This is a genomic window from Promicromonospora soli, from assembly GCF_014653785.1.
Classification (GTDB): Bacteria; Actinomycetota; Actinomycetes; order Actinomycetales; family Cellulomonadaceae; genus Promicromonospora; species Promicromonospora soli.
In genome coordinates this window covers 1-56,370 of record NZ_BNAS01000011.1, presented here as the reverse complement: position 1 = coordinate 56,370, position 56,370 = coordinate 1, and the positions used below count along the sequence as shown (strand labels likewise).

The window sequence follows — 56,370 nt, the reverse complement described above, 5'->3', positions numbered from 1 at the left end:
CGGCAGGATGGCGGGAATCGCGACCCCGGCATCGGCGGCACGCTTCCGCAGGGCGGCCACGAGCCCGTCGTCCGCCTTCGGGTACCGGAAGAACGGCGTGAAGTCCGCGTGCGGCGTGAGCTGCATCGCGTCGTAACCGAGCCTGGCCACGACATCGGGGAAGTCAAGCAGGCCGTTGTCGTGGTGGAAGGGCGTGGGGTCAAGGGCGATCGTCACCATGGTGGTGTCCTCTCAGCTCTAGGCGTGGAACGCGGGGCGCTCGGGCGCGCCGTCGTGCGGGGCAGGGAGTCATCCGAGCAGCGGTCGCTGCTTGGCCTTGTCGACGAGGTAGTCGCGGTAGGCGCTCCTCGTCACTTCGAGCTCCGCCTCCGGGGCGACGGGGACGTCCCACCAGCCCTCGCCGTCCGGTGCGTACACGAGCGGGTCGGACTCGAGGTGGATCACCGTCGACCGATCGGACGCCTTCGCGGTCGCGATGGCGGACTTCAGCTCCTCGATCGACTTGGGGCCGGGGGCGACCTCGATGACGTCGACGCCGTAGGAGCGCGCGTTAGCGGCGAGGTCGACCGGGAGGGTCTCGGTGCCCTCGAAGTTGCGGGCGTTCTCGTCGTAGGTGCGGTACTTGGTGCCGAACCGGTCCGACCCGACGGTCTCGGACAGGTGCCCGATCGAGGCGTAGCCGTGGTTCTGGATGATGATGACGATGACCTTGAGGCCTTCGGCCACGGCGGTCACGAGCTCGGTGTGCAGCATCAGGTACGAGCCGTCACCGACCATGACGATGACGTCGCGGTCGGGTGCGCCGCGCCGGACGCCGAGCCCGCCGGCGATCTCGTAGCCCATGCAGGAGAACGCGTACTCGACGTGGTAGCCCAGCGGGTCGCGCACGCGCCAGAGCTTGTGCAGGTCTCCGGGCAGCGAGCCGGCGGCCTGCACGATCACGTCGGTCGGGTCGCTCGCGCCCTGCACGGCGCCGATGATCTCGGCCTGGCCGGGCCGGTCGGCGCCGGACGGGGCGAACGCGGTGTCGACGGCTGTGTCCCACTCGCGGTTCTCGCGCTCGATGCGTGCGGTGTAGGCCGGCGCCACGCGGTGTCCCTCGAGCTCGTGGGCCAGGGCCGCCAGGGTCTCGCGGGCGTCGGCGACCACGGGCAGCTGCGAGCCGTGCTTGTACGCGTCGAATGCGGCGACGTTGATGTTCACGAACCGCACGCCGGGGTCCTGGAACACGGTGCGGCTGGCGGTGGTGAAGTCGCTGTACCGGGTGCCGACGCCGATGACGAGGTCGGCGTCGGCGGCGAGGCGGTTCGCGGCGGTCGTGCCGGTCGCGCCGATGCCGCCGAGGTACTGCGGGTGGTCCCACGGCAGCGACCCGCCGCCGGCCTGTGACGTGCCGACCGGGATGCCGGTCGCCTCGACGAGGCGGCGCAGCACGTCCTCGGCGCCCGAGTAGATGACGCCGCCGCCGGCGACGATGACGGGCCGCCTCGCCGCGCGGACGGCGGCGACCGCACGCTCGAGCGGACCCCGTTCGGGCAGCGGACGGCGGACGTGCCACTCCCGCTCCTGAAGGAACTCCAGGGGCACGTCGAACGCCTCGGCCTGCACGTCCTCGGGGAGAGCGATCGTGACGGCGCCGGTCTCGGCGGGGTCAGTGAGCACACGCATCGCCGCGAGCGCGATCGAGTAGAGCTGCTCCGAGCGCTGCACGCGGTCGAAGAACCGTGACAGCGGGCGGAAGGCGTCGGTCACCTGGACGCCGATGTCGTGCGGGAGCTCGAGCTGTTGCAGCACGGGGTCGGCCACGCGCGTGGCGAACGTGTCGCTCGGCAGCAGCAGGGCCGGCATCCGGTTGCTGGTGGCAAGAGCGGCACCGGTCAGCATGTTCGCGGCGCCCGGGCCGACGGACGCCGCTGACGCGAACGTCGCGCGACGGCGGTGCATGCGGGCGTATCCGACCGACTGGTGCACCATGGCCTGCTCGTTGCGGGCCTGGTAGTACGGCATCAGGTCGGGCTCGAGCTCGTTCGCCTGACGCAGGGCCTGGCCGATGCCGGCGACGTTGCCGTGCCCGAAGATGCCGAACACGCCGGGTATGGTGCGCTCCCGGATGTCGCCGTCGACGGTCCACTGGCGGGCGAGGAACTCGACGAGGGCCTGGGCCACCGTCATCCGCTTGGTCTGCACGGTCGTCACAGTCCTTCCTGGTGGGTGGCCTGGCGGGCCGTGTAGGGCAGCCGGGGGTCGATGGTCTGGGTCTGCCAGCTGGAGCGGACCCACGCGTGGGCGGGGTCGTCGCTGATGAGCCACTCGCGCTCGGCGTCGGGCCCGGCCATGACGTTGATGTAGTAGAGGTCGTAACCGGGTGCCGCGACGGCCGGGCCGTGGTAGCCGTACGGCACGAGCGCGACGTCGCCCGTGTGCACGATCGAGGTCACGTCGATCTCGCCGGCGGGCGAGGAGTAGGTGGCGAACATGCCGAACGGCTCGGCGTCCGCGGGCGCGTCGAGGCCGCGCGCGGGGGCCGACTCGAAGTAGTAGATCTCCTCGAGCCGCGACTCGTGGCCCGCGATGTGCTCGTCGTGCTTGTGTGCTGGGTACGACGACCAGTTCTCGGCCGGCGTGATCACCTCGCACACGATCAGCTTCTCAGCGTCGAGCACGCCGGGCGTGCCGAAGTTGTGCACCTGCCGGCTCGACCGGCCGGCGCCCCGGAGCTCGACCGGCACCTCGTCCTTGGCGATCACCCGCAGCTGGTGCCGCTCGGTCGCCGGGGCCTCCGCGACGGCGACGCGGCCCGGACCGGAGATCACCGCCTCCGTCCCGACGGGGAGGTAGACGACGTCGGTCGGACCGTCGAAGACGGACGACCGGCCTTCGAGCTCCACGGTGCCGGACTCGACGGCGCCCGAACCGTCGGACGAGGTCCACGCGACCTCGCAGCCACCGGTGAGCGGCACGACGATCCGCTCGACGTCGGCGGCGGGCAGGTCACGTGAGCCACCGTCGCCGAGGTCGGCCACGCGAAGGCCGGTGTGCACCCAGCCGTCGAGCGTCGCCTCGACGACGCTCTTCCAGCCGTCCTGGGAGAGCGTCCCGCGCGGGCGGAACCATGCGTTGCGTGCGTGCATCGCGTGCCTCACTCCTTTGTGATCCGTGCGTCGTCAGTCGTTCTTCGGGAACCCGAGGTTGATGCCGCCGTGCTTGGCCGGGTCGAGCCAGCGCGACGTGACCGCCTTCTCGCGCGTGAAGAAGTCGAAGCCCTGGATGCCGTAGGCCTTCGAGTCGCCGAACAGCGAGTTCTTCCATCCGCCGAACGAGTAGTACGCCACCGGCACCGGGATCGGGACGTTGATCCCGATCATGCCGACCTCGATCTCGTTCTGGAAGCGACGAGCGGCACCGCCGTCGTTCGTGAAGATCGCGGTGCCGTTGCCGAACTCGCCGGAGTTGATGAGGTCCACGCCCTGCTGGAAGCTCTCGACGCGCACGATCGAGAGCACCGGGCCGAAGATCTCCTCGGTGTAGGCACGGCTCGTCGTGGGCACGCAGTCGAGCAGGGTCGGCCCGAGCCAGAAGCCGTCGGCCGCGCCGTCCACCTCGATGCCGCGGCCGTCGACGACGACCGTCGCGCCGTCCTCGGCCGCGATGTCGATGTACGAGACCACCTTGTCGCGGTGCTGGGCCGTGACGAGCGGGCCCATGTCGGGCTCGCGGCGGCCGTCGCCGACGCGGAGCCTTGCGATGCGCTCGGTGATCTTTTCGATGAGCTCGTCGGCGACGGGCTCGACGGCGAGCACGACGCTGATCGCCATGCAGCGCTCGCCGGCCGAGCCGTAGCCCGAGTTGATGGCCTGGTCGGCCACGAGGTCGAGGTCGGCGTCCGGGAGGACGAGCATGTGGTTCTTCGCGCCGCCGAGCGCCTGCACACGCTTGCCGTGCTTGGCGGCGGTCTCGTAGATGTACTTCGCGATCGGCGTGGAGCCGACGAACGAGATCGCCTTGACCTCGGGATGGGTGAGCAGGCCGTCGACGGCGAGCTTGTCGCCCTGCAGGACCGTGAACACGCCGTCGGGCAGACCCGCCTCCTTCCAGAGCTCGGCCATCCAGACCGCGGCCGACGGGTCCTTCTCGCTCGGCTTGAGGACGACGGAGTTGCCGGCGGCGATCGCGATGGGGAAGAACCACATCGGCACCATGGCGGGGAAGTTGAACGGGCTGATGATGCCGACCACACCAAGGGGCTGCTTGGTCGAGTACACGTCGATGCCCGTCGAGACGTTCTCGGAGTAGGCACCCTTGAGGAGGTGCGGGAACCCGGTGGCGAGCTCGACGACCTCGAGCCCGCGCTGCACCTCGCCCGCGGCGTCGGAGACAACCTTGCCGTGCTCGCTCGTGATGATCTCGGCCAGCTCGTGCTTGCGCTCGTTGAGCAGCTCGCGGAAGCGGAACACGACGGCCTGGCGCTTGGTCATGGACGTCGCCGCCCAGCCGGGGAACGCGCGCGCGGCCGAAGCGATCGCGGCTTCGACCTCCGCCTCGTCGGCGAGGGCGACCTCCTTGGTCTGCTTGCCGATCGCAGGGTCGTAGACGGGCGCGGTGCGCCCGCTGCGGGAGGTGTGGTAGGTGCCGTCGATCCAGTGGCCCACGACGGGCAGGCCACCCTCCTCGACGAAGGGATCGGCGACCGGCAGGTTCTCGGTGCTGTGGCTCATGGTGGTTCTCTGCTTCCTTTGCGGTCAGGCGGTGGTCACGGCTCGGACGGAGCGGAACTCCTCGAACCGCTCTGGGGAGGGGAAACGGTCAGTGTGGGACGTCGTCAGGCTCCCTGAAGTGCCTGCTCGACCTCGGAGCTGGTCGGCATCGCGGTCGAGCACTCCCGCCGCGAGGCGACGATCGCCCCGGCCACGTTCGCGAACCGCACGGTCTGCTCCAGGTCCCAGCCCTCGAGGAGGCCGTGGCAGAGCGCTCCACCGAACCCGTCGCCCGCACCCAGGCCGTTGACGACCTCCACGGGGAACGGCGGGACCTGGACCGTCTTGTCGCGGGTCTTGGCGAGCACGCCCTTCGGCCCCTGCTTCACGACCGCGAGCTCGACCCCGTGCTCCAGCAGTGCGTCGGCGGCACGGTGCGGATCCGTCTCGCCGACCGCGACCTCGCACTCCTCGCTGTTGCCGACCGCGACGGTCACGTTCGGGAGCGCCCGCTGGACCTCGCGAGTTGCGTCCGCCGGCGAGAGCCAGAACATCGGCCGGTAGTCGAGGTCGAGCACGGTGTGACGTCGCCGGCCGCGTGCGGTCAACGCGACGTGGTGGGCCGAGCGGCTCGGCTCCTCGGTGAGGCCGGTGACCGTCAGCCAGAAGACGCCTGCGTCGTGGATCGCGTCAAGGTCGAGCGAGTCCGCGGTGATCGCGAGGTCTGGGGCCTTCGGCCTCCGGTAGAAGTAGAGGGGGAACCTGTCAGGCGGGAAGATCTCGCAGAACGTCACGGGCGTGAGCAGGTCCAGCTCGACGCCGACGAACGCGTCGGAGACGCCGAGGCGGACGAGCTCGCGCCGCACGAAGCGTCCGAAGGGGTCGGAGCCGGTGCGGGTGATGACAGCGGTGCGGTGGCCGTGCCGGGCGGCGGCGATCGCCACGTTGGTGGCGCTGCCGCCGAGGTACTTGCCGAAAGTCTCGACGTCCTCGAGGCCCACGCCGTCCTGGAGCGGGTAGATGTCGACGCCGACGCGGCCGACCGTGATGACGTCGAAGGTCGCGGGTGTGGTGTTCATGTGCTGGCGTACCGGGTGACTCAGACGGAGGGCAGGATCTGGTCCCGCACGAGGGCGTCGAGGTCGGCGGTCGCCGCCAGGAACTGGCGCAGCGTATGGCGGGTGGCGCCGAACTCGTCGAACTCCGCAGGCGTGAGCCCGTCGACGTCGTAGGCCTTGCGGAACTCGGGGAGCCGCTCATAGAGGGTGTCGACGATCTCCTGGTCGACGGGTACGTCGATGCGGCGTGCGGCGTCGAACGGGTTGGCGTTGATGCGGACCTGCCAGTCGAACGGGGGTGACACGACAAGGTCGCCGCCGACGAGCTCGCTCCACTGGAGCTGGTTGCGGAACGCGGCGGAGAGCACGCGGGTGCGCAGACCCCGCTCGGTGAAGGTGCGGTAGGCCTTCTTCAGGGCCGCGACGCCGCCCCACTCGAGCACGCCGGGGTCGAGGAGCACCCGGTCGCGCACGGCGACCGCCTTGAGCCAGTCGTCGAGACGGCCGCCCATGATGGTGCAGACGGGACCCATCGACGCCGTGTCCTTGCCCTCGGCGTCGCGGCGGTCCAAGCCGCGCTCGATCGCCTCGGCGACGGCCACTGCCTGGGCGACGGTGAAGGACACGGTGGCGTTGATGCTGACGCCCCGGTACGTCGCCTCCTCGATGGCCACGATGCCCGAGCTGGTCGCCGGGATCTTGACGATCATGTTGGGGGCCAAGGCGTGGAACCGCTCGGCCTGCGCAACGAGCGCCTCGGGGTTGTTGTGGAGCCGCGGGTCCGTCTGGATCGACAGGCGCCCGTTGCGGCCGGCATGCTCGACGAACGCGGGCTCGAGGAGCGCCGCAGCCTCGACCGACATCTGCTCGACCGCTGCCCAGCCCACCTGGGACTCGGAGAACGTCGGGTTCTCCGCGGCGATCTGCCGCAGGCGCGGGCCCCACTCGTCGAGGTGGCGGCCGATCGTCGTCAGTGCGATGACGGGGTTGCACGTCGCGCCGACCGCCCCGTACTCGATCGACCGGCGCAGCTCGTCGAGGTCCGCGGAGTCGTTCCACAGGGCCGTCAGGGTGGTGCGAGCGGCCCGCAGGGTAGGCGGGAGCGCGTCGTCGACGATCGAGCTCGCGTCCGCGCGTGCGGCGGAATGGGTGTCGGTCACAAGATGCTCCTTCATATCTGTCGTGCCGAATGAGCGGCATGGAGTACCGCGGCGGCCGAGGCAACGGCAGCGGCGACGTCGCCGTCGGGCGGGTAGAGGAGGGCCCGGCCGACGACGAGGCCCCGCACCGTGGGCTGCACCAGTGCACGGCCCCAGTCCTTCAGGTCCCGCTCCGGGTCAGCGCTGGGCACGCCGCCCAGGACGACGCAGGGCAGCGTCGTGGCGCCGAACACCACCTCGGGATCGTCGCAGGCGGGCATCTTGAGCCAGGTGAAGGCGCTCGTGGTGCCCAGACCGCTGGCCACGGTGACCGCCCGGGCGAGGGACTTGGCGTCCTTGAGGAGCGTGCGCCTGCCGTCGTCCTCGAAGCGGTACGGCAGCGGCTCGACCATCGAGATGAGCCCGAGGGCCGCGAGCTCGCTCACGGCGATCGAGCAGCCCTCGATGGTGTCCGCCGTCAGCACATCCTGGTCGTCGATGCGCAGCAGCATCTTGCCGCCCTCGAGCCGACACGCGGCGATGCTGGCGGCGTCGTACGCGGTGAAACGGTCGTCCATGGTCCACGTCGCTCCGTCGAGGCCGCCGCGGTTCATCGATCCGATCACGACCTTGCCCTCGAGCGCCCCGAGAAGCAGCAGCTCCTCGATCACGTCCGGGGTCCCGAGCACGCCGTCGACATCCGGGTTCTCCAGTGCGGTGACGAGACGCGCAAGAAGCGTCCGGCGGTCAGCCATCGCCATCGGGTTCCCGCCCGAGGCGAGCGCACCTCGCGCCGGGTGGTCGGCCGCGACGAGGAACAACGTCCGCTTCGTCGAGAGCAGCGGCTCCGGGCGGCGCCGGGTCGCGTACCCCCGCGCGATCGCGGTGGGGTCGGTGGCCCGCACCTCGAGCAGGCGGTCCCACTGCTCGTCGGTCAGGTCCGGCGTCGTGGCCTCGCGGGTCAGGTAGTTGGTCATGCCGGTGCTCCTTGGGGTGTCAGTGCTCGACGACGCCGGAGCGCCGGCCGGCCTCGACCAGGTTCTGGGCGGCGAACTCGATGCCCTCGATCTGGCCGAACGACGCGTCCTCGTGCTCGATGTTGACGTGCAGGTCCGGGTTGGCCTTGTGCAGCGCCGTCAGGAACCGGCTCCAGAACTCCACGTCGTGGCCGCGACCGACGGCGACGAACGACCAGCCCGGCACCGCCGGCCAGCGGGTCACGGTGTAGTGGCCGCCGAGGCCGACCGGGTTCTCCTCTTCGGGGATCCACTCGAACCGGTCGTCGAGGACGCCGTTGACCTGGGCGGTCTCGTGGATGAGCGTGTCCTTGGCCGCGGCGAAGAACACCAGGTCTCCGAGCTCCTCGATCGCCGCCACAGGGTCGATCCACTGCCAGAAGAGGTGGCTGGGGTCCATCTCCGCACCCACGTGAGTGCGGCCGCCCTCGGGGGTCGTCAGCTCGGCGAGGCGCTTGAGCGTTGCCGGGTTGAAGACCAGGTTGTGGGGGTGCATCTCGATGGCGACGTTGACGTCGTTCTCCGCGGCGAGGAGCTGGATCTCCGTCCAGTACGGGACGGCGACCTCGTTCCACTGGTAGTCGAGGCTCTCCTTGTAGGCGGAGTCCCACGGGATGACGTTCCACGACGGACGGGTCGTCCCGGGCTCCGACCCGGGGAGCCCGGACATGGTGATGACCGTCTTCACGCCGAGCAGCGCCGCGAGCCGGATCGACCGCCGTACGTCCTCGGCGTGCTTGGACCGCACCTCCTCGTCGGGGTGGAGGGGGTTGCCGTTGCAGTTGAGGGCGGTGAGCTCGATCCCGTGCCGGTCGAAGGTCGCGAGGTAGTCGCGGCGTGCGTCCTCGCTCTCGAGCAGCTCGTCGACAGGGCAGTGCGGTGTGCCGATGAACCCGCCGGAGTTCACCTCGACCGAGGTCAGGCCGAGGCCACCAAGGATGGACAGCGCGTCGTCGAGGGTCTTGTCGTGCAGGCAGGCGGTGTAGGCGCCGAGCTTCATATCGATACTCCTTGGTGCTGGTTCTTGGTGTCAGGCGAGAGTGACCGTCTTGCCGCCGTCGGCGGCGGACTCGCTCACGGCGGCGAGGATCTCCATGTTGTGGAGGCCGTGCGCGAGCGACGGGACGGTCGGGAGCTTTCCGAGGCCGGCGACCTGGTCCAGGAACGCTCGGGCCTGCCAGGCGAACAGCTCGTTCTGGCCGTGGCCCACGGACGGGAAGTCCATCGGGATGCCCTTGAGGATGCCGGGGTGCTGGGGGCCGATGAGCACCTGGCGGTAGCCGTTGGTCCGGCTGCCGGCGCTCTGGTCGGCGAAGGTGAACTCGCCGGGCCGGTTGAGGTCGAACCCAGCGGCACCCGTGCCGCCGAAGATCTCGAACCCCAGGCCGTTCGGGAGCCCGTGCGCGACCCGGCTGATGGAGAACGTGCCGACGGCACCGCCGGCGAAGGTGGCGGTGAAGGTGGCGATGTCCTCGTTCTCCACCGGCTCGGTCTCGTCGCTGACCGCCCCGCCGGCGTGACCGACGGTCGCGCCGAGCGGCTTCGGGCGCTCACGGGTGAACGTCTGGAAGACCGCCCCGCTCACGCTCGCGATCGGCCCGCAGAGGTACTCCCCCAGGTCGATCATGTGGCTGCCGATGTCGGCGAGCGCGCCCGTCCCGGGGGCGCCCTTGTAGCGCCAGCTGATCGGGTTCTTCGGATCCTGCGCGTAGTCGCACCAGTAGTGGCCGTTGAAGTGCCGCAGGTCGCCGATCGCGCCGGCCTGGACCTGCTCGCGGATCGCATTGATCCCGGGGGTGCGGCGGAAGGAGAAGCCGACGCCGGACTGGCTGTCGGCGGTCTCGGCGGCCGCCACCATCGCCTTTGCGTCCTCCACCGACGGCGCCAGCGGCTTCTCGCACAGGACGTGCTTCCCGGCTGCGAGCAGTGCCTCCACGACCGGTCTGTGCAGCACGTTCGCGATCGCCACCGAGACCACGTCGACGTCGGGCGCCTCCACGATCGCCTGCCACGAGGTCTCCGCGCGTTCGTAGCCGAAGCGCCGGGCGCCGTCGACCGCGAACGGCTCATGGGTGTCCGCGATCGCGACCAGCCGGATGTCCGGCAGGTCGAGATCGTAGAGCTGGCTGGCGGCACGGTAGCCGGCGGCGTGGGCACGTCCGACCATTCCGGCACCGATGACGGCGATACCAAGGGAGTTCTTAGTCATTTCACGTTGCTTTCTGTCGTCGATCGAACGTCTGGGACCGTCAGGCGGTCGGCTTCTGGTGGTCGGCGAGCTGCTCGAGCTCCGCCGGGTCGGGCACCTGGCCGGCGTGCTCGCGCTGGTAGGCCTCGATCTCTGCTTCGAGCTCGGCCATCGCCTCGCCGCCCGCCATGAGGTCGGTGATCTCCTCGCGCGTACGTTCGCCCTTGCGGAAGTCGGCGGCGAGGGTTCCGCGAATAAGGACCGCGAAGTGGTCGCCGACCGCCATGGCGTGGGTGACGTTGTGGGTCACGAGGATGACGGCGATGCCCTTCTGGCGCGCTTGCATGATGATGCGCAGGACATGTGCGGCTTCCTTGACACCCAGCGCCGCGGTCGGCTCGTCGAGGATCAGCACGTTGGCGCCGAAGTAGACGGCACGGCCGATCGCCAGAGCCTGGCGTTCACCTCCGGACAGTCCACCCACGAGCCGGTCGCCGTCAGTCACCCTGGTGATGCCCAGCGCGCGTATCTCGCGCACCGCCACCTCGCCGGCGAACTTCCGGTCGAACCGCCTTAGGGGGCCCCAGCCCTTGGTCGGCTCGGCGCCCACGAAGAACGAGCGCCCGATGCTCATCAGCGGGAAGGTTCCACCGAACTGGTGGACGCAGGCGATCCCGTGTTCGCCGGCGTCCCTGGGGCTCTTGAAGGTCGCCGGCTTCCCGTCGACCTCGAAAGTGCCGGACGTCGGCTCGTGGAAGCCCGAGAGCACCTTGATCAGGGTGGACTTGCCGGCGCCGTTGTCGCCGAGCAGGCACAGCACCTCGCCCGGCCGGACTTCGAGGGAGATGTCGTGCAGGACGGCGGTGGCGCCGTACGACTTGGAGACGTCGGTCAGCTTCAGGAGCGGCTCGGACATGCTCACGCCTTCCTCTTCGGTGCGTAGGACAGGGCCATCTTTCGGAAGGTGTTGTTCATCAGGACCGCGGCAAGCAGCAGGATGCCGAGGATGAGGCTGGCCCAGTCGGAGTTCCAGCCGGTGTAGTAGATGCCCTGCTGGACGATGGCGAAGGTCAGCGTGCCCAGCACGACGCCGACAACCGATCCGTAGCCGCCGGTCAGGAGTACTCCGCCGATGACGACCGCGATGATCGAGTTGAAGACGAACGCCTGACCGTTGGCGACCTGGGCGCTGTTGTAAAGGAGTGTCTGGATCACCCCGACCAGGGCGGCGCCGAGAGCGCTACCCATGAAGAGGGCGATCTTCACCTTCGGGACAGGGATGCCGGTGGCACGGGCGCTCACGGTGTCGCCGCCGACAGCGAGGATCCAGTTGCCGTAGCGGCTGGCGTGCAGCATCCAGCCCACGACGAGCACGACGCCGATCCACCAGAAGATGGCGACCTCGAACTTGTTCGCCAGCAGGGTGCCGAACAGTTCCTTGGCCGGTGACCCGGGGTCGATGGCGACGCTGGTGGTGCCGGTGATCACGCGGGAGAGGCCGAGGGTCAGCCCGGCCAGGCCGAAGTTGGTGGCGAGGGTGACCACGAACGACGGCACTCCGGTGCGCGTGACCAAGAGACCGTTGAGGAAGCCCGTGAGCAGGCCGAGGCCGAGCGCAAGGAGGATGCCCAGCCCGACCGGCGCCCCCCAGTGCCCCGAGACGATTGCCAGCGTCATCGAGCTCGAGGCGAGGACCGAGCCGACGGAAAGGTCCAGCTCGCCCGAGATCATCAGCAGTCCTACCGGGATCGCGATGATGCCCAGCTCCGCTGCGACGTTGAGCCAGCTGGCCGTTCCGCCAGCGGAAAGGAACTGGGACCCGCCGAAGATCGCGAAGAACACGAAGACGCTGAGTGTCCCGATCAGGGCGCCGGTCTCGGGCCGGCGAACCAGGTTGCCGAGCGCAGCGCCCCTCGACTCGGAAGGGACCGTCGCGCCATCCGATGCGGGCGCGGTGGAGGTGTGTACAGGTGCCATGACTCTCTTGCTCTCGAAAGGGTCGTTGCCGACGTCGTCGGCGAGGGCTGTGGTGCCGAATCCTGGTGAGACCCGGCATCCGGAGGGTCAGCGCACGCCGGCTTCCGCGCCTGCGATCGCGGACTCGACGTTGGAGCCGTCGATGATGGCCGGCCCGGTCAGGAGCGGACGCTGGGGCAGCTCGATGCCGTAGAGCACGTAGCTGTTGGCCATGGAGACGGCCAGGTAACCCTGCATGTAGGGCTGCTGGTCGATGGCGAAGAGCTGCGTGCCGTCCTTGATCCGGCTGAGCTGGGTCTCGTCCAGGTCGAAGGTCCCGAGCGACACGCGGTCCCCGAGTTCGGCCTGCTCGATCGCGCTCGCCGCGGCGTCGGCGTCACCGGTGCCGATGGTCACGACCGCATCGACCGTGTCGTCCTTGAGGAGGGCCGCCTTGATGCCCTGGGACACCGCCGTGGGGTTGCCGAAGCTCGAGGACGGCATTGGGAGCTGCTCGGCCTCGCCGCCGCTCCCCTCGACACCCTCGGCCAGTCCGGCGCAGCGGGCCTCGCTGTTCGCGGCGCCAGGGAGGGTGTTGACGCACAGGACGTGCTGGACCCCCTGCTCGCCGAGGTACTCCCCGCCGGCGACGCCGGCCTCGTGGTCGTCGCTGCCGATGTAGTTGAGCGCACCCACGCTGTCGGCCGCCTCCAGGCCGCCGGAGTTGTAGATGAAGAGCGGGATGCCCTTGTCCACGACGCGCTTGAACGCGGCGTCCTCCGCCTCGGGCACCCAGTCCGGCCCGACGACGACGTCCGCGCCGTTGCTCACCGCGGTGTCGATAAGCTTGGCCGCATCGGGCCCGAGGTTGTCGTAGTTCTGCGGACCGAGCCACGTCACGCTGCCGCCGGTCGACTCCGCGACCTTGGCCGCGTCTTCCGCGCCACGCTTGACGCGGGACCAGAACGGGTCGTCCGACTTTCCGCCGACGACATAGATGTCGACCCCGCCGGCGCCGCCCCCACTTGCCGTGGTGGCTTCGTCGTCGGTGCCGGTGCTCGAGCTGCTGCCCGAGTTGCAGGCGCTCACAAGCAGCAGCGTTGCTGCCGCCATGGTTGCCAGGCCCGTGCGGACCCAGGTGCGCTTCGTGCTCACGAAGATTCTCCCTTTCTCGACCGGACTGCGCCGGTGGCCGTGACCTTTCGGAGACCCCGCAGCCGGTGCCGGTACTTCTCTGGACCGTTGTGGCGCCGGTGGTTCTTCTCTGGACCGCTTGGCGCGCCGATCACAAGTGAAGCCTTTGAGATTGCGCGGTGTCAACACTTTCAGCGAACTTTTTAGAACGCTCTAGGCGCCGAGACCTAGACCGCTCTAGCGCGTGGCGCTAGAACGCTCTAGACTTCGCACGTCAGAGCGATCCGCCCAGGTCGGTGCTCCACCGGTACCGGTTAGGGTTTGCCTGACGTCGACGCAGGGAAGTGAGGGAGCATGGCGGAGGATCTGTGGTCGCAGCGGCGGACCACGCTCGCGGACGTCGCCAAAGCTGCCGGTGTCTCTCGGGCGCTGGTATCGATCGTCATGCGCGACGCGCCCGGTGCCAGCGCGGCCAGCCGCGAGCGCATCCTCGCGGTGGCCAAGGAACTCGACTACCGGCCGGACGTCCGGGCACGGTCGCTGGCGAGCCTGAAGGCACACGTCATCGGCGTGCTCTTCGGAAGGGCGGGGCGCTTCCACTTCGAGCTCATCGACGGCCTGTACAGCGCGGCGGAGGAGCGGGGATGGAACCTCGCGCTCAGCGCGCTGACCAACAGCCGTGATGAGAAGCAGGCCCTGGAGTCCCTGCAGGACTTCCGCCTGGACGCACTGGTCATGCTCGGCCCGCCGGTACCTGATCCGCTGCTGGCAGGACACGTCCCGACGGTGGTGGTGGGTTGGCACGTCGACCACCCCGACGTCGACATCGTGCGCACGTCCGACGAGCACGGCCTGACGCTGGCCGTGGACCACCTCGTGTCGCTGGGCCACCGCCGGATCGCCCACCTCGAGGGTGGCTCTGGTCTCGTGTCGCAGTCGCGACGCCGCGCCTACAGCAGCGCGATGCGGGCCCGCGGGCTGGCGGACCAGATCCGGGTCGTCCCGTGCGGCGGCGAGGACCAGCTGGACGGACAGCGCGCCGCGCGGGCACTGCTCCAGGAGGACGCGGAGTCGCCGACCGCGATCGTCGCCTTCAACGACGACATCGCCGCCGCCGCGATGAGCGTGCTCGCCCAGGAGGGGATCGATGTGCCCGGCGACGTGTCGGTCATCGGCTTCGACGACAGCGAGCTGGCCATGCTCCCCGGGGTCGACCTGACCAGCGTCCAGCAGGTGCCGCGCGAGCTGGCCCGGCTCGCGGTCGAACGCGCCGTGGCGCGCAGCGACGGCGCCGAGGTGGCCGACCGCGAGATCGTGCTGGAGCCCGAGCTGACCGTGCGCCGCAGCACCGGCCCCGTCCGCGAACGCTGACGTGGTCGCCGACCTGTCAGCGGTCGACTGGACCCTGCTCGCGCTCTCGGGGCTCATGGTCGGTTTCGCGAAGACGGCGGTCGGCGGTGTGGGATCGCTCGCCGTCGTCCTGTTCGCCGTCGTGCTGCCGGCGCGCGAATCGACCGGCGCGCTGCTCCCGCTGCTGATCGCCGGGGACCTGGTCGCCGTGGCGCTCTACCGCCGTCACGGGTCAGCCCGCGAGCTGGTCCGCCTGCTTCCGGGCGTGGTGCCGGGGCTGCTTCTCGGCGCCTGGTTCGTCGCTCGCGTTGACAACACGACCATGACGCTGGCCATCGGAGCGGTCCTTGTCGTCATGGGGGCGGTGCAGATCGGGCTGCGGCTCACCCGCCGTCACCAAGACCTGCGTGAGCCGCCGACAGTCCATCCGGTCTGGACCGCGGCCATCGGAGCGGTCGCCGGGTTCGCCACGATGACGGCCAACGCGGCAGGCCCGGTGATGGCGCTGTACCTGGTCATGGCCGGGCTGCCGATGCTCCAGATGCTCGGCACCGGCGCGTGGTTCTTCCTGGTGGTCAACCTGCTCAAGGTGCCGCTCAGCACCTCTCTCGACCTCATCAGCTGGTCCTCGTTGCTCCTCGATGCCTGCCTGGTTCCGGCGATGCTGCTCGGAGCCTTCGTCGGAGCCCGGCTCGTGCGTCGCTGGCGCCAACGACAGTTCGAGCTGGCGACCTTGGCGATGAGCATCGTCGCCGCCGGTCTACTCATCGCATCAGCCTGATGCGCAGGATGCTCGCGCTTCAGCCGAGTCGCGACCTGACGACCCGCGCTCACCGCGGCGCGGGCTCGTCGCCTGGGCACTGACCGTGCGGCCTGCCAGGCGCTGATGACTCCGGTGGCGCGTTCGGCAAGGTGGCGCGCCGGACTGCGTGAGTCGGACCACGTGCTCAGGTCGGTGCGGATGATCTCCGCGATGCTGTGCTCCGCCAGCGCCGCGATCGTCATCGACGGGTTGCACGCACCGGTGGAGCCGGGGATGCGGGCGCCGTCGAGCACGTAGAGCCCCGGGTTCCCGTGGACCCGCCCGTAGAGGTCGACGGCGTCTCCCATGGGGACACCGCCAAGCGCGTGCCAGGTACCCGGCGCCTTCGCGTCGGTGTCGACCATCATGCCCCCGCCCGCCTCGGCGAGGCGGTTCATGTAGCCGGCGATCACCGCCTGCAGCTCGGCGTCCCCGCTCGCGGGCCAGGTCAGGTGGGCGTCGTCGTCGGCCTTGTCGTAGGTCCAGTTGCCGGCGGCGTCCACGACCCCGAAGCCGACGACGGTCATCATCTTGATCCCCGGTGGCTGCTCGGGGGATCCGGCGTGGATCACCGTGAACGGGATCGGGCTGTCGGTGTCGCGGCCGCCGACACAGGCCGGTCCGCCCTGCACCGTCCCGATATCGGCGTCCATCCCGATCCAGGCGTAGATGCGGTCGCCGTTGTTGCCCCACTGGGTGCCGACGGCGTCGGGCAGGTCGGGCACGAGGCCCTTGGTCTTCGCCTTGACGAGGAGGCGCGTGGTCCCGGTCGACCCGGCGTTCAGGAAGACGGCGTCCGCGACGATCGTCTTGTGCTCCAGGACGGTGCCGTCGGTGTCGATCCGGTCGATGTACAGCTCCCAGAGCCCCTCGCCATTGCGGGCGAGGTCGCGGACGACGTGGAGTGTCTCGATGCGGAGGTTGCCCGTCTCCTCCGCCGCGCGCAGGTAGGTCACGTCGATCGACTTCTTGCCGCCGTTGTTGACGCCGAACGCGATGTCGCTGGTGGTGTAGGTCGGCTCGTATCGGCCGTCGAGCTCGCCGCGCACGTACTCCCAGTCGACGGGCAGCGGCACATGGAACGGCTCGAGGCCCGCATCGGGCGCGGCGTCGAGAAAGGCCCGCGACGAGGCGTAAGGGTCGGAGGCGAGGACGTCGTCGGGCACGGTGGAGACGCCCAGCATCCGCGCCACGGTGGGGTAGGCCCACGCGTCGAGCTCGTCGTAGAGGTGAGCCGCGAGCGGCATCGAGGCCGCGAAGTCCTCCCTCGACGGCTGCAGCGTCATCCCGTGGTACATGAGCGAGCCCCCGCCGAGGGCGGCGCCACAGGTGGCGGTCATGCCGTCGCCGACGACCTCCTCGAGCACCCCCGTGTAAGGCGCCCAGGTCTTGTCGATGTTGCGGATGACGCTGTGGTCGGTCAGCCAGGCGGACCGGTTGTCCATGGTGGAGAACCTGGCGAAGGTGGTCGCGTCGGGGCCGGTCTCCCAGCGCATGCCGCGCTCGAGAAGGAGGGTCGGGAACCCTGCCTCGGTGAGACGCAGCGCGGTCACCCCGCCTCCGTAGCCCGAGCCGACGACAACAGCACGCTCGCGATGGATGGTGTGGGGAACTGGTTCGGTGATCTCGGACATGATGTCTCCTCGGGGCCTGATGGCGAGCCGGGCGGGATGCTCGCCTCGTCCTGCCACCAAAATCGCAAGATCTACCGGTCTACGAATCGTCCAGGTGGACGGGCTGTCGTACTGCAAACGCAGTACGACCACCTCGGCGAGCTCGCCGAGCGGGGGTCGTGGCGAGCTCGCGCTCCTGCTGTGCGGTGAGCTGCGCGTAGTGCCCGGCCATGCTCGCGACGCACACGAGCGAGAGACCGGACGCGGCTACGTACTCGAACGCGTCGATCACGTGCGCGGTGCCGATCCTGCTGGCGACGGCCTCGCCCATGCCTCCGGCGCCGGTGACGACCACCACCTCATCCTGCGTGTCAGGCCGGTGCGCCAGCGCTGACCGCCTCCCGTGGGGTCGTCGTCTCGCCGTCGGACAGGTCGCCGACAGCGTCGTGCCAGGTGGCGCCCGCGGCGATGCGCTGCCGCCACGGGCGGACCGCCCGGGGCGGCATGCCGATGGCGAGCACGCCCGCGAGCCGGTCGCCGGTGCGGTACGCAGCCAGGAAGCGCCGCTCGGCCGGGTCGCCCTCGACGATCCGGACCTCGTCGTGCCCACGCAGATCTTCATGCCGTACTGGTCCGACCAGAAGTACGGCACCGGCGCGAACGGCCGGGGCGCATCCGGGTTCAGCAGGTTGCGGGCCACCGCCAGGCCCTGTTCCCCCGCATGTGTGCGGTGCTCGATCCACATCGAGGCCCCGAACAAGGGGTTGTCCCACCGGGCCACGTCCCCGACCCCGTACACGCCCGGGGCCGCTGCGCAGTACTCGTCGCAGACCAGACCGTCCGCGACGGGCAGCCCGCTCAGCTCCAGCCACCCGGTATTGGGCACCGAGCCGATTGCGAGCAGCACGTCGTCGGCCTCCACGGTCGTGCCGTCGGCCAGCTCCAGCCCGCCATCGTGCACCTGCGTGACTCCGACGCCGGTGCGCACGTCCACGCCCCGCTCGCGATGTGCCTGGGTCAGCACCTGGCCGACCTCCGCACCCACCGCGTGCGCCAGGGGCACCGGGGCCGGCTCCACGACCGTGACCTCGCAGCCCAGGCCACGGGCCACCGGACCCGACTCGTCCCTGTCAAGAGTCCATCTGTCCGCTTTGCCGAGGGGCTTTGGATCGAAACGCCCCGATTTGCGAGCCTTGACTCTTCACCCCTTGACGGCGCCCCCTCTTCGCCATGGCCGATAACGCCAGGGCCAAATGTTCACCTTCGCAGGGCGGCCTGTGGATAACTTTCCCCGGGTGCGCGCGTTTATCCCCAACATCCACAGGCTTGTCCACAAAGGCGCAGGTAAAGCAGGTTGTCCGGGATGCCGGAGGTGAACTCAGGGTGGACCACCGATGGATATCGTCGTCCCCATGAGCTCCCTCCATTCACCTGGTCGCGGCCAGGACCGCTGGCAGGACACCGCGAGCGCCGCCGGCCTCCTGGCCGACGACGGCACCGTCGCCGTCACGATCTTCGCCGAGATGTCCGCCCTGGCCGTCCGCACCGGCGCCATCAACCTCGGCCAGGGGTTCCCCGACGTCGACGGGCCCGAGTACATCAAGCAGGCCGCGATCCGCGCGATCGAGGAGGGCCGCAACCAGTACGCGCCCGGCGACGGCGTACCGGAGCTGCGCCGCGCGGTCGCGGAGCACCAGAAGCGGCACTACGGGCTGGACGTCGACCCGGACACCGAGGTGCTGGTGACGACCGGCGCCACCGAGGCGCTGGCCGCCTCGATCCTGGCGCTGACCCGCCCGGGCGACGAGGTGCTCACACTCGAGCCGTTCTACGACTCGCATGCCGCCGCGATCGGCATGTCGGGCGCGACCCACGTCACCGCTCCCCTGCTGCCCGGGCCGGGCGGTTTCCGGCTCGACGTCGACGCGCTCCGGGCCACCGCCTCGCCGCGCCTGCGGATGATCGTGCTGAACTCGCCGCACAACCCGACCGGGACCGTCCTGACGCGGGACGAGCTGGAAGCCGTCGCCGCCGTCGCCCAGGAGCGCAACGCGATAGTAGTGACCGACGAGGTCTACGAGCACCTCACGTTCGGCGCGGAGCACATCCCGATCGCCACGCTGCCGGGGATGGCCGAGCGGACGCTGACCATCTCGTCGTCGGGCAAGACGTTCTCGTTCACGGGCTGGAAGGTGGGCTGGCTGCACGGCCCGTCCGAGCTGGTCACGGCCGTGCGGACGGTCAAGCAGTTCCTCACGTACACGTCGGGGGCCCCGTTCCAGCCCGCCATCGCGCAGGCTCTGGCCGACGACGACACCCCGCGCGCCCTGGCCGCCTCCCTCGCCGACCGACGGGACCTGCTGTGCGCCGGCCTCGAGGCCGCGGGCTTCACCGTCACGCGCCCGGCCGGCACGTACTTCGTGATGGCCGACGCCTCGGGCCTGCTGGGCCCGCTCGGCCTGCGAGACGGCGTCGACCTCTGCCGGCGGCTGCCCGAGCTGGCCGGTGTGGTGGCGATCCCGGCGACGGCGTTCTGCCGTCCAGGTTCCCCGACGGCGGAGGCCCTGGCGGGGCACGTGCGGTTCACCTACGTGAAGCGCGAGGAAGTGCTGCGCGAGGCGGCCGCTCGGTTGGCTGCCCTGGGTGGCGGTCGCTAGCCCGAGATCAGCGAGATCGCCACGGCCAGCATGATCAGCGCGATCACGCCGTCGAGCACGCGCCAGGCGCCCGGCCGCTGCAGCACGGGCGCGAGCAGTCGTGCGCCGTACCCGAGCGCGGCGAACCACGCGATGCTGGACACCATCGCCCCCGCGGTGAACCACCACCGCGTGTCGCCATAGGTCGCGGCGACCGAGCCCTGCAGCATCACCGTGTCGAGGTAGACGTGCGGGTTCAGCCAGGTGAGCGCCACCGCCGTGAGAACCACCGGCTTGAGACGGCGGCCGGGGCTGTCGCCCAGGGCGCCGTCCTCGGCAGCGGCGAGCGTCGTATCGCCCTTTATGGCCCGCCAGGCGGCCATGGCCCCGTACCCGACCACGACGGCGGCGCCCAGCCAGCGCACCACCACCACGGTGTCGGGCCACTGTTCGACGAGCGGCCCGAACCCGGCGGCGCCCGCGGCGTAGAGGACGGCGTCGGACACTGCGCAGATCGCCACCACCACGCCCACGTGCTCGCGGCGCAGCCCCTGGCGCAGCACGAACGCGTTCTGGGCACCGATGGCGACGATGAGCGAGAGGCCGAATCCGAGTCCGGCGAGCAGAGCGAGCATGCCCTGACGGTAGGCAGCGCAAAGCCTGAAGACCAGTTCACGTTTCTCAATCAACATAAGCAGAACTGAAGATGCTTCATACTGGGGGCATGCGATGGGACTCCCGCCAGCTCGAAGCACTGGCCGCCGTGGTTGCCGAGGGGTCGTTCGACGCCGCGGCCCGCACCCTGCACGTCACGCCGTCGGCCGTGAGCCAGCGCATCCGCGCGCTGGAGAACGCGGCGGGCAGTGTGCTCGTGCGACGGGCCCGGCCGGTCGTGGCCACAATGCCGGGCCAGGCCCTCCTGCGCCTCGCCCGGCAGACCGACCTGCTCGGCGCGGAGGTCGCCGCGGAGCTCGGCGCGGACGATGCGCGCGAGGGCGCCGACGACGCGCGCAGCGGCGGGGACGCCTCGAACGGCATCGTCACCGTGCCGCTGGCGGTCAGCGCGGACTCGCTGGCAACCTGGGTGCTGCCCGCCCTCGCCCAGATCGACGGCGTCACCTTCGACCTGCACCGCGCCGACGACAGCCGCACGGCCGACCTGCTCCGCGAGGGCATCGTCATGGCCGCGGTCACCTCGCAGACAGAGGCAGTACAGGGCTGCCGCAGCACGCCGCTCGGGATCATGCGCTACCGCCCGGCCTGCACGCGCGCGTTCGCGAAGCGCTGGTTCCCCCATGGCCCGACGCCGGAGGCGCTCGCCGCCGCGCCCGTCGTCGTCTTCGACCGGAACGACGACCTGCAGGACATGTACCTGCGCGAGCACGCACCGAGGGCCAGACCGCCGCGGCACCACGTGCCCAGCACCGTCGAGTACGAGGAGACGATCCGGCTCGGTCTGGGCTGGGGGATGCTCCTGGAGCGCCCCTCGATCGGAGGGCTCGAGGACGGCACCGGGGGCGGCATCACGCTGCTGGCGCCCGACGCCGTCCTCGACATACCGCTCTATCTCCAGCAGTGGAAGCTGCGTTCGACGGTGCTGGACCGGGTCACGGCCGCGCTGCGAAAAGAAGCAACGCGCAAGCTGCTCCCAGAGTGAAATCTGGACGTAACCCCATCATTAACCCTGTTGCAGTCCTGCCGCACTTCGGAATCATGAACCGGACATCGGCTGTCCGGCTTTCTACGGTGCGGACATGCTCTCAGCCCTCGCCGGCCTGGCCTTCGGTCTGTCGCTCATCGTCGCAGTCGGGGCCCAGAACATATTCGTCCTCCGCCAGGGGCTGCGCCAGGAGCACGTGGGTCTCGTGGCCGGCATCTGCGCGGTCAGCGACTTCGTGCTCATCTCGGCCGGGGTCGGCGGGCTGGGCGCCATGATCCAGAGCACGCCGTTCGTGGTCGACCTCGCCCGCTGGGCGGGCGCCGTCGTCGTGCTGGTCTACGGCGGCATGGCGGCCCGCCGCGCGTGGAAGGGCGAGCAGGTGGTCATGGGCCGGCACAGCATGACTACCCGGACCGTGGGCGCCGCCGTCGCCACCACCCTGGCCCTGACCTGGCTGAACCCCCACGTCTACCTCGACACGGTGGTGCTCGTCGGCGGGCTCGCCGCCACGCACGGCGACAACCGCTGGTGGTTCGGGCTCGGCGCGAGCCTCGCCAGCACCGTGTGGTTCGTCGCCCTCGGCTACGGGGCGCGCTACCTCGCGCCGATGCTGGAGAAGCCCGGCGCGTGGCGAGTCCTCGACAGCGTCGTCGCGTTCACCATGGTGGTCGTGGCGGCAGGGCTGATCTTCGGCGGAGTCTGACGGGTCAGGCGCAGACGCCGTCGAGAAGCACCTCCGGGCTCGGCTTGGGCTTCGGCTTCGCGGGCTTGTCCCCGCCGCCCTCGGCCGCGCCGCCTGTCTCGCCCGTGCCGGTGTCACCGGTCTCGCCCGTGTCCGTTCCGGTGTCGGCGTCGGCCCCGCCCTCGGCGCCTCCCCCCGTGTCGCCGGAGCCCTCCTGAACCTCGCCGCTCACGCTCGGCGAGCCCGACGGCTCCGGCTCAGCGAGCACTACCTCCTCGGGCGGTTCGTCCGCGGCTATGCGCGCGAAGATCTCGCCGGCTTCCGGGGACCAGCCCAGCCCGCCCGTGGTTCCCTCGGTGGTGTCGAACACCGGGATCTTCGTCATGATGATGTTGCGCTTCTCGATCTCGCGCAGTGACCACGCGAGGCCCGCGACCTTGCCCGGGTTGGCGATGGCCGGGTCGGCGCTCAGGGAGCCGAGCGCCGCGTTGATCAGGCGGAACGTCTTTGTCGGATCGGCGAGGGTCTCGGCAGACAGGATCTGGCGCAGCGTCGCGTTGATGAAGGCCTGCTGCCGCTCGATCCGCGTCAGGTCGCTGCCCATCTCGAGCCCCATACCGGTGCCCTTGCGCACCCGCAGGAACTGGATGGCCGTCTTGCCGTCGATCCGGTTCTCCCCTGCGGGCAGGTCGATGCGTGCCGACGCCGGGTCGCCGTGCAGCGCCTCGGGCAGGCACATCTTCACGCCGCCGATCGCGTTGACGACGTCGATCACGCCGTTCATCTTGACTACCGCGTGGTTCGTCACCGTCACGCCGGTCACCGCGTTGACCGTGTTGATGGTGCACGCCGCAGCATGCTTGAGACTCGTACCCCCGCTACCGACGTCGAAGGACGCGTTGAACTTGTCGCGGTACGGCTGCGTCTGGCTACCGTCCGGGAGCTGGCAGGACGGCAGGTCCACGAACGTGTCCCGCGGGATGGACACGATCTCCATCCACTGCCGGTCCGCCGAGATGTGCACCAGCATCGTGGTGTCCGACCGCATGCCGGTGACCGTGCCGCCGATGTCGGCGTTCGTGCCGTCTCGGATATCGGTCCCCATCAGCAGCAGGTTGACCGGCTCGTCCTTGAACGGGTCCGACGGATCCTTCGGCTCGACCTGCTCGGTCACCAGGTCGCCCAGGTCCTGGACCTCGATCTGCGAGATCGCGTTGTGGTACGCCGTCGCAGCTGCGGCCGAGCCGAACGCCATCATCCCGATGACGCCCATCGTGACCCCGCGGAACACCAACATCTTGCGCCAGCTGCGGACGTGACGGGGCTGGCGCTCGCCCGATCTCGCGTGTCGGGGAACCCCTTGAAATACCTCGCCGACAGGTCGGATCGCCGTCCAGAAATCACTCGCCACGTCTCGGAGGGTAGGGCCTCAGTGCAACAATCGTGTAAATAACACGCGCCGCTCCCAGGCAGTGTTCAGCCCGCATTTCGGGTCGGGCCCGTGGTTCAGTCCGCGCAGACGCCCGGCAGCAGCGAGGGCGACGGCGACGAGCTGGGGCCGTCCGACGGCGTCGTGCCGCCCCCTTCACCGGCCCCCGGGTCCGTGGCCTCGCCCGAGGCACCACCCGACGGCTTCGACCCCTCACCGCCGGCGCCGGGCGACGGCGTCTCGCGCCCGGGCGGCGGCTCGTCGGCCGCGATGCGCTCCCAGACCTTCGCGGCGTCCTCGGTCCAGACCACGCGGTTCGGGTCGCTGGGCGCGGCCACCACGGGCAGCTCGGTGAACACGATCTGGGCCGGGTCGATGTTCCGGATGCTGTACGCGAGGCCCGCGAGCGCCGTCGGGTCGGCCAGCCCGGGGTCCGCGGAGATGGCGCGCAGCACCGCCCGGATGGTGCGGTACAGCCGCGGCGAGTCGGTCACGACGTTCTGGTCCAGCACCTGGCGCACCAGTGCGTCCACGAACGCCTGCTGCCGCTCGATCCGTTTGAGGTCGCTGCCCTGCTCGAGGCCCAGGCCGGTGCCGTGCCGGGCCCGTAGGTAGCCGATCGCTTCGCGCCCGTCGAGCTTCTGCTCGCCGGCGGGCAGCTCGAAGCGGCCGTAGGCGGGGTCCTGGACCAGCGGCTCGGGCAGGCACATCCGCACTCCACCGAGGGCGTCGACGACGTCGACCACACCGTCCATCTTCACCACCATGTGGTTGGTGACCAGGACGTTCGTGAGGGTCTGCACCGTGGAGATGGTGCAGGCCGCTGCGTGCGTGAGGTCTTCCTCCGCGCCACCGCCGATGGTGAACGCGCCGTTGAACATGCCGTAGGTGGCGGCGGACTCGGTCCCGTCGGGCAGCTTGCAGGACGGGATCTCGACCAGCGAGTCGCGCGGGATGGAGACCACCTCGATGCGCTTCCGGTCCCCGGAGAGGTGCACCAGCATCGTGGTGTCCGAGCGCATACCGCCCTCGCCCTCGCCAGCGATGTCGGTGTTCTCGCCGCCGCGCAGGTCGGTGCCCAGGACGAGGATGTTGAGGCTCCGGCCGGTGAACGGATCGTCCGGGTCCTGATTCGGCCCATCGACCAGGCCGGACACGTCGCTGACGCCGATCTGCTGCTTCAGGTCGAGGTAGGCGGTGGCGCCACCGGCAGCCAAGAACGCGACCGCACCCAGCACGAACAGCGCCACGGCTCGCGCGACGCGATGACTGCGCTGGGTATGGAGGTGCCGGGGCACATGTGGAGCATAAGCATGTACCCCGGCACTGGCCTGTCCAGTGGTGATGCTGGTCAGCGCACCGCTGCGACCCCCAGGTCGGGGTTGTCCGTGAAGAAGCCGTCCAGGCCTGCATCGAGGAACACCTGGACCTCGCCCACCATGTCGCCGATCCCGTTCGGGTCGCCCGACGAGCGGAAGTCCGCGGCGAGGAACTGGTTCTCCCGCCGGAACGTCCAGGCGTGCACCTCGAGTCCGACGGCGTGCGCGTCGCCGATCACGGGGCTCGGGGCGGCGAGCGTGCCGTCCTGGTTCCGCGGGATCAGGACGCTCTTCTCGGCGCCGATGCCGTCGGCGTAGGCGGCGATGTCGGCGAGGCCCTCCGGGGTGGCCATGTCCGCGTAGGTGCGCGGGTCGCCTGCGGCCACGAAGTCGTAGGGGGCTCCGCTGCTGCTGATCAGCTGGCCGAGCGGCACGTCGGTCATCTGGTCGAGGTCCTGCAGGTTGCCGACCTCGAAGGACTGCACGATCACCGGCGCGCCGGCCCGGTCGAAGCCGTTCCTGCGCAGCTCGGCCACGAGCGGCTCCTCCAGGGACAGACCCGCCGAGTCGAAGTAGCTGGGGTGCTTGGTCTCGGGGTAGACGCCGACGGGCGCGCCGTCGCAGGTGCGGCTGTTCCGGGCCAGGTCGAGGACCTCGTCGAGCGTCGGGATCAGGTAGAGCCCGTCGAACGGGGTGTTCTGCGGCCGGACCTGCGGCAGCCGCTCCTTGGCGCGGAGGGTGCGCAGCTCGGCGAGCGTGAAGTCCTCGGTGAACCAGCCGGTGATCTGAGCGCCGTCGATCGTCTTGGTGGTGCGGCGGTCGGCGAACTCCGGGTGGGTGGCGACGTTCGTGGTGCCGCTGATCTCGTTCTCGTGCCGGGCGACCAGCACGCCGTCCTTCGTGGACACCACGTCGGGCTCGATGTAGTCCGCGCACTGGTTGATTGCCGTCTCGTACGAGGCGAGCGTGTGCTCCGGGCGGTAGCCGGAGGCCCCGCGGTGCCCGACGACGGTGACACCGTCGTCCGTCACGGGCTCCTTCGTGAGGTCCACCAGGGCCATCTCGGTGTCGTCCGGCGTGCCGGTGATGCGTGCGTCGTTGCCCGGGTAGTTGTTGTCGTTGCCGATCAGCAGCGTGTTCCGGTCGACGAACAGGACCGTCTCGAAGGACTGCACCGGGAGCGCGAACGTGTCGCCCAGGCCGTAACCCTCGCCCGCGTCGATGCCTCGCGGGTTCTCGATCCGCAGGGCGTCCACCACGAGCTCCTTGCGGACGAAGCCGTCGCGGTCCGTGCGGTCCAGGTCGACCTCGTACACGCGCTTGGTGACCGACTGGTCGCCCTCGAAGTCGTCGCGCTCGATGAGCAGCATCGAGTCGGGTCCGGTCGCGAACGCGTCGCCGATGACGTTGGCCTGCTGGTCGGTCTGGTACGCCCAGCGCTTGCCCGTGTACTCGCCGCGACGGGTGTCGAACTGGTAGATCCAGCGGCGGCGGGCGTCGGCGTCGTCGGCGAGCGCGCCCTCGACGACCGGGTAGAGGTAGCGCCCTGCGGCCGCCATCGCCTCGAAGCCGCGGCTGCTGCGCACGTTGGGCGTCTCGCCGGGCTGGAGGTAGGGGTTGGCGGGCGACTTGCCGTCCGGGAACTCGTACGGCGCCTCCAGCAGCGTGCCGTCGGCGTCGAAGTGCAGCAGGAACGGGCCGAACTCCTCGCCCACCCAGAACGTGCCGTCGGCGGCGCGGACCAGGGACTCGATGTCGAAGTCGGCGCCGGTGAGCAGCCGCTCGTCGGTGTCCTCGTGGACGATGTCGAAGTCGAGGATGTCGTTGCGGTCGTTGTACTCGATGAAGTCGAGGACGTCGATCTCGCCGGCGCCCTTGCGGCCGGTGTCCCACTGGGGGCGCACCAGGTAGCTGCGCAGCAGGAAGTCGGCGGAGTTGCCCTTGGCCCCGAAGCCGTTGTCGGGCTGGGCCCAGAAGGTGCCGTCGTGGTTGTCGACCATCGCGGAGAAGCCGGGGATCACCTGCCCGTCCCAGGGCCCCTGCCGCCCGTTGGCGGGGCTCGCTGCGGCGCCCGACGGCGGGCCTTCGGCCAGGTAGTCGGCCGACAGGGTGGCGCGGCCGGCCAGGGTGGCGGCGAGGTAGGAACCGGCGTGGTGCTCGGGCCCCGGGACGGGGCCGGACCGGGGCCCGGCGACGGCGACGGCCGCGGGCAGCAGCAGCGCTGCTGCTGCCGCGGCGGCCACCACGCGCGCGGCGCGGGAACGCATGAGTGTGCTCATGCGGGCGAGCCAAGTCGGCGCAACCGACATCCGCGTGAATCCCGTCCGACTCACGGGTGAACACTCACAGCGGCGTGTGCCAGCCGCCCTTCCGGTACGCCGGGGTGGCCGTCGCCAGCACGACGAACGCGAGCAGGCCAGTACCGAGCATCACCGAGGACATGGCCACCGTGTCGCTGCCGAGCAGCCCGACGATCGGCGACACCACGCCCGCCAGCAGCGACTGCACGGCGCCGATCATGGCGGCCGACGTGCCCGCGATCTCCCCGTGCCGGGACAGGGCCAGGGCCGACGCGTTGGCCGGGATGAGGCCCTGGAACGCGAGCACGAGCCACAGCGCCACCAGCAGGCCGATCAGGCCGCCGAGCTGCGTGACCGCGACCACGAGCAGCACCACGGACATGACCACCTGAGCCACGATCGCGATGCGCAGCAGACGGATGGGCGCGACCCTGCGCACCAGCGCGGCATTGACCTGCGCGGAGAGCACCAGGCCGAGCCCGTTGATCGCGAACAGCAGGGAGAACTGCCCGTGCGTGAGGCCGTAGCCCTGCTGGAAGACGAACGGGGAGCCCACGACGTAGCTCAGGAGCGCGCCCATCGCGAGCCCCGGGATGAGGGCGAGCGCCATGAAGTGCTTGTCGCGCAGCAGCGTGCGATAGCCGCGCAGCACGCTGGTCGCCCCGCCGGTCGTGCGGCGTGCGGACGGGTTCGTCTCCGGCATCGCGAACATCACGACGACGGCGAGCAAGGCGCCGATCAGCGCCAGCACCACGAAGATCCAGCGCCAGGCGAACCCTTCCAGCACTACCGAGCCGAGCGACGGCGCGAGCATCGGCGCCACCCCGATCACGAGCATCAGACGGGAAAGGATGCGGGCGGCCTCGGCGCCCACGAAGCGGTCGCGCACTGTCGCCATCGCGGCGACGCTCGCCGCCGAGTTGAAGAAGCCCTGCGCCAGCCGCAGGCCGATGAGCATGTACATGTCGTCGACGACGGCGCATGCCAGGGACACCAGGACGTGCATGGCCAGGCCGATCAGCAGCGGGAGGCGCCGTCCGAAGCGGTCGGTCAGCGGGCCGATGACGAGCTGGCCGAGCGCGCCGCCGACGAGCATGCAGGAGACGGTGAGCTGAGCGAGGGCGTCGGTCCCGCCGAGGTCCGCGGCGACCTGCGGCAGAGCCGGCAGGTACATGTCCACGGTGAGCGCGGGCAGGCAGGCCAGGGCCCCGAGCATGATGACCCACTTGAGGGTCGACCGTGACGACGGCGCACGGCGCTCGGAGGCGGGCGCGACTGCGGACGCGACTGAGGAGACGCCCGACGGCGCAACGGTTGCCATGCCCCGATGCTATCGAATCGATACGATCCTGCACAGAGTGATCTCGGTCTCTCGCCCATGCCTGCTCGCTGTTCACCGCTCCGCGGGCGGTGTCAGTGGCTCGGGGCATGCTGGTCCTATGTGCGGACGCTTCGCCTCCTTCACGGATACCCAGGACCTCGCCGACCAGCTCGCCATCGCCGAGATCGCCGAGGACGCGCGGTTGTTGCCGCCGTCCTGGAACGTGGCGCCGACCGACCCGGTGCGGATAGTCGTCGAGCGCGCCTCCAAGGGCTCCGGTGAGGTGACCCGGTCGATGCGTGTGGCCCGCTGGGGGCTGGTGCCGTCCTGGGCCAAGGACCCGGGCGTGGGCGCCCGCATGATCAACGCGCGTCGCGAGTCGCTGCTCGAAAAGCCCGCGTTCGCCAAGCCCTTCGCGGCACGGCGCTGCCTGGTGCTCGCTGACGGCTACTACGAGTGGCGCAAGCTGGCCCCGCCTGCCACCGGTTCGAAGACAGCGGCGTCGAAGATCCCGAAGCAGCCCTACTGGATCCACCCGGCCGGCCCCGGCGTGGCCGCCCTCGCCGGCCTCTACGAGTTCTGGCGCAACCCGGCGGCGAGCGAGACCGACCCTGACCGCTGGCTGGTGTCGACCACCGTGGTGACCCGTCCGGCGTCAGACAGGATGGCCGCCATCCATGACCGCATGCCGCTCGTGCTGCCGCGCGAGACCTGGGACGCGTGGCTGGACCCGGCGATCAACGATGCCTCCGACCTGTTGCAGGTCGACAGCCCACCGCTGGCAACCCGCCCCGTGGGCGACGCCGTGGGTTCGGTGCAGAACGACGGGCCGTCACTGATCGAGGCGGACCCGGAGCCAAGGGACCCGGACCTCGTGCTGCTCTGAGTCACGAGCGCGCCGCGCCGGCCTCAGCCGACGCGGCGCGCTCCGGTCGCCGACCCGGTCAGCCGACCGTCGTCGGCCCGTAGACCGTGACCTGTACGCTGCCGCCGACGGTGCTGTCCACGCGGGCGCACTCCGCCGACTCGTCCACGACGGTCGTGGTCGGCCAGCTGTGCGGGAGCGCGCCGAGCGCCTCGTCGGCCACGGCCCGCGCCTGCTCGACCGTCACGCACTGCTCGGCGACATCGCGACGCAGCGAATCCATGAGCGGTTCCAGCTCCGCGACGGAGTAGAGCGCGGCAGGGTCCTCGGAAGCGGCGACCACCAGCGTCTGATCCTCCTCGGCGGACAGCCCTGTGCACGGCCGTTCCGCGCTCGCCGTCCCCACCGTCTCGATGGTCCAGCCCTCCAGCCCCAGCCGGTCGAGCTCGGACTGCGCCCACGCCACGCCCTCGTCGAGGGTGCGGCAGGTGCTGTTGCCGCCGTCGACCTGGTCGCCCAGGCTCTGCCGCAGCTCGATCGCCGCCGCGTCCACCGCCGGCCCGGAACCGCTGTCGATGGGTTCGATCCAGTCGGGCGCCTGGTCGGTGGGCGTCACGTAGACCTGGCCGTCGTGCTCGAAGACGACGGGGTCGCCGACGGGTGGCAGGCCGGCCTCGGCGAGCAGCGTCGTGCAGTCGGCGACTGCGTCGCCGGTGAGCCACGGGCCCGCCGCGTCGACGTCCAGCCCTTCGAGCGCCCTGTCGTTCCACGTCGTCATGCAGGTGAGGCCTTCGGTGCCCTCGCCCAGGTACGCCTGGATCGCCGCGTATGCGACGCCGCCGCCCGCGAGCACGCCGGCCAGGGCGACGGCGATCGCGCCGCGGCGCCCGAGCCGCCTCCGGCGCGAGCCGGGCGGCGTGGCCCCTGCGGCCTCGCGCTCCGTGGCAGCGGTGTCCAGCTGGGTTCCTGTCATGGTGATCTCCTCGCGCAGGGCGGCGAATGCCGCCGGATCCACGGCGTCGAGGGCAACCCGACGCATCGGGTCTGCGGCCTTCAGCTGCTTCATCTCGTCCGTCATCACGCCTCCTCGATCCCGGGGCGGGCCTTTGCCCACCTGCTCATCACCTGTCCGCCCGCGGCGGAACGTTTCAGGGGGGCCTGCAGGGCGGCCAGCTGGTCGGCGAGCCGGCGGCGCGCCCGGTGCAGGCGGACGCGCACGGCGGTGCGCGAGACGCCGAGGACCACCGCGATCTCTTCGCGGCCGAGCTCTTCCCAGGCGACCAGGCGCAGGAGCTCCTGGTCGTCGTCGGAGAGGCGGGCGAGGGCACGCTCGACATCGCTCCCCGAGTCGTCGGGCGGAGGCACCACGTCGGTGAGGTGGTCACGCAGCCGGTCAGCGAGGGCGAGCCGACGTCGGTCGCCACGTCGTGCGTTGGCGAGCAACCTGCGGGCGACCCCGAACATCCAGGGCCGGGCGTCGTCCCCGGCGGGGACGTCGTCGATGCGGCGCCAGGCGACGAGGAAGCTCTCGGCGACGACGTCAGCGGCGTCGGCCGGCTCAGTCACCCGGCGTACGGCGTAGGCGAGCAGTGGCCGGTGCGTGGACTCGAAGAGCGCGGTGAACCGGGCCTCGCGGTCGACGAGCGGGTCGGGTGGTGGGGGTTCGGGGGTGGTCATCCGGGAACCTCTCGGTCGTGTGGCACTGACGAGAGGGTCATGTCCGGTTGTCCGCGCAGCGTTCCACGAACTGCCGGCTACCCCGCCGGCGGTACCTCGTCCAGGGTCTTGATCCGGTCCGGGATCTCTGGGTGCCGGTCCTCCCGGTCCAGCAGCACGGCGCCCAGGCCGGCGTCGAGCGGGCCCTGGTAGTCCTTCTCGACGTCGTTGCCCACCATCAGCACGTCGCCCGCCGCAACGCCGAGGATCTCGCATGTGACGGCGTACGCCCGCGGGTCGGGCTTGCCCGCGGGCAGGTCGTCGGAGGCGACCACTACGTCGAGGTGGTCCGTCAGACCCGTACGGTCCAGCTTGAGCCGCTGGTGGGCGGCATCGCCGTTGGTCAGCAGCGCGACGACGAGGCCGGCGTCGTGCACGCGGCGCAGGGCGGGCACGGCGTCGTCGAACGCTGTCCACGCGCGCTCGTAGCGGGACAGGTAGCCGGAGAAGAGCTCGTCGGCCTCGTCGTCGGAGGCGTCGGCCCCCAGGAACTCGCGCACACGGACGCGCCGCTGCTCCGCGAAGGTGATCTCGCGCCGCTGGTAGCGGCTGTAGGCCGCCTCGGCGATCGTGAGCCAGGCGGTGACCAGCTCATCCGGGTCGTCGAGGTCCAGCCCCAGCCCCGGCAGCCAGTCCAGGAGCGCCGCGCGAGAGGCGCCCTCCTGGTCCACGAGTGTGTCGTCGAGATCGAAGAGAACGACTTTCAGCACGTTCGCATCGTGTCACACGCGGGTCACCGATCCGCCTACGCCCCGCCCGTCAGCCCGATCACCTGGCCGTTGATCGCGGTGTTGGCCCCCGAACCGAGCCAGACGACGGCGGTCGCGACCTCCGACGCGTCCAGCAGCCGGCCGAACGGAGACCGCTCCTCGTACATGTGCCCCACCTGGTCGACGATGTGGGTGTTGGTGGCCGTCCTGGTCAGCCCCAGCATCGCCACGTTGGAGAGCAGGTCGCCGTCCCGCCCGAGCGAGAACGCGACGGACCGGCTGAAGCCGTGCAGCGCCGCCTTGGCCGCTGTGTAGTACTCGGCCCCGGCCACGCCGTCGGTCACGAGCGACGACGAGAGGTGCACGAGCCGCCCCCAGCCGGCCTCCCGCATCAGCGGCGTCACGGCGCGGGTCAGCCGGATCGCGCCCTCGACGTTGCTGCGGATCAGCCCCGTCCACTCCTCGTCGGGCACGGTGTCGAACGGCACCATGTCTCCCCAGGCCACCGCGTTGTTGATCAGCACGTCCACCCGGCCGGTGGCCTCGACGGCGGCCGCGACGAGCGCCTCGGCCGCACCCGGGTCCGCCTGGTCGTACTGCACGACGACGGCCCGCTCGCCGATCTCGTCGGCCACCTTCTGCGCCTCGTCGCGGGCGTTGCGGTAGGTGACCACGACGTTCGCGCCCTCCGCCGCGAAGGCGGTGGCGATCCGCCGCCCGACGCCGCCCGACGCGCCGGTCACGATGACTGTCCGTTCCTGAAGTCCGATATCCATGGCTCCACGGTGCGTGGTCCGGCGTCGGTCAACCAGACCGCCTTGAGACTGGCCCTGAGGGGGCCACCCTCCGCATGGCCGGCCCATCTAGGCTGGGCGCATGACCAGCGAGCTCGGCGCACTCCTGCGCGCCTACCGCGAGGCCCTCGCCCCGGAGGACGTGGGCCTCCCTCGCGGCGCACGACGCCGGACGCCCGGCCTGCGCCGCTCCGAGCTCGCCACCCTCGCGGAGGTCAGCGTCGAGTACCTGACCCGGCTGGAGCAGGGGCGCGACAAGCACCCGTCGCCGGAGATCCTGGGCGCGCTGGCCGACGCGCTCCGGCTGCCCTCGGACGAGCGCTTCCTGCTGCTGCGCGCCAGCAAGGGCACGGGCGGGGCCTGCACCACCGAGCCGCCGGCCGACTCGGTGCGGCCACCCGTCCGGGCGTTCCTCGACCGGCTGGAGCCGTCGCCCGCAGTGCTGCTCAACCGCGTGGGGGACGTCCTCGCCGCCACGAGCATGTACCGCCGTCTGCTCGAGCCGTTCGGCCTGTTCGACGACGGCCACCCCAACCTGCTGCGGTTCGTCCTCACCGAGCCCCGCGCCCGGCAGGCGTACCCGGACTGGGGGCACGTCGCCGACCGGCAGGTAGCTGCGCTCCGGATGGAGTCGCTGCCCGGCGACCCGCACGTCGCCGAGCTCGCCGAGGCGATGTCCGTGCTGGCCGGAGCGGAGTTCAGCCACCGGTTCGCCGCGCCGCTGCCGACCCGCTACCGCACGGCCACCGAGCGGATGCGGCACCCGGAGGCCGGCGATCTCCGGCTGGACGTCGAGACTCTCGCGCTGCCCGACGCCGACGGCCAGCGTCTCGTGGTGCACCTGCCCGCGGACGAGGCGACGTCGGACGCGCTCGACCGGCTGGCGGGCCGCCGGCCGGGTGCACTGCGCGCCGTCTGACGCGGCCGCCTCGGAGCCTAAAAGTCACATAGGTGACTTTCTAGGGTGAACTGGGTGGTTCCGGGCAACGTAACTGCAGGTCCGAGCGTCCCTAGCGGTGACAGATTCCTGTCCCTACCAGCTGGGGGATTCATGACCGTTCGCCGCTTGTCCCGTCCATCACCTCGCCTGCTCACCATGGGCATAGCCGCGGTGCTGGTGCTCGGGCTCCTCGGAGAAGGGGGTGCGACCGACATCGCATCCGCATCGACGGCCGCGACCACTACCACGCCGACGGCGGCCGAGCCTCTCGGAAAGCAGCGGGGGCTCCGCTTCGCCCCGGCGGCACGCACCGTCCAGGCCTACGCCTACGACGGCCACGTGTACCTCGACTCGGCAGTCTGGCTGGCCGCGTACGGCGAGGGCTACGAGTTCTGGGCCAAGCGCGCCAAGGCCTCCGACCCTGCCACGCTCACCAAGACCGTGATCCGCGGCAACAAGCGCACCACCACCACGGCCCCTGCCGAGATCGTCGACGGGCTCAACGGCTTCAAGGACGGCCTCTCCGTCCGCATACGGACCCAGAAGGGCAAGGTGCTGGCCAATGAGTCCCGCAGCCTGTGCCTGGGCGGGGACCGCCAGCGTGTCGAGCCCACTGGCAACACGGAACCGATCTACCCCGCGTTCTGCGGCGGTAACTGGTTCACCAAGTCCAGCGTGTTCGGGGTCGAGCAGGGCTGGGCGACCCGCCTCGACGCATTCTTCGAGGTACAGACCACGAAGAAGACCCTCGTGATGACCGTACGCATCAGCGACCCCGTCGCGGACTTCCTCGGCCTGCCCGCCACGCGCCGCGCGGTGACGCAGCGGGTCGAGGTCGTCGACGAGTGCGAGATGTGGGGCTGCGACGAGGTCGCCGAAGAGCTCCAGGGCGAGGCCGGCGAGGGCTTCAGCACCCTGATGGAGGGCGACGCCTCGTCCGCCCGGGCGGAGAGCCTGCGCGCGCAGAGCGCCGGCACCCACACGGGCCACGACGACAGCACGCAGTCCGAGCACCGCACGAACCTCTTCACTCTCCAGGACCAGGCGCACGGGGGCGACCACCCAGCGCTCGGCCAGGCGGGGTCCACGCCGTCGAACAAGGAGCCGGCCAAGGACACTCTTCCGGACCTCGTGTCCGTGCCTGCATGGCAGATCGGGACCGAGGTGGACGAAGACGGTACCGACCGGCTCACCTTCAACGCCCACGAGTGGAACGCCGGACCGGCTCCCCTGGTCGTCGAGGGCTACCGCCGGGGCGGCGGGGACGTCATGGACGCGTACCAGTTCTTCTACCGGGACGGCAAGGAGGTCGGCAGCACCAAGACCGGGACCATGGAGTACCACGACGCTCCCGAGCACGACCACTGGCACTTCCTGGACTTCGCGAGCTACGAGCTCGTGACGGCCAAGGGCGCTCCGGTGACGACGAGCGGCAAGCAGTCCTGGTGCCTGGTGCCGACCGACCCCGTCGACCTCTCGGTGCCGGGTGCCGTCTGGCGCCCGGAGGCAACCGGCCTCGACAGCGCCTGCGGCGACAGGTCCGCCCTGTGGCTGCGTGAGGTCCTGCCCGCCGGCTGGGGCGACACCTACAGCCAGCACCAGACGCAGGCGTTCGACCTGACGGGCGTCCGCAACGGGACCTACCAGATCAAGATCACCGTGAACCCGAACGGCAACCTGCACGAGCGGACGACGTCCAACAACGTGAGCTACCGGACCGTCCTCCTCCGCGGAAAGCCCGGCAACCGCACGGTGATCGTTCCGCCCTACGAAGGAACCGACACGGAGATCGAGCTCGAGCCCGAGGAGTAGCTCGGCCGGCACCACCGCGTTGCTGACGGTCGGCCAGACCGTAGGCTGCGCCCCATGAGTGCCAGCCGCACGCCGTCGGACATCCCGTCCGGGAGCCGCATCACCTGCACGCTCTCGGACGGGATCGCCGACGTCCGTCTCGACCGGCCCGACAAGCTCAACGCGCTGTCGCTCGACATGCTCGGCGAGCTCAAGACCACCGCGCGCAGGCTCGGGCGTGAGCCCGGGCTGCGCGCGGTGGTCGTCTCGGGCAACGGCCGTTCGTTCTGCGCGGGGCTCGACCTCGGCTCGGCGGCCCGCAGCCCGGCAGCGGTGGCACGGGCCTTTGTCCCGACGCCGCGGGGCACCAACCTGTTCCAGGAGGCCTGCTGGGCGTGGCGGCGTCTGCCGGTCCCGGTGATCGCCGCCGTGCACGGGCACGTGTTCGGCGCGGGCGTGCAGATCGCGCTCGCCGCCGACCTCCGCCTGACGACCCCGGACGCCCGCTGGTCCGTCAAGGAGGTCGAGCGCGGTCTCGTCCCGGACATGTCCGGGATCCGCTCCCTCGCCCAGCTGGTCGGGATCGAGACGGCGAAGCGCCTCACCTTCACGGCTGAGGAGTTCACCGGGTCCGATGCCGGACGGCTCGGCCTGGCAGGCACCGTCACCGAGACGCCCCTGGACGAGGCGTTCGAGCTGGCCCGCCGGATCGCCGAGCGGCGGCCCGAGGCCGTGGCGGCCGCGAAGCGGCTGTTCGACCGGCGCTGGTCGTCGGGCGACCGGCGCACGTTCGCCGCCGAACGGTGGGAGCAGCTGCGCCTGCTGCGTGGAGCGATGCGAGCGCTGAAAACCTGACCGCTCTGGGTCAGCCGCGGTAGGTCAGCCTCGGTAGGCGCGCTGGAGGCGGACCGGGGCCAGCGGGCCGATGCCCGGTACGTCCCGCACGGCCTGCGCGGTGAGCGCGAAGCCCGAGCTCGTGGCGAGCAGCGCCGCGGTGTCCTTGTCGACCAGGACGGTCGAGGGGTCGGCCTGCTCGGTGAGGCGCGAGGCCAGGTTGACGGTCGGGCCGAAGATGTCGCCGAACCGGGACAACACCCGTCCCCAGACGAGCCCGACGCGCACCGGGATCTCGGGATCCCCCGGGGCGGCGGTCCCGAGCGCGGCGCCGGAGGTCTCCGCGAGGCCCAGGGCCACCTCGGCACCGGTGGAGATGTCGTCGGTCACGAACAGGACGGCGTCGCCGATGGTCTTCACCACGCGGCCGCCCGCGTTGACGATGACGTCGCGCGCGCCGGCCTCGAACCGCTGCACGAACTCCGCCAGCTCCTCCGAACCGAGGCCCGCCGTGCGTTTCGTGAACGACACGATGTCCGCGAAGCCGACGGCCCGCAGGAGGGGCAGCTGGTGGCTGTCGCTGCGGTCGTCCGAGTGCGCACCCGCGAACTCGATGGCCATGCGCCCGGTGAGCGCCGCGAGCTGGCGCCGCCACGCGTGCTCGAGCTGCCCCTGCAGCATCTCCGTCATCTCCGGGAGCCGGTCCAGGGCGAGCAGGCGGGCCGAGGTCTCGTCCAGCTCATAGCGCCGCGCGAGATGCTCCACCAGCGCCTCGACCTGCCACAGCGCCAGCCGGTCGGCGGTGTGGCCGACGGACCGGATGAAGGTCATCTGGGCGCGCTCGTCCATCTGCTCCTCTTCGAAGAGCCCGGCCGCGTCCTTGAGCGCCTCGACGTCGGCGTCGGTGAACCAGGTCTCCGTCGGGTGCGTGACGGGCAGGCCGATCCAGCGCCAGTAGCGCGTCACGAACTGCCGGTCGAGCCCCGTGAGCTCCACCACCTGCGACAGCGTGTACCGGCGCTCGCCACCCAGCAGCGTCTCGTCGAGGCGAGCCGCGGTGTCGGCACCCGGTGCGTCGTGGTGGGTGTGGGAGGTTTCGGAATTGTGGAGCACATCACCACTGTATGCGGGTGCACCTCATGCAACGGCATGCATACGCGGGACGAACCTGCGTGGGGTCAGCTCCAGAAGGTCAGCGAGAGCGGGATCCCCATGAGCACGAGCAGCATCCCGACCACGGTGACGACGTTCCACAGGCCCAGCCGCACGCCGCGCACGCCGTCGTCGCGGTAGAGCAGGACCCAGACGACCAGGAGCCAGGCGATCCCCGCGGCGATCAGGCCCGCCGCCGGAGTGCCCTCTGTCTGCACGATGCCCCGGTCCAGCCGGACCGTACTGATCAGATACACGGCGATCATGGCCACCGCACACACGATTCCCTTGGCCACCCCGACCATGGCTCGACCTGCCTCCATCGGCATCTCCCCGTCGCCCCGCACTTGCCCGTCGTCGCTTGCGGCGGAGATTACCGCAGGTCAGGTGCCGCGCGGCAGAGTCTGCCGCCGAGTTCACCCAGCCTGGCCCCTCAGTTCACCCCCGCGCTACCGGAGGTGCCAGACGTCGCCGGCGGTCACCGCACGCTCCTCGCCCCAGGCCGTGCGGACCACCAGCGCCCCGGACTCGTCCAGTCGCACGGCCTCGCCCTCGAGCACGCCGGCGTCCCCGGCGAGCTCGGCCCGCACGCGGGTCCCGAGCGTCGCGGACACCGCCGTGTACTCGTCCAGCAGGCCGGCCGCCACGACGTCGCCGCCGTGCTCCTCCCAACGCCGCACGACGGCGTGCACCTCGCCCAGCAACCGCACCAGCACGTCCGTCCGGTCAGGCCGCGGATATCCCGCGAGCGCCAGCGACGTCGCCGTCGGCACTGGTAGCTCCTCCGCGGTCTGCGACACGTTGAGCCCGATCCCGAGCACGACGGCGGGCGCCTCGCCGCCGGCGCCTGGCGCGTCGGGGCCGGCGGCCGGCGCCTCCGGAACCACCTCGGTGAGGATCCCCGCGACCTTGCGGTAGAGACCCAGCCCGGCGACGGTGTCGTCGGCGGGCAGCAGCACGTCGTTGGGCCACTTCACCGCGGCGGTGATGCCGTCGTCCGAGACGGTGCGCACCACGGCGAGCCCCGCCAGGAGCGGGAGCCAGCCCAGCGTCCCGGCCGGGACCCGGGGGCGCAGCAGAACGGACACGGTGAGCCCGGCGCGGGGCGGCATCTCCCAGGACCGCCCGGCCCGGCCCTTTCCGGCGGTCTGGTGCTCCGCGATCAGGGCCGACGGCGCCGGCCAGGCGTCCGGATGTGACCGGACCGCCGCGACGAGCTCGGAATTGGTGGAGGGCGAGGTCTCGACCACCTCGACCCGGGCGAACCCGGGGACGGTCAGCCTGTCCAGGTGGAGGGAATGGTGCACAGTGTCATCCTCTCCCCTCGGGCGGGCACGTGCTCTTGGAGGAACCCCACAAGGCAGCGGCGCGACCCGCTGGACGCTCCGGCATCGAGGCGGAGGCATCCGACAACTACGCTCGGACTGTGAACGACGCCATCACCACCCTCGCCGGTACGCGCGCCAAGCTCGACGACCTCGACGCCCGCAGGGCCGCCGCCATCGACTCCCCGGAAGAGACGGCCAAGGAGAAGCAGCACAAGCGGGGCAAGAAGACCGCCCGCGAGCGCATCGACGCGCTCCTGGACGAGGGCAGCTTCACCGAGCTGGACGCGCTGGCCAAGCACCGCAGCCGGAACTTCGGCCTGGAGAAGAAGCGGATAGCGGGCGACGGCGTGGTCACCGGCTACGGCACCATCGACGGCCGCCAGGTGTGCGTCTACTCGCAGGACTTCACCGTGTTCGGCGGCAGCCTCGGCGAGGTGCACGGCCAGAAGATCACCAAGGTGCAGGACCTCGCGCTCCGCACGGGCGTGCCGCTCATCGGCATCAGCGACGGCGGCGGCGCCCGCATCCAGGAGGGTGTCGCGGCCCTGACCCAGTTCGCGGAGATGTTCCGGCGCAACGTGGCGGCGTCGGGCGTGATCCCGCAGATCTCCCTGATCCTCGGCCCGAGCGCGGGCGGTGCGGTGTACTCCCCCGCCCTGACCGACTTCATCGTGATGGCCGACCAGACGTCCAACATGTTCATCACCGGCCCGGACGTGATCCGCACCGTGACGGGCGAGGACGTCGACTTCGAGACCCTGGGCGGCGCCCGCACGCACAACTCGAAGTCGGGCGTGGCGCACTACATGGGGAGCGACGAGGACGACGCGCTCGACTACGTGCGCCACCTGGTGAGCTACCTGCCCCAGAACAACCTCTCGGACGCGCCGGCGTTCCCGCCGGAGGACGAGACGGTGCTCGAGGTCACGGCCGAGGACGAGGCCCTCGACACGCTGATCCCCGACAGCGACAACCAGCCCTACGACATGCGGAATGCCATCGAGGCGGTACTGGACCCGGAGTCGTTCCTCGAGGTCCAGCCGATGTTCGCGACCAACGTGCTGATCGGGTTCGGCCACGTGGAGGGCCAGTCGGTCGGCATCGTCGCCAACCAGCCGCAGTCCATGGCGGGCACGCTCGACATCGATGCCGCCGAGAAGGCCGCGCGGTTCGTGCGGACCTGCGACGCGTTCAACATCCCGGTGCTGACGTTCGTGGACGTGCCGGGCTTCCTCCCCGGCGTCGGGCAGGAGCACCAGGGCATCATCCGGCGGGGCGCCAAGCTGATCTACGCGTACGCCGAGGCCACGGTGCCGCTCATCACGGTCATCACCCGCAAGGCGTACGGCGGCGCGTACATCGTGATGGGCTCCAAGCAGCTCGGCGCCGACGTCAACCTCGCGTGGCCGACCGCCCAGATCGCCGTCATGGGCGCGAGCGGTGCCGTGAACATCCTGCAGCGCAGCGCGCTGCGCACGGTCCAGGAGGCGGGCGGCGACGTCGAGGCCGAGCGGGCCCGGCTGACCGCCGAGTACGAGGACGCCATCGTGAACCCGTGGGACGCCGCCGAGCGGGGCTATGTCGACGCTGTCATCCGCCCGTCCGAGACACGCGTGCAAGTCGTGCGTGCGCTTCGCGCGCTGCGCACCAAGCGATCTACGCTTCCTCCGAAGAAGCACGGCAACATCCCGCTCTGACCAGCGTAGTGATCGCGCTGAACCTGTCGAATGGGTCGAGATCCGGAGGAACCAGATGAGCCACGAGGACGCCACCCACGGCCCTGCGCCGATGGGCCGCGTCGACGCGGAGCCGATGCACCGCGCCGTCGACGCACTGGCGGCTGCACTGCACGACTACGTGGGGACGGCCGTGGGCGTTCGCGCCGAGTTCGGTGCCGCGGAGGCGGACGAGGACCCACGGGTCCTGGCCCTCGAGTCGAAGGTGGGGCACCTGAATGCCGCACTGTTCGACGCGCTGCACGGCTCGCTGGGCATGCACCCGGACCTGACGTCGTCCGTGTGGGAGCCGGAGAGCGAGGGCGAGGCCGAGGAGATCGTCGAGTCCGACGTCCCGGAGGACGGTGAGTCGTTCTACCTCGGCTTCGTCGTCGGCACGCGGGGCGGGGACGCGTCCCTGGACGGCGTGATCGACCTGCTCGACGCCGCCGGCGAGTCCGTGGCGACGCAGCTCACCGAGGGCGGCTACGACATCGCCGAGTGGGCGGCCTCGCGCGGCGAGGCGCCCGGCTTCGGCTTCTACGAGGAGGACGACGAGTGAGCCCCCAGGTACGCGTGGTTCGCGGCGAGCCGGACGACGTCGAGGTGGCCGCCCTGGTCGCCGGCCTCGCCGCGGTGGCGGCCGCCGGCCCGGAGCCCGACGACGCCGCCCCGCTCGACGAGTGGATCAACCACTCCCGGGTGCTGCGCGGGAACGGGGCCGCGACGGCCAAGAACTTCGGCGGACGCTCCGGACGGCACAACGCCGACGCGTGGCGCTGGAGCCTGCGGTCGTAATCTTGTGTCAGCGTGTCCGGCGGTCGTCCCGGACGCCGAGCCGCCGCGCGCGCGAGAAGGTCGCAAGCTGCTGGCGAAGGCCTCCGAACATGTACAACTCGCCGAGGGCGACCGCGACGACGAGCGCCCAGAGGGGCGACGGGCGCGCGATGCCGACCGTGTCGAACGGGCCGCTGGCCGCGGCTATCGCCAGAACGACGATGATCGCCAAGCCGGCCATCCCCGCAAGAATGATCGGCGCGAACACGATGCTCCACCGCAGCTCGGTACGGGTCGGCGGGGTGTCCTGATCAGACGGTGCTGCCACGGCTGGCCTCCCCTGTGGACGAGCGCTCGCTCGCCGCAGGACACCCTACGATACGGACGCAGGCCACCGCCGTCGGCCCTCGGCAGCGCGCGGACCTGCCGGAAAAGCCTCCGCCTCCGTGGGTGCTCGCGAAGTAGGCTCCGCCTCATGGTCAGCCCTACACGTACCCCGACGGCGATCGACGCCGTAGCCGACGACTACGTCACGCGCCTCACAGAGCTCGTTCCGCTGTCCGCGACGGCCATGGGGCTGCCCGGGCACGATCACGAGATCGGCGACCTGTCGCCGGCCCGCCACGGCGAGGTGGCCCAGGCCGGCCGGGAGGTCCTGGCGAAGCTCGACGGCCTGGAGCCCGCGGACGACGTCGACCGCGTCACGCTGTCCGCGATGCGCGAGCGGATCGGGCTCGACCTGGAGCTGCACGACGCCGGCGAGAACCTGCGCAACCTCAACAACATCGAGTCCCCGGTGCAGCAGCTCCGCGACGTCTTCGACATCATGGCCACCGACTCGGTCGAGGCCTGGGAGAACATCGCCTCCCGCCTGAACGGGCTGCCCGGCGCCGTCGACGGGTACATCGAGTCCCTCACCGAGGCGGCCGCGCAGGGGAACGTCGCGGCGATCCGGCAGGTGCGCGAGTGCGTCGCCCAGGCCCGCGAGCTGGCCGCCCCCGACTCCTTCTTCGTGTCGTTCACGCGCGGCCAGGCGGTCGACGACGTGCTGGACGAGTCGGCTGCGTGCAGCCTCGTCCGCAAGGAGCTGGAGCACGGCGCCGCTGCGGGGCGCGCAGCCTACGCGAAGCTCGCCGACTTCCTGGAGCGCGACCTCGCACCGCAGGCGCCCGAGAACGACGCCGTGGGCCGCGAGCGCTACGCCCTCTGGTCGCGGTACTTCCTGGGCGCGAAGGTGGACCTCGAGGAGACCTACCAGTGGGGCCTGGAGGAGCTCGCCCGAATCGTCGCCGAGCAGGAGTCGGTCGCCGCGACGATCGCCGGCCCGGGCGCCACGGTCGAAGAGGCGGTGGCGGCGCTCGACGCCGACCCCGCGCGAAAGCTCCTCGGCACCCCCGCCCTCAAGGCCTGGATGCAGGAGACCTCCGACGCCGCGATCACCGCGCTGAACGGCACCCACTTCGACGTGCCCGAGCCCGTGCTGAACCTGGAGTGCATGATCGCGCCGACCCAGTCCGGCGGCATCTACTACACCCCGCCGAGCGACGACTGGTCCCGGCCGGGCCGCATGTGGTGGGCCGTGCCGCAGGGCGTCACGGAGTTCAACACCTGGCGCGAGAAGACGACGGTCTACCACGAAGGCGTTCCGGGTCACCACCTGCAGTGCGGCCAGGCCGTGTTCGCGCGCGAGACGCTGAACAGCTGGCGCCGGCTGGCCTGCTGGGTGTCCGGCCACGGCGAGGGCTGGGCCCTGTACGCGGAGCGGCTCATGGCCGAGCTCGGCTACATGGAGGACCCGGGCGACCGCCTCGGCATGCTCGACGCGCAGCGCCTGCGCGCGGCCCGTGTCGTGTTCGACATCGGCGTGCACCTCGGCATGCCCGCCCCCGAGCAGTGGGGCGGCGGCACCTGGACCGCCGAGAAGGCCTGGCCGTTCCTCAAGGCCAACGTGAACATGCCCGAGTCGTTCATCCGCTTCGAGTTCAACCGCTACCTCGGCTGGCCGGGGCAGGCGCCGTCGTACAAGGTGGGGCAGCGCCTCTGGGAGCAGACGCGGGACGCCGCCAAGGCGGCCGTCCCCGCCGGCCAGGAGTTCGACGCCAAGGCCTTCCACGCCCGCGCGCTCAACCTGGGCTCCGTGGGCCTGGACACCCTCCGGGAGGCCCTGGCCTGACCCCATCGGCCCGAGTCGACTTGCGTCAGGGGGTGCGGATCGCCCGCCACGGCACGCCCAGCTCCCCGAGCAGCTCGCGCAGCAGCGGGAGGCTGATGCCGACGACGCCGTGGTGGTCGCCCTCGATCCGCTCGACGTACGGGCCGCCGAGGCCGTCGATCGTGAATGCGCCGGCCACGTGCAGCGGCTCGTCGGTGGCGATGTAGGAGTCGATCTCGTCGTCGTCGATGTTGGCGAACCAGACGGTCGTGGAGCTGGTCGACCCGATGGTGCCGCCCGTGCCGCCGGAGGCGTCGTCGCGCAGGTCCACCACCCAGTGGCCCGTGTGCAGCACGCCCTTGCCACCGCGCATGGAGCGCCAGCGCTCGCGCGCGGTCCCGGCGTCGGCGGGCTTGCCCACTATGGCGCCGTCGATCTCGAGCATGGAGTCGCAGCCGACGACGATGACGTCGGTCGGGGCCTGCGTCGCTTCCAGCCGGGCCGCCACCTCCTCGGCCTTGGCCTGGGCCAGGACGAGCACGGCGTCGGCGGGGTCGAGCTCGCCGAACCGGCCGGCGGCGTCGGCGAGGACCTTGTCCTCGTCCACGCCGGAGACCACTACTTCTGGGATGACTCCGGCGGATTTCAGCGTCTCGAGTCGGGCGGGGGACTGTGAGGCGAGGACCAGTCGTGGCACGCGCGCCACAGTAACGAGAATGCGGGCAGGCGAAACAGCAAACGCGGAATCCGCGCAACGTGACCCACGTCACTCCGACTCGTCCAAGCCGGGCCCGTCCGGCGCTCTGCCGGATACCCACAACCAGACGACCCGCAGCCGACGTCTCCGGCTGGACGCCATGTCTGAACCCTCCAAACGGCTCACGCCGGGGTTGGTCTGACCTCCAGACTTTCTCCCGGGGGTCCGGCGGCGGTACTTAGGCCCGTACGGTCGGGTTACCGTGAGCCGTGCCTAGTTCCAGCCTGCCCCGAACCATCTCGAAGGTGCTCATCGCCAACCGCGGCGAGATCGCCGTCCGCGTGGCCCGTGGATGCGCCGACGCGGGGCTGGCGTCTGTCGCCGTCTACGCCGACCAGGATCGCGAGGCCATGCACGTCCGCATCGCCGACGAGGCCTTTGCGCTCGGCGGCGCCCGCGCGGCGGACACCTACCTGGACCCGGCCAAGCTGCTCGACGTCGCCCGCCGTTCCGGTGCCGACGCCGTGCACCCGGGCTACGGCTTCCTGTCGGAGAACGCTGAGTTCGCGCAGGCTGTGATCGATGCGGGGCTCACCTGGATCGGCCCGCCGCCGTCGGCCATCGAGGCGCTGGGCGACAAGGTGAGCGCGCGGCACATCGCGCAGCGCGCGGGCGCTCCCCTGGTGCCGGGCACCGCCAACCCGGTCAAGAACGGCCGCGAGGTGAAGGCCTTCGCGAAGAAGCACGGCCTGCCCATCGCGATCAAGGCGGCGTTCGGCGGCGGCGGCCGCGGCCTGAAGGTCGCGCGCACCTTCGAGGAGATCGACGAGCTGTTCGACTCGGCGGTCCGCGAGGCGACGGCGGCGTTCGGCCGCGGGGAGTGCTTCGTGGAGCGTTACCTGGACAAGCCCCGTCACGTGGAGACGCAGTGCCTGGCGGACACCCACGGCAACGTCGTCGTGGTGTCGACCCGGGACTGCTCGCTGCAGCGCCGCCACCAGAAGCTGGTCGAGGAGGCGCCCGCGCCGTTCCTCACGCCGGAGCAGGAGAAGTCCCTCTACGCGGCGTCGGAGGCCATCCTGCGCGAGGCCGGCTACGTGGGCGCCGGTACGTGCGAGTTCCTGGTGGGTGTCGACGGCACCATCTCGTTCCTTGAGGTGAACACCCGGCTCCAGGTGGAGCACCCGGTGACCGAGGAGGTCACGGGCATCGACCTGGTGCGCGAGCAGCTGCGCATCGCCGCGGGCGAGGCGCTCGGCTACGACTCTCCTGCGGTGCGCGGGCACTCCATCGAGTTCCGCATCAACGGCGAGGACGCGGCGGCGGGCTTCCTGCCCGCGCCGGGCCGCCTGAACACGATCGTGTGGCCGTCGGGGCCGGGCGTCCGCGTCGACACGGGCGTCGTCGCCGGCGACTCCGTCTCGGGCGCCTTCGACTCCATGATCGCCAAGCTGATCGTCACGGGCGCCACGCGCACCCAGGCCGTCGAGCGCGCCCGCCGCGCGCTGCGCGAGATCGTGGTCGAGGGCATCCCGACCGTTGTCCCGTTCCACCGCGCGGTGCTCGACGCCGACGCGTTCGTCCCGGCCGACGGCTCCCCGTTCCGCGTGCACACCCGCTGGATCGAGACCGAGTTCGCCGAGACGCTGAAGACCCTGGCCCCGTCGGCGCCCGCCCCGGAGACCGAGGTGGAGGAGATCGCCGCCGAGCGGGTGGTGGTCGAGGTGGGCGGACGCCGCCTGGAGGTCGTGCTGCCCGCAGGCCTCGGTGTGGCCGCCGGTCGTGCGCGTACCGCGAACGCCGCCCGCCGCCCCGCCCGGCGCAGCGCCGGGGCCAAGACGGCCGGAGGATCGACGGGGAACACGCTGGCTTCCCCCATGCAGGGCACCATCGTCAAGGTGGCGGTCGAGGACGGCGCACAGGTGGCCGAGGGGGACCTCGTCGTCGTGCTGGAGGCCATGAAGATGGAGCAGCCGATCCTGGCCCACCGCGCGGGCACCGTGCGCTCCCTGACGGCCGAGCCGGGCGCGGGCGTGACGGCGGGCGCCGCCATCTGCGAGATCGTCGACTGAGGCGCACGCGGCGGAGACGAGGGTGACCTCCTCGGTGTCAGCTTCCGCCCGGACCTGACAGACTGGCGCCGTGCCGAACGCTACTGTGCCCCCGACCGACCTACACCGGCACGACGGTGACGGCTGGGTGACCTGTGGGGACCACCGGCACTGGGGGCTGTTCGGCGCGGCGGGGCTGCTGCTCGTCCGCCGGGACGGCGGCGGCGCGCCATCGCACGTGGTGCTCCAGCACCGGGCCCTGTGGTCCCACATGGGCGGCACCTGGGGCATCCCGGGCGGCGCGCTCGCCCCGGACGAGAAGCCGGCGGCGGGCGCCTTGCGCGAGGCCGCCGAGGAGGCCGCCATCGATCCGGCCGCGGTGCACGTCGTCGGCACACACGTGCTGGAGCACCCGGCCTGGGCCTACACGACCGTGGTGGCCGACGTAGCACCGGGGCACCGCATCGAGCCGCGCGCGGCCGACCCCGAGAGCCTCGAGGTCCGTTGGGTTGGTCTCGACGACCTCGGCGAGCTGACCCTCCTGCCCGCATTCGGCCAGGCCCTGCCTGGCCTGCTCGCGTTGCTGGGTTAAGGTCGAGTCGTGCATATCCGGATCGCACCCGAAGAGGCGCTCGCCCTGGCGAGGATCACCAAGCAGGCCCCGCCCGTCATCACCTCCGTCGTCGGCGACGGGGACGTGATCCGCGTGGTCGCGGACCTGCGCCGCCTCGACACCCTGCCCGGCCCGCTCAAGCTCGCGGTGAAGGTCGCCCCGATCGTGCGGGCCGACGTGAAGCTGGCATCCTTCGAACGCGGCGTCGCCACGCTCTCCGTCGAGGTGAACGCCGCGGGGCTGCCTGCGCACCGGTTGCTCAGCCTCGCGGCGGCGCCGATCGAGCACGAGGTCGCGAAGCAGGGACTGCCGCCGGGCGTCGTGGACGTGCAGCCGCACGCGCGGATCGCCGTCGACGTCGAGCGCCTGCTGGAGGCCAAGGTTCCGGGCGTCACGGTCTGGGGTGTGAAGGTCCAGGACGGCCGCATAATCCTGGACGCCTCCGTCGGGTAGCTACTTTCCGACTCGCGCGTCCAGGACGCGCGCACCCTCCGCGATCGAGCCGGACAGCGACGGGTAGATCGTGAACGCGTGGGCGACGTTCTCCACCGTGAGCCGGTGCTGCACCGCCAGCGTGATCGGGAAGATCAGCTCGGACGCGCGCGGCGCCACCACGACGCCGCCGAGCACCACACCGGCCTCCGGGTGCGCGAAGAGCTTCACGAACCCGTCCTTGATGCCGAGCATCTTGGCGCGCGGGTTCCGTGCGAGCGGCAGCGTGGTCGTGATGTAGCGGGAGTTCTGCGCCCGCAGCTTCTCCTCGCTGTAGCCGACGGTGGCGATCTCCGGTGCGGTGAAGATGTTGGAGGCGACGGTGCGGAGCGCGAGCGGCTGGACGGCGTCGCCCAGCGCGTGCGCCATCGCGATCCGGCCCTGCATGGCGGCCACCGACGCGAGCGGCAGCACGCCGGTGCAGTCGCCGGACGCGTAGACGCCGCGCACCGAGGTGCGCGAGACCCGGTCCACGACGACGTGCCCCGTCTCCGACAGGCGCACACCCGCCTCCTCGAGCCCCAGGCCCGACGTCGCGGGCACGCCGCCGACCGCCACGAGCACGTGCGAGCCGTGCACCACGCGCCCGTCGGAGAGCGTCACCTCGACGCCGTCGTCGGTGCGTACCGCGGACGCTGCCCGCGAGCGGGACAGCACGCTCATGCCCCGGGAGCGAAAGACGCCCTCGAGCAGCTCGGCGGCGTCCTCGTCCTCGCCGGGCAGCACCCGGTCGCGGCTGGACACGAGCACCACGTCCGATCCGAGCGCGTTGTACGCGCCCGCGAACTCGGCGCCGGTCACGCCCGAGCCGACCACGATCAGCCGCTCGGGGAGCTCACGCAGGTTGTACATCTGCGTCCAGGTGAGGATGCGCTCGCCGTCGGGCACCGCGGTGGGCAGAGTGCGCGGGGTGGCGCCGAGGGCGAGGAGTACCGAGTCCGCTTCGAGCACGGTGGGCGAGCCGTCCGCCAGCTCCACCACCACGCGCGCCGGGCCGTCCAGGCGCCCCTTCCCGACGATGATCCGGATTCCCTCGCGCTCCAGGCGGCCGCGGATGTCGGCGCTCTGCGCCTGTGCGAGCGCGAGCACGCGCTTGTTCACGGCCTGCAGGTCCACGAAGTGCTTGCGCTTCTCCGCCGTCCCGGCCGCCGACGCCGCGGCCTGCACGCCCGCGCCGCTCAGCGCGGGTGCGGGTGCGGAATCGGGAGCGGCGTGGGCGGAGACGACGGGGATGCCGCCGGTCGCCAGCGAGACGTCGACCTCGGACAGCGGGTCCACGTCGTCGTCCGGCATGCGGATGCCGAGCTCCGGGGCGCGGTCGGCGATGGTCATCCACTCGGCGGTGGCGATCAGCGTCTTCGAGGGGACGACGTCGGTCAGGACCGCCGCACCGCCCAGACCCTGCTGCTCGACCACGGTGACCTCGGCGCCGAGACTGCGGGCGACGAGCGCCGCCTCGTAGCCACCAGGGCCACCTCCCACGACGACGACATGGGGCGGGACGGCTGCGGAATCGAGGGGGGTCACGCGCCCATTCTCGCATCGTCGGGAAGTCTCCGAAATCCGGTGCCCTCGTGGGCGCGTGTCACAGGGAAAGTGGCGATAACCTCGGACCATGAGTACGGAGCCAGATCTGGACGACCCGACGACCAACCCGTTCGACGTCGCTGCCGCGGCTGCTGAATACATCGCAGCCAAGACGGGGGTGCCCGGGCACGACGTCGCGCTCGTCCTCGGCTCGGGATGGGGCGGTGCGGCCGAGCTGGTCGGCGACGTGGTCGCGGAGATCCCCACCGCCGAGATCCCCGGCTTTGTGGCGCCGGCGGTCAAGGGCCACCTGAACACCACGCGCTCCATCCGCTTCGAGCGGCCCGACGGCGCGGTGCGGCACGCACTTGTCCTCGGCTCGCGCACGCACCTCTACGAGGGTCTCGGGACCCGTCGCGTGGTGCACGGCATCCGCACCGCGGCGGCCGCAGGCTGCGAGACGGTGATTCTCACGAACGGCTGCGGCAGCGTGCACATCGGCTGGCGTCCCGGCCAGCCCGTGCTCATCCGGGACCACCTGAACTTCACAGGCCAGACCCCGCTCGAGGGCGCCAAGTTCGCCGACATGACGGATATCTACACGCCGCGCCTGCGCGAGATCGCGCGGACGGTGGACCCGGACCTGCCGGACGGCGTGTACGCACAGTTCCACGGCCCGCAGTACGAGACTCCCGCCGAGGTGAAGATGGCCAGCCTGGTGGGCGCCGACCTGGTCGGCATGTCGACGGCGCTGGAGGCCGTCGCCGCCCGGCACTGCCGGATGGACGTGCTCGGCGTCTCGCTGGTCACGAACCTGGCCGCGGGGATCAGCCCCCACCCGCTCTCCCACGAGGAGGTGCTCGAGGCGGGCCGCAAGGCCGGCCCACGAATCAGCGACCTGCTCGCCCGGGTGATCAAGCAGCTCTGATGGCCATGTCCCCCGACACGCCGACCGCTACGGAGGCGATCTCGACGGACGACCTCGTCGCGCGCGCCGAGGCCTGGATGGCCGCTGACGTGGACGACGCCGACGTCGCCGAGCTGCGCAACCTCATCGCCAAGACGGACCACCCCACCGTGGCTCACCTGGCAGTCGCCGAGCTCGCCGACCGGTTCTCCGGCACTCTCCAGTTCGGCACCGCGGGCCTTCGTGGCGCAATGGCAGCCGGGCCGAACCGGATGAACCGGGCGGTGGTGATCGCTGCCGCCGCCGGACTGGGCGCCTTCCTCACGTCCGAGCTGCGGACCCCGCGCGTCGTGGTCGGCTTCGACGCGCGGCACCGGTCCGCGGACTTCGCCCGGGACACGGCCGCCGTGCTGGTCGCGGCCGGCGCCGAGGTGCAGCTCATGCCCGCACCGGGCCCCACCCCCGTGCTCGCGTTCGCGGTGCGCCACCTGTCTGCCGACGCCGGCGTCATGGTCACCGCGAGCCACAACCCCGCCGCGGACAACGGCTACAAGGTGTATCTCGGCGGGCGAGTCGTCGCCGACGCCGGGCAGGGCGCCCAGATAGTTCCCCCGTACGACACTCGGATCGCCGAGGAGATCGCCCGGGTGGGCGCCGCGAAGGACGTGCCGCGCGCCGAGTCCGGCTGGACCGTGCTCGGCCCCGAGATCACCCACGAGTACCACGCGGCCGTGGCCACCCTGCACGACGGCCGGCCCCGCACCAGGCTGCGCATCGTGACGACGTCGCTGCACGGTGTGGGCGGCGCCGCGCTCGCCCACGTGCTTGCCGAGGCGGGCTTCGCCGACGTCGTGCCCGTGGAGGAGCAGGCCGATCCGGACCCGGACTTCCCCACCGTGGCCTTCCCCAACCCGGAGGAGCCGGGGGCGATCGACATGGCGCTCGCCCTGGCACAGGACGCCCACGCGGACCTCGTCATCGCCAACGACCCGGACGCGGACCGCTGCGCGGTCGCCGTGGTCGACCCGCAGTACGGGACGTACCAGGGTGCTGAGACGGCGTCGTCCCAGGGCTGGCGCATGCTGCACGGCGACGAGGTGGGCATGCTCCTCGGCTGGGACGCGGCCGAACGGGCCGCGAGTGCCGGCACGGGCGGCACGCTCGCCTGCTCGATCGTGTCGTCGCGCGCGCTGGCCGCCATCGCTGCCCGGCACGGGCTGGAGCACGCCACCACGCTCACGGGCTTCAAGTGGATCTCCCGCACCCCGGGCCTCGTGTTCGGGTACGAGGAGGCCCTCGGCTACTGCGTGGACCCCGCGCACGTGCGGGACAAGGACGGCCTGTCGGCCGCCGTCGCCGTCGCGCAGCTCGCCGACCGGCTCGCGGCCCAGGGCCGCACCCTCCTGGACCGGCTCGACGACGTCGCCCGCGCCTGCGGGCTGCACGTCACGGGCCAGCTGTCGGCGCGGTACGAGGACCTCGCGCGGATCGAGTCGACCATGACGTCGCTGCGCGAGGCGCCGCCGTCGGTCCTGGCGGGCTCGCCCGTGAACTCCGTGCACGATCTCGCCGAGGGCCTGAACGGCCTGCCGCCCACGGACGGCGTGGTGCTGCTGACCGCCGACGACACCCGGGTGATCGTGCGGCCCAGCGGTACCGAACCCAAGGTCAAGTGCTACATCGAGGTGGTCGCACCGGTCGACCCGGCTGCTTCGGTCGCCGCACTGTCCGCTGCGCGGGTGGCCGCGCGCGAACGCCTGGCCCAGGTGCAGGCGGACCTCCGTCCGGTCCTCGGGCTCTGACCGTCCGCCGACGGGTAGGGGCTACTTCACGACCCCCGGCAGCATGTCCGTGGCATCCGGGTTGGCCGCCAGGAAGTCGGCCAGCTCGTCCTTCGCCACGGCCTGCATGAGCGGGTCGAACACCGCGCGGTCGAGCAGCACGATGGACTGCCCGTCCGCGCTGCGACCCGTGCCCGCGTAGGGGGCGGTCATGAACGTGATGTCGTTCGAGGAGATCTTCCGCGCGCTGAGGACAAGGTCCTGCATCTTGTCGAAGGTGAGCCCCTCGTCGACCGACACGGACTTCGTGACTGCCTCGAGGAAGCGCGACATCTTCAGCAGGTCGGTCCGGTCCTCGGTGACCTTCAGGGCGATCGCCCGCATCCAGGCCTGCTGGCGCTGCACACGGCCGAAGTCTCCGTTCGCCAGGGCATAGCGCTCCCGGGTGAAGACGAGCGCCTCCTCGCCGGTCATCGCCTGCTGCACGGAGCCGCCGGCACCGTCGGGCACGGTGATCTCGACGCCGCCCAGGGTGTCCGTGAGCGTAGTGAAGGACTCGAAGTCGGTCACCGCGAGGTGGTCGATGCGAACGCCCGTCAGCTCCTCGACCGTGTTGATCAGGAGGGTGGGGCCGCCGTAGGAATAGGCGGCGTTGATCTTCGCCTCGCCGTAGCCGGGGATGGGCACCCAGGAGTCGCGTGGGATCGAGATCGCGGCGGCCGACTGCCGGTCCGCGGCCAGGTGCACGAGCATGATCGCGTCGGTGCGCTGGGCCCCGAACTCCCAAGCCTCCGGATCGCCCGCCGAGATCCGGCTGTCCGAGCCGAGCATCAGGATGTTCATCGGTGCGGTCGAGCCCTTCGCGGGCCCCGGGGCGGGGCGCGTCGAGGGGTCGAGGGCGGCGAACGGGTCCTCGATGCGCTCGATGTTCTCGTCGAGCGCGATCCGGAAGCCGAAGTAGGCCATGGCGCCGCTGACGGTGACCAGCACCAGCGCGCCGGCGACGACCGACGCGACAAATCCCTTGCTCCTCCGCCGGGCGCGTCGCGTGGGAGGCGCAGAACGCGGGTCAGGATTGGCAGGTTCCGGCGGTGCGAGCAGGTCGCTGATTCCCTCAGGTGCGGGCATACCTCTGTGACTACAGTTCCGACCGCCCCCACCGCATCACCCTCAGGAAGAGATCACCCCCCGTTCACCCGCGTTTGCATGCACTCCTGAGGTGAAAAGCGACGACCAGCCGGGCGGGCCGATGCGTGAGAAGATCCGGCTTATGCGCGGAATCATTCTTGCCGGCGGCTCAGGAACACGTCTGCACCCGATCACCCAGGGCATCAGCAAGCAGCTCGTCCCGGTCTACGACAAGCCGATGATCTACTACCCGCTGTCCACGCTGATCCTGGCCGGGATCAGCGAGGTCCTCGTCATCACCACCCCGCACGACGCGGACCAGTTCCAGCGCCTGCTCGGCGACGGTTCGCAGTTCGGCATCTCGATCAGCTACACGACGCAGCCGTCGCCCAACGGGCTCGCGCAGGCCTTCGTGCTCGGCGAGAAGTTCCTCGGCGACGAGTCCGTGGCCCTCGTGCTCGGCGACAACATCTTCTACGGCCCCGGCCTGGGCACCCAGCTCACCCGCTTCGCCGACATCGACGGCGGCGCCGTCTTCGCCTACCGCGTCGCCGACCCCTCCGCGTACGGGGTGGTGGAGTTCGACGAGCACGGCAACGCCCTGTCGCTGGAGGAGAAGCCCGCCCGGCCCAAGTCCAGCTACGCCGTGCCCGGGCTGTACTTCTACGACAGCGACGTGGTCGCCATCGCCAAGGACCTCAAGCCGTCGGCGCGCGGCGAGTACGAGATCACCGACGTCAACGCCGAGTACCTGCGCCAGGGCCGGCTCCAGGTCGAGGTGCTGCCCCGCGGCACCGCCTGGCTCGACACCGGCACGTTCGACTCCCTGCTCGAGGCGTCCGACTACGTGCGCACCATCGAGAGGCGCCAGGGTCTGAAGGTCGGGTCCCCCGAGGAGGTCGCCTGGCGACGGGGCTTCCTGTCCGACGACGAGCTGCGCACCCGCGCGGAGAAGCTCACCAAGTCCGGTTACGGCAGCTACCTGCTGGGCCTGCTAGACGACTGACCCCTACGGCGCGCCCAGCACCGTCGGCGCAGCCGCCTTCCAGCGCTCGGCCCAGTCGCCGATCGGCTCGACGCCGACCTCGCGAAGCCGGTCGTGCCCCAGCACCGAGTACGCCGGCCGCGGCGCGGGCAGCTGGTAGGCAGCACTCGTCGTCGCGTCGACGGGCGTGACCAGGCCGGTCGCCGCGACCACCTCGCGCGCGAAGCCGCACCAGGTCACCTGCCCCGACGACGTGCCGTGGTAGATCCCGCCCGGGACCCGCGCGGCGACGAGCCGTACGATCAGGTCCGCCAGGTCCACGGTCCAGGTGGGCTGGCCGGTCTGGTCGTCCACGACGCTCAGCCGGTCCCGCTCCCCCGCGGCCCGCGCGATGGTCCGGGGGAAGCAGCGCCCGCCCGCCCCGTACAGCCAGGCGGTCCGCACGACGACGGCGTCGGGTGCCTCCGCGCGCACCGCCCACTCACCGGCGGCTTTGGTGCGGCCGTAGGCCGAGCGCGGCCGGACCGGTGCGTCCTCCGGGTAGGGCCGGGTCGCTCCGCCGTCGAACACGTAGTCCGTGGACACCAGGACCAGGCGGGCGCCCGACGCCGTCGCGGCGCGGGCCAGGTTCGCGGCACCCGTCGCGTTGACCGCGAAGGCCTCGGCCTCGTGGGTCTCGGCGTCGTCGACCGCGGTCCATGCCGCGCAGTTGACGACGACGTCGTGGCCGGCCACCGCGTCACGCGCCGCCGAAGTGGAGGTGATGTCCAGGTCAGTCCGACGGAGGGCGGTCACCTGGTGTCCGGCGTCCGTGGCCGCAGCGACCACGTCCTGTCCGAGCATTCCGGCGGCACCCACGACGAGCCAACGCTGCGCCGGCCCATGTTCCTCGGCAAGCCCGGGATTCTCAGTCACTCTAGGATCTTAGGGGCCACATCCCATCCCCGCGAGGAGCCCCATGAAGTACCGCGAGCTGGCCGTACCCGGCGCGTTCGAGATCACGCCGCAGCAGTTCGGCGATCCGCGCGGCCTGTTTTTCGAGGCGTTCAAGGCCGGCCCGTTCGCCGACGCCGTCGGGCACTCGTTCGACCTGCAGCAGGCCAACTGCTCGGTGTCCGCTGCCGGCGTGCTCCGCGGCATCCACTTCGCGGACGTGCCGCCCAGCCAGGCCAAGTACGTCATGTGCGCCAAGGGGGCAGTCCTCGACGTCGTCGTGGACATCCGCGTCGGCTCCCCCACGTTCGGCAGCTGGGACGCGGTGCTGCTGGACGACGTCGACCGCCGGGCGATCTACCTGTCAGAAGGACTGGGCCACGCGTTCATGTCCCTCGAGGACGGCTCCACGGTCATGTACCTGTGCTCCTCCGGGTATGCGCCGGGCCGCGAGCACGGCATCCACCCCCTCGACCCCGAGCTCGGCATCGAGTGGCCCACCACCGCCCGCGACGGCAGCCCGCTGGCCCCGCTCCTGTCGGAAAAGGACGAGACGGCCCCGACCCTCACCGAAGCCCGCGAGCAGGGACTCCTCCCGACCCAGGACGAGGTCGACGCCTACCTCGCGACCAGGCGCTGACGGAGGCAAAGTACGCCGCCTCGGGCCAGCAAGCCAACCGCCAAGGTCCGGGCGAGGGTGGTGTGCGCGCCGCCGTAAAGCCGTAGCGGAGGGCCCCCTGGGGCCCGTGAGCGAGGCGGCGCGCACACCACCCTCGCCCGGACCGTACCCAGCGCAGGAGCCTTACTGGCCCGAGGCCGCGTACTTCGCCTCAGTCGCAGCCTTCGCCCCCCGCCACCAAGCCTCGTTCTCGCGGTACCAGTCGACGGTCGCCGCCAGCCCCTCGCGGAAGTCCGTGTAGCGGGGCGACCAGCCCAGCTCGGTCCGCAGGCGCGAGGCGTCGATCGCGTAGCGCAGGTCGTGCCCGGGACGGTCGGTCACGTGGTCGAAGTCGTCGGCGTCGCGCCCGAAGGTCTCCAGCAGGGCGCGCACGACGTCGAGGTTGCTCGTCTCGCCGTCGGCCCCGATCAGGTACGTCTCGCCGACGCGGCCCTTCTCGATGATGGCCCACACCGCGCTGTTGTGGTCCTCGACGTGGATCCAGTCGCGCACGTTGAGGCCGGCGCCGTACAGCCGGGGGCGGACGCCGTCGATCAGGTTGGTGACCTGGCGCGGGATGAACTTCTCGATGTGCTGGTACGGCCCGTAGTTGTTGGAGCAGTTCGAGATGGTGGCCTGCACCCCGAACGACCGGACCCAGGCCCGGACGAGGAGGTCCGACCCGGCCTTCGTCGAGGAGTACGGGGACGACGGGTTGTACGGGGTCTCCGGGGTGAACCGGTCCGGGGTGCCCAGCGGGAGGTCCCCGTACACCTCGTCGGTCGAGATGTGGTGGAACCGGACGCCGTGCTTGCGCACCGCCTCCAGCAGCGTGAACGTGCCCACCAGGTTCGTCTGCACAAACGGTGACGGGTCGTTCAGCGAGTTGTCGTTGTGCGACTCCGCGGCGAAGTGGACAACTAGGTCCGACTCCCCCACGAGCCGGTCCACGAGCGGCGCGTCCGTGATCGAACCCACCACCAGCTCGACCCGGTCGGCTACCGGGTCCAGGGACGTGCGGTCGCCCGCGTAGGTCAGGGCGTCGAGCACCGTGACCCGTACGTCGGGACGCTCGCGAACCGTCTGGTGGACAAAGTTCGCGCCGATGAAACCGGCGCCGCCGGTGATCAAGACCTTCATGGGTTCCTTTCGGTCCCGGCCGTCTGTCCCAGGCGTCAGTCGCGGCCGTAGATGTCGCGGGTGTAGACCTTGTCGGTGACGTCGTCCAGGGCGGGGGTGTGGCGGTTGGCGACGATGACGTCGGCGCGGTTCTTGAACTGGTCGAGGTCGGTGACGACCTCGGAGGAGTAGAACTCGGCCTGGGTCAGGGTGGGTTCGTAGACGATGACCTCGACGCCCTTGGCCTTGATGCGCTTCATGATGCCCTGGATGCTGGAGGCGCGGAAGTTGTCCGACCCGGACTTCATCACCAGCCGGTACACGCCGACGGTCTTGGGTTGGCGGCGCAGGATGTCGGCGGCGACGAAGTCCTTGCGGGTGGTGTTGGCGTCCACGACCGCGTTGATC

The 56,370-nt window shown here is 71.0% G+C and carries 52 protein-coding genes and 1 pseudogene (1 of these 53 only partly in view); 20 read left to right on the top strand and 33 right to left on the bottom strand.

Going from position 1 to position 56,370, the window contains the following annotated elements; all coding sequences use genetic code 11:
• The 12 genes from IE250_RS23765 to IE250_RS23710 form a co-directional block, all read right to left on the bottom strand.
• Positions 1 to 219: the start of a sugar phosphate isomerase/epimerase family protein gene (locus IE250_RS23765; RefSeq protein ID WP_189671796.1), read on the bottom strand. 663 nt of this gene lie to the left of the window's left edge; 219 of the gene's 882 nt are visible here — the first part of the coding sequence; the start codon lies at positions 217 to 219; its stop codon lies beyond the left edge, outside the window.
• 69 nt (positions 220 to 288) lie between these two features.
• Positions 289 to 2,172, bottom strand: a complete 1,884-nt coding sequence (gene iolD / locus IE250_RS23760) for a 3D-(3,5/4)-trihydroxycyclohexane-1,2-dione acylhydrolase (decyclizing) (RefSeq protein WP_189671819.1) — start codon at positions 2,170 to 2,172, stop codon at positions 289 to 291.
• Positions 2,173 to 2,192: 20 nt separating this feature from the next.
• Positions 2,193 to 3,131, bottom strand: coding sequence for a 5-deoxy-glucuronate isomerase (gene iolB, locus IE250_RS23755; RefSeq protein ID WP_189671795.1), 939 nt, complete (start codon positions 3,129 to 3,131; stop codon positions 2,193 to 2,195).
• A 33-nt stretch (positions 3,132 to 3,164) separates the two neighbouring features.
• A complete protein-coding gene (locus IE250_RS23750; RefSeq protein WP_189671794.1) occupies positions 3,165 to 4,715 on the bottom strand; it encodes a CoA-acylating methylmalonate-semialdehyde dehydrogenase in 1,551 nt (516 codons plus the stop codon).
• A gap of 104 nt (positions 4,716 to 4,819) precedes the next feature.
• Positions 4,820 to 5,773 carry a 5-dehydro-2-deoxygluconokinase gene (iolC, locus tag IE250_RS23745; protein ID WP_189671793.1) on the bottom strand — a complete coding sequence of 318 codons (954 nt, stop codon included), beginning with the start codon at positions 5,771 to 5,773 and terminating at the stop codon, positions 4,820 to 4,822.
• A 20-nt stretch (positions 5,774 to 5,793) separates the two neighbouring features.
• Entirely contained in the window at positions 5,794 to 6,912 is a 1,119-nt protein-coding gene (locus tag IE250_RS23740) for a transaldolase family protein (RefSeq protein ID WP_308434183.1), read from the bottom strand.
• 11 nt (positions 6,913 to 6,923) lie between these two features.
• Positions 6,924 to 7,868 carry a Cgl0159 family (beta/alpha)8-fold protein gene (locus IE250_RS23735; protein WP_189671791.1) on the bottom strand — a complete coding sequence of 315 codons (945 nt, stop codon included), beginning with the start codon at positions 7,866 to 7,868 and terminating at the stop codon, positions 6,924 to 6,926.
• A gap of 19 nt (positions 7,869 to 7,887) precedes the next feature.
• On the bottom strand, positions 7,888 to 8,907 hold the full coding sequence (locus tag IE250_RS23730) for a sugar phosphate isomerase/epimerase family protein (RefSeq protein WP_189671790.1): 1,020 nt from the start codon (positions 8,905 to 8,907) through the stop codon (positions 7,888 to 7,890).
• A gap of 30 nt (positions 8,908 to 8,937) precedes the next feature.
• Positions 8,938 to 10,116 (bottom strand): Gfo/Idh/MocA family protein, encoded by a 1,179-nt coding sequence (locus tag IE250_RS23725; RefSeq protein ID WP_189671789.1) that lies wholly within the window; start codon positions 10,114 to 10,116, stop codon positions 8,938 to 8,940.
• Positions 10,117 to 10,156: 40 nt separating this feature from the next.
• Positions 10,157 to 11,011, bottom strand: a complete 855-nt coding sequence (locus IE250_RS23720) for an ATP-binding cassette domain-containing protein (protein WP_189671788.1) — start codon at positions 11,009 to 11,011, stop codon at positions 10,157 to 10,159.
• Positions 11,012 to 11,013: 2 nt separating this feature from the next.
• Positions 11,014 to 12,072, bottom strand: coding sequence for an ABC transporter permease (locus IE250_RS23715; protein WP_189671787.1), 1,059 nt, complete (start codon positions 12,070 to 12,072; stop codon positions 11,014 to 11,016).
• A gap of 87 nt (positions 12,073 to 12,159) precedes the next feature.
• Positions 12,160 to 13,206: a sugar ABC transporter substrate-binding protein gene (locus IE250_RS23710; RefSeq protein WP_229872725.1), complete on the bottom strand. Its 1,047-nt coding sequence runs from the start codon at positions 13,204 to 13,206 to the stop codon at positions 12,160 to 12,162.
• A 333-nt stretch (positions 13,207 to 13,539) separates the two neighbouring features.
• Here IE250_RS23710 and IE250_RS23705 point away from each other — a divergent pair, with 333 nt between their 5' ends.
• A complete protein-coding gene (locus tag IE250_RS23705) occupies positions 13,540 to 14,556 on the top strand; it encodes a LacI family DNA-binding transcriptional regulator (protein ID WP_189671786.1) in 1,017 nt (338 codons plus the stop codon).
• Between the two features lie 55 nt (positions 14,557 to 14,611).
• Positions 14,612 to 15,316: a sulfite exporter TauE/SafE family protein gene (locus IE250_RS25105; protein WP_189671817.1), complete on the top strand. Its 705-nt coding sequence runs from the start codon at positions 14,612 to 14,614 to the stop codon at positions 15,314 to 15,316.
• 215 nt (positions 15,317 to 15,531) lie between these two features.
• Here the strand turns inward: IE250_RS25105 and IE250_RS25100 are convergent.
• Both IE250_RS25100 and IE250_RS23685 read right to left on the bottom strand, forming a co-directional pair.
• Positions 15,532 to 15,702: pseudogene (locus tag IE250_RS25100) on the bottom strand (GMC oxidoreductase); the annotation flags it as partial.
• A gap of 1,348 nt (positions 15,703 to 17,050) precedes the next feature.
• On the bottom strand, positions 17,051 to 18,061 hold the full coding sequence (locus IE250_RS23685; RefSeq protein ID WP_229872723.1) for an FAD-dependent oxidoreductase: 1,011 nt from the start codon (positions 18,059 to 18,061) through the stop codon (positions 17,051 to 17,053).
• A gap of 301 nt (positions 18,062 to 18,362) precedes the next feature.
• Here IE250_RS23685 and IE250_RS23680 point away from each other — a divergent pair, with 301 nt between their 5' ends.
• Complete coding sequence (locus IE250_RS23680) at positions 18,363 to 19,607, top strand: aminotransferase class I/II-fold pyridoxal phosphate-dependent enzyme (protein ID WP_189671784.1); 1,245 nt, start codon at positions 18,363 to 18,365, stop codon at positions 19,605 to 19,607.
• Here IE250_RS23680 and IE250_RS23675 read toward each other — a convergent pair.
• Positions 19,604 to 20,221 carry a LysE/ArgO family amino acid transporter gene (locus IE250_RS23675; RefSeq protein WP_189671783.1) on the bottom strand — a complete coding sequence of 206 codons (618 nt, stop codon included), beginning with the start codon at positions 20,219 to 20,221 and terminating at the stop codon, positions 19,604 to 19,606. The genes IE250_RS23680 and IE250_RS23675 overlap by 4 nt on opposite strands.
• 89 nt (positions 20,222 to 20,310) lie before the next feature.
• Between IE250_RS23675 and IE250_RS23670 the strand changes: the two genes are divergently transcribed.
• Together IE250_RS23670 and IE250_RS23665 are read left to right on the top strand one after the other, a co-directional pair.
• A complete protein-coding gene (locus IE250_RS23670; RefSeq protein WP_189671782.1) occupies positions 20,311 to 21,243 on the top strand; it encodes a LysR family transcriptional regulator ArgP in 933 nt (310 codons plus the stop codon).
• 97 nt (positions 21,244 to 21,340) lie between these two features.
• Positions 21,341 to 21,949: a LysE/ArgO family amino acid transporter gene (locus IE250_RS23665; protein ID WP_189671781.1), complete on the top strand. Its 609-nt coding sequence runs from the start codon at positions 21,341 to 21,343 to the stop codon at positions 21,947 to 21,949.
• A gap of 4 nt (positions 21,950 to 21,953) precedes the next feature.
• On the opposite strand, the gene IE250_RS23660 is transcribed toward IE250_RS23665, so the two are convergent.
• The 4 genes from IE250_RS23660 to IE250_RS23645 all read right to left on the bottom strand — a co-directional run bounded on the left by IE250_RS23660 (position 21,954) and on the right by IE250_RS23645 (position 28,297).
• Positions 21,954 to 23,225, bottom strand: a complete 1,272-nt coding sequence (locus IE250_RS23660; protein WP_189671780.1) for an LCP family protein — start codon at positions 23,223 to 23,225, stop codon at positions 21,954 to 21,956.
• Between the two features lie 209 nt (positions 23,226 to 23,434).
• Positions 23,435 to 24,655, bottom strand: a complete 1,221-nt coding sequence (locus IE250_RS23655) for an LCP family protein (RefSeq protein ID WP_189671779.1) — start codon at positions 24,653 to 24,655, stop codon at positions 23,435 to 23,437.
• Between the two features lie 53 nt (positions 24,656 to 24,708).
• Complete coding sequence (locus tag IE250_RS23650) at positions 24,709 to 26,955, bottom strand: esterase-like activity of phytase family protein (protein WP_189671778.1); 2,247 nt, start codon at positions 26,953 to 26,955, stop codon at positions 24,709 to 24,711.
• A 64-nt stretch (positions 26,956 to 27,019) separates the two neighbouring features.
• Positions 27,020 to 28,297 (bottom strand): multidrug effflux MFS transporter, encoded by a 1,278-nt coding sequence (locus tag IE250_RS23645; RefSeq protein ID WP_189671777.1) that lies wholly within the window; start codon positions 28,295 to 28,297, stop codon positions 27,020 to 27,022.
• Positions 28,298 to 28,415: 118 nt separating this feature from the next.
• Here IE250_RS23645 and IE250_RS23640 point away from each other — a divergent pair, with 118 nt between their 5' ends.
• Entirely contained in the window at positions 28,416 to 29,183 is a 768-nt protein-coding gene (locus tag IE250_RS23640) for an SOS response-associated peptidase (RefSeq protein ID WP_189671776.1), read from the top strand.
• A gap of 58 nt (positions 29,184 to 29,241) precedes the next feature.
• Here IE250_RS23640 and IE250_RS23635 read toward each other — a convergent pair whose 3' ends face one another.
• The 4 genes from IE250_RS23635 to IE250_RS23620 form a co-directional block, all read right to left on the bottom strand.
• A complete protein-coding gene (locus IE250_RS23635; protein WP_189671775.1) occupies positions 29,242 to 30,240 on the bottom strand; it encodes a hypothetical protein in 999 nt (332 codons plus the stop codon).
• Entirely contained in the window at positions 30,240 to 30,839 is a 600-nt protein-coding gene (locus tag IE250_RS23630; protein WP_189671774.1) for an RNA polymerase sigma factor, read from the bottom strand. The genes IE250_RS23635 and IE250_RS23630 overlap by 1 nt, the downstream gene beginning before the upstream one ends.
• Positions 30,840 to 30,916: 77 nt before the next feature.
• Complete coding sequence (locus IE250_RS23625; protein WP_189671773.1) at positions 30,917 to 31,588, bottom strand: HAD family hydrolase; 672 nt, start codon at positions 31,586 to 31,588, stop codon at positions 30,917 to 30,919.
• Between the two features lie 35 nt (positions 31,589 to 31,623).
• Positions 31,624 to 32,364, bottom strand: a complete 741-nt coding sequence (locus IE250_RS23620) for an SDR family NAD(P)-dependent oxidoreductase (RefSeq protein ID WP_189671772.1) — start codon at positions 32,362 to 32,364, stop codon at positions 31,624 to 31,626.
• A 100-nt stretch (positions 32,365 to 32,464) separates the two neighbouring features.
• Between IE250_RS23620 and IE250_RS23615 the strand changes: the two genes are divergently transcribed.
• The 3 genes from IE250_RS23615 to IE250_RS23605 all read left to right on the top strand — a co-directional run bounded on the left by IE250_RS23615 (position 32,465) and on the right by IE250_RS23605 (position 35,968).
• Positions 32,465 to 33,301, top strand: a complete 837-nt coding sequence (locus IE250_RS23615; protein ID WP_189671771.1) for a helix-turn-helix domain-containing protein — start codon at positions 32,465 to 32,467, stop codon at positions 33,299 to 33,301.
• Between the two features lie 177 nt (positions 33,302 to 33,478).
• Positions 33,479 to 35,134, top strand: coding sequence for a lysyl oxidase family protein (locus tag IE250_RS23610; protein ID WP_189671770.1), 1,656 nt, complete (start codon positions 33,479 to 33,481; stop codon positions 35,132 to 35,134).
• 54 nt (positions 35,135 to 35,188) lie between these two features.
• Positions 35,189 to 35,968 (top strand): crotonase/enoyl-CoA hydratase family protein, encoded by a 780-nt coding sequence (locus IE250_RS23605; RefSeq protein WP_189671769.1) that lies wholly within the window; start codon positions 35,189 to 35,191, stop codon positions 35,966 to 35,968.
• 24 nt (positions 35,969 to 35,992) lie between these two features.
• On the opposite strand, the gene IE250_RS23600 is transcribed toward IE250_RS23605, so the two are convergent.
• The 3 genes from IE250_RS23600 to IE250_RS23590 form a co-directional block, all read right to left on the bottom strand.
• Positions 35,993 to 37,060, bottom strand: coding sequence for an adenylate/guanylate cyclase domain-containing protein (locus tag IE250_RS23600; RefSeq protein WP_189671768.1), 1,068 nt, complete (start codon positions 37,058 to 37,060; stop codon positions 35,993 to 35,995).
• Positions 37,061 to 37,125: 65 nt separating this feature from the next.
• Positions 37,126 to 37,422, bottom strand: a complete 297-nt coding sequence (locus tag IE250_RS23595; RefSeq protein WP_189671767.1) for a hypothetical protein — start codon at positions 37,420 to 37,422, stop codon at positions 37,126 to 37,128.
• A gap of 126 nt (positions 37,423 to 37,548) precedes the next feature.
• On the bottom strand, positions 37,549 to 38,406 hold the full coding sequence (locus IE250_RS23590) for a biotin--[acetyl-CoA-carboxylase] ligase (RefSeq protein WP_189671766.1): 858 nt from the start codon (positions 38,404 to 38,406) through the stop codon (positions 37,549 to 37,551).
• Positions 38,407 to 38,525: 119 nt separating this feature from the next.
• Here IE250_RS23590 and IE250_RS23585 point away from each other — a divergent pair, with 119 nt between their 5' ends.
• Genes IE250_RS23585 through IE250_RS23575 form a run of 3 tightly spaced genes read left to right on the top strand, consistent with a single transcriptional unit; the run spans position 38,526 to position 40,940 of the window.
• Positions 38,526 to 40,124, top strand: coding sequence for an acyl-CoA carboxylase subunit beta (locus IE250_RS23585; protein ID WP_189671765.1), 1,599 nt, complete (start codon positions 38,526 to 38,528; stop codon positions 40,122 to 40,124).
• 55 nt (positions 40,125 to 40,179) lie between these two features.
• Positions 40,180 to 40,704, top strand: a complete 525-nt coding sequence (locus IE250_RS23580; protein WP_189671764.1) for a hypothetical protein — start codon at positions 40,180 to 40,182, stop codon at positions 40,702 to 40,704.
• The gene (locus IE250_RS23575; protein ID WP_189671763.1) at positions 40,701 to 40,940 is read left to right on the top strand and encodes an acyl-CoA carboxylase epsilon subunit; all 240 of its coding nucleotides are present in this window, start codon (positions 40,701 to 40,703) and stop codon (positions 40,938 to 40,940) included. The genes IE250_RS23580 and IE250_RS23575 overlap by 4 nt, the downstream gene beginning before the upstream one ends.
• A gap of 7 nt (positions 40,941 to 40,947) precedes the next feature.
• Here IE250_RS23575 and IE250_RS23570 read toward each other — a convergent pair whose 3' ends face one another.
• Complete coding sequence (locus tag IE250_RS23570) at positions 40,948 to 41,247, bottom strand: hypothetical protein (protein WP_189671762.1); 300 nt, start codon at positions 41,245 to 41,247, stop codon at positions 40,948 to 40,950.
• 147 nt (positions 41,248 to 41,394) lie between these two features.
• Between IE250_RS23570 and IE250_RS23565 the strand changes: the two genes are divergently transcribed.
• Positions 41,395 to 43,092 carry a DUF885 domain-containing protein gene (locus tag IE250_RS23565; RefSeq protein ID WP_189671761.1) on the top strand — a complete coding sequence of 566 codons (1,698 nt, stop codon included), beginning with the start codon at positions 41,395 to 41,397 and terminating at the stop codon, positions 43,090 to 43,092.
• A 25-nt stretch (positions 43,093 to 43,117) separates the two neighbouring features.
• Here IE250_RS23565 and IE250_RS23560 read toward each other — a convergent pair whose 3' ends face one another.
• Positions 43,118 to 43,768, bottom strand: a complete 651-nt coding sequence (locus tag IE250_RS23560) for a Maf family protein (protein WP_189671760.1) — start codon at positions 43,766 to 43,768, stop codon at positions 43,118 to 43,120.
• Positions 43,769 to 44,037: 269 nt separating this feature from the next.
• Here IE250_RS23560 and IE250_RS23555 point away from each other — a divergent pair, with 269 nt between their 5' ends.
• From IE250_RS23555 to IE250_RS23545, 3 genes are all read left to right on the top strand, one after another.
• Positions 44,038 to 45,840 carry an acetyl/propionyl/methylcrotonyl-CoA carboxylase subunit alpha gene (locus IE250_RS23555; RefSeq protein WP_373301734.1) on the top strand — a complete coding sequence of 601 codons (1,803 nt, stop codon included), beginning with the start codon at positions 44,038 to 44,040 and terminating at the stop codon, positions 45,838 to 45,840.
• A gap of 70 nt (positions 45,841 to 45,910) precedes the next feature.
• Positions 45,911 to 46,411: an NUDIX domain-containing protein gene (locus IE250_RS23550; RefSeq protein WP_229872722.1), complete on the top strand. Its 501-nt coding sequence runs from the start codon at positions 45,911 to 45,913 to the stop codon at positions 46,409 to 46,411.
• Positions 46,412 to 46,420: 9 nt separating this feature from the next.
• The gene (locus tag IE250_RS23545; protein ID WP_189671759.1) at positions 46,421 to 46,885 is read left to right on the top strand and encodes a hypothetical protein; all 465 of its coding nucleotides are present in this window, start codon (positions 46,421 to 46,423) and stop codon (positions 46,883 to 46,885) included.
• Here the strand turns inward: IE250_RS23545 and IE250_RS23540 are convergent, their stop codons facing one another.
• Positions 46,886 to 48,451 (bottom strand): NAD(P)H-quinone dehydrogenase, encoded by a 1,566-nt coding sequence (locus IE250_RS23540; RefSeq protein ID WP_229872721.1) that lies wholly within the window; start codon positions 48,449 to 48,451, stop codon positions 46,886 to 46,888.
• A gap of 88 nt (positions 48,452 to 48,539) precedes the next feature.
• Between IE250_RS23540 and IE250_RS23535 the strand changes: the two genes are divergently transcribed.
• On the top strand, positions 48,540 to 49,379 hold the full coding sequence (locus tag IE250_RS23535; RefSeq protein WP_189671758.1) for a purine-nucleoside phosphorylase: 840 nt from the start codon (positions 48,540 to 48,542) through the stop codon (positions 49,377 to 49,379).
• A gap of 5 nt (positions 49,380 to 49,384) precedes the next feature.
• Positions 49,385 to 51,160 carry a phospho-sugar mutase gene (locus tag IE250_RS23530; RefSeq protein WP_373301737.1) on the top strand — a complete coding sequence of 592 codons (1,776 nt, stop codon included), beginning with the start codon at positions 49,385 to 49,387 and terminating at the stop codon, positions 51,158 to 51,160.
• 21 nt (positions 51,161 to 51,181) lie between these two features.
• Here the strand turns inward: IE250_RS23530 and IE250_RS23525 are convergent, their stop codons facing one another.
• Positions 51,182 to 52,267 carry an LCP family protein gene (locus tag IE250_RS23525; RefSeq protein ID WP_189671757.1) on the bottom strand — a complete coding sequence of 362 codons (1,086 nt, stop codon included), beginning with the start codon at positions 52,265 to 52,267 and terminating at the stop codon, positions 51,182 to 51,184.
• 142 nt (positions 52,268 to 52,409) lie between these two features.
• Here IE250_RS23525 and rfbA point away from each other — a divergent pair, with 142 nt between their 5' ends.
• A complete protein-coding gene (gene rfbA / locus IE250_RS23520) occupies positions 52,410 to 53,273 on the top strand; it encodes a glucose-1-phosphate thymidylyltransferase RfbA (protein WP_189671812.1) in 864 nt (287 codons plus the stop codon).
• Between the two features lie 3 nt (positions 53,274 to 53,276).
• Here rfbA and rfbD read toward each other — a convergent pair whose 3' ends face one another.
• The gene (rfbD, locus tag IE250_RS23515; protein ID WP_189671756.1) at positions 53,277 to 54,167 is read right to left on the bottom strand and encodes a dTDP-4-dehydrorhamnose reductase; all 891 of its coding nucleotides are present in this window, start codon (positions 54,165 to 54,167) and stop codon (positions 53,277 to 53,279) included.
• Positions 54,168 to 54,210: 43 nt separating this feature from the next.
• Here rfbD and IE250_RS23510 point away from each other — a divergent pair, with 43 nt between their 5' ends.
• Positions 54,211 to 54,825 carry a dTDP-4-dehydrorhamnose 3,5-epimerase family protein gene (locus IE250_RS23510; protein ID WP_189671755.1) on the top strand — a complete coding sequence of 205 codons (615 nt, stop codon included), beginning with the start codon at positions 54,211 to 54,213 and terminating at the stop codon, positions 54,823 to 54,825.
• A 162-nt stretch (positions 54,826 to 54,987) separates the two neighbouring features.
• Here the strand turns inward: IE250_RS23510 and rfbB are convergent, their stop codons facing one another.
• Positions 54,988 to 55,983 (bottom strand): dTDP-glucose 4,6-dehydratase, encoded by a 996-nt coding sequence (gene rfbB, locus IE250_RS23505; RefSeq protein ID WP_189671754.1) that lies wholly within the window; start codon positions 55,981 to 55,983, stop codon positions 54,988 to 54,990.
• A gap of 35 nt (positions 55,984 to 56,018) precedes the next feature.
• Positions 56,019 to 56,370: UDP binding domain-containing protein (locus tag IE250_RS23500; protein WP_308434149.1), on the bottom strand; the 352-nt coding region annotated here is incomplete at its 5' end.

Excerpts from the sequence above, each read along its gene's own strand:
- IE250_RS25105 (WP_189671817.1), top strand. The coding sequence starts at position 14,612 with ATGGTCGGTTTCGCGAAGACGGCGGTCGGCGGTGTGGGATCGCTCGCC.
- IE250_RS23680 (WP_189671784.1), top strand. The coding sequence starts at position 18,363 with ATGAGCTCCCTCCATTCACCTGGTCGCGGCCAGGACCGCTGGCAGGAC.
- IE250_RS23620 (WP_189671772.1), bottom strand. The coding sequence starts at position 32,364 with ATGGATATCGGACTTCAGGAACGGACAGTCATCGTGACCGGCGCGTCG.
- IE250_RS23715 (WP_189671787.1), bottom strand. The coding sequence starts at position 12,072 with ATGGCACCTGTACACACCTCCACCGCGCCCGCATCGGATGGCGCGACG.
- IE250_RS23665 (WP_189671781.1), top strand. The coding sequence starts at position 21,341 with ATGCTCTCAGCCCTCGCCGGCCTGGCCTTCGGTCTGTCGCTCATCGTC.
- IE250_RS23675 (WP_189671783.1), bottom strand. The coding sequence starts at position 20,221 with ATGCTCGCTCTGCTCGCCGGACTCGGATTCGGCCTCTCGCTCATCGTC.
- IE250_RS23750 (WP_189671794.1), bottom strand. The coding sequence starts at position 4,715 with ATGAGCCACAGCACCGAGAACCTGCCGGTCGCCGATCCCTTCGTCGAG.
- IE250_RS23660 (WP_189671780.1), bottom strand. The coding sequence starts at position 23,225 with ATGTTGGTGTTCCGCGGGGTCACGATGGGCGTCATCGGGATGATGGCG.
- IE250_RS23615 (WP_189671771.1), top strand. The coding sequence starts at position 32,465 with ATGACCAGCGAGCTCGGCGCACTCCTGCGCGCCTACCGCGAGGCCCTC.
- IE250_RS23705 (WP_189671786.1), top strand. The coding sequence starts at position 13,540 with ATGGCGGAGGATCTGTGGTCGCAGCGGCGGACCACGCTCGCGGACGTC.
- IE250_RS23610 (WP_189671770.1), top strand. The coding sequence starts at position 33,479 with ATGGGCATAGCCGCGGTGCTGGTGCTCGGGCTCCTCGGAGAAGGGGGT.
- IE250_RS23525 (WP_189671757.1), bottom strand. The coding sequence starts at position 52,267 with ATGCCCGCACCTGAGGGAATCAGCGACCTGCTCGCACCGCCGGAACCT.
- IE250_RS23535 (WP_189671758.1), top strand. The coding sequence starts at position 48,540 with ATGAGTACGGAGCCAGATCTGGACGACCCGACGACCAACCCGTTCGAC.
- IE250_RS23735 (WP_189671791.1), bottom strand. The coding sequence starts at position 7,868 with ATGACCAACTACCTGACCCGCGAGGCCACGACGCCGGACCTGACCGAC.
- iolC (WP_189671793.1), bottom strand. The coding sequence starts at position 5,773 with ATGAACACCACACCCGCGACCTTCGACGTCATCACGGTCGGCCGCGTC.
- IE250_RS23605 (WP_189671769.1), top strand. The coding sequence starts at position 35,189 with ATGAGTGCCAGCCGCACGCCGTCGGACATCCCGTCCGGGAGCCGCATC.
- IE250_RS23725 (WP_189671789.1), bottom strand. The coding sequence starts at position 10,116 with ATGACTAAGAACTCCCTTGGTATCGCCGTCATCGGTGCCGGAATGGTC.
- IE250_RS23510 (WP_189671755.1), top strand. The coding sequence starts at position 54,211 with ATGAAGTACCGCGAGCTGGCCGTACCCGGCGCGTTCGAGATCACGCCG.
- IE250_RS23670 (WP_189671782.1), top strand. The coding sequence starts at position 20,311 with ATGCGATGGGACTCCCGCCAGCTCGAAGCACTGGCCGCCGTGGTTGCC.
- iolD (WP_189671819.1), bottom strand. The coding sequence starts at position 2,172 with ATGACGGTGGCCCAGGCCCTCGTCGAGTTCCTCGCCCGCCAGTGGACC.
- iolB (WP_189671795.1), bottom strand. The coding sequence starts at position 3,131 with ATGCACGCACGCAACGCATGGTTCCGCCCGCGCGGGACGCTCTCCCAG.
- IE250_RS23595 (WP_189671767.1), bottom strand. The coding sequence starts at position 37,422 with ATGGAGGCAGGTCGAGCCATGGTCGGGGTGGCCAAGGGAATCGTGTGT.
- IE250_RS23645 (WP_189671777.1), bottom strand. The coding sequence starts at position 28,297 with ATGGCAACCGTTGCGCCGTCGGGCGTCTCCTCAGTCGCGTCCGCAGTC.
- IE250_RS23565 (WP_189671761.1), top strand. The coding sequence starts at position 41,395 with ATGGTCAGCCCTACACGTACCCCGACGGCGATCGACGCCGTAGCCGAC.
- rfbB (WP_189671754.1), bottom strand. The coding sequence starts at position 55,983 with ATGAAGGTCTTGATCACCGGCGGCGCCGGTTTCATCGGCGCGAACTTT.
- IE250_RS23635 (WP_189671775.1), bottom strand. The coding sequence starts at position 30,240 with ATGACGGACGAGATGAAGCAGCTGAAGGCCGCAGACCCGATGCGTCGG.
- rfbA (WP_189671812.1), top strand. The coding sequence starts at position 52,410 with ATGCGCGGAATCATTCTTGCCGGCGGCTCAGGAACACGTCTGCACCCG.
- IE250_RS23630 (WP_189671774.1), bottom strand. The coding sequence starts at position 30,839 with ATGACCACCCCCGAACCCCCACCACCCGACCCGCTCGTCGACCGCGAG.
- IE250_RS23640 (WP_189671776.1), top strand. The coding sequence starts at position 28,416 with ATGTGCGGACGCTTCGCCTCCTTCACGGATACCCAGGACCTCGCCGAC.
- IE250_RS23650 (WP_189671778.1), bottom strand. The coding sequence starts at position 26,955 with ATGAGCACACTCATGCGTTCCCGCGCCGCGCGCGTGGTGGCCGCCGCG.
- IE250_RS23720 (WP_189671788.1), bottom strand. The coding sequence starts at position 11,011 with ATGTCCGAGCCGCTCCTGAAGCTGACCGACGTCTCCAAGTCGTACGGC.
- IE250_RS23730 (WP_189671790.1), bottom strand. The coding sequence starts at position 8,907 with ATGAAGCTCGGCGCCTACACCGCCTGCCTGCACGACAAGACCCTCGAC.
- IE250_RS23580 (WP_189671764.1), top strand. The coding sequence starts at position 40,180 with ATGAGCCACGAGGACGCCACCCACGGCCCTGCGCCGATGGGCCGCGTC.
- IE250_RS23530 (WP_373301737.1), top strand. The coding sequence starts at position 49,385 with ATGTCCCCCGACACGCCGACCGCTACGGAGGCGATCTCGACGGACGAC.